Raw genomic sequence first — 54,341 nt, 5'->3', positions numbered from 1 at the left:
CTCAAAGAGTAGTTTACCTTCCTGTATTCCCTGATTCTGCCGATATCGATTTCCGCTTCGATCAGCTCCTCGGAGTTCTCGTTCTCGTATCTGGAGATAATTCCTTCAGGGGTTGAGATCAGGCTTCTTCCCACACATCTCTCACCGGTAAACGTGATACCCACTCCCCCCGCTTTCACTATCGCATAGGCGTTATCGAAGGATCTCGTAAAGTAAAGACAGTGTCGGAACTCCTGTGCAGGCAGCTGAGATTTCTTGAAAGAGACGACAGGGTTGAGCACGACGTCAACTCCCTTAAGCCCCGGAATCCTGCACAGCTCCGGATACAGAATATCAGCACAGATTAAAGCCGAATACCTTATTCCATCAAGCTCAAAAACTTTCAGCTTTTCTCCACAGCATATTCCTCTCTTCTTTTCACTCTCCGTCGGGTGAATTTTGTCCTGCACTGCCACGAGGTCTCCATCGTGGAACACATAAAGGGTGTTGTAATACTTTCCACCATCACTTCTCACAGCATTTCCTGCCACAATAGCTCCTCTTTCTCTGCTAATCTTTTTCAACCAGTCAATCGTTGTTTCTGCGATGCTGCCAGTAAATACATCATCAGAATAGGAAAAGTATTCCGGAAGCAGGTAGAGGTCAGAATCGGAAGAGAAAACCAATTTTTCAGCACTTTCAAATGCTTTTTTGCCAGTAAGGCACTGCACGGCGGAAACTCGGAGTTTCATCCCATTCACCTGAATCAAAATTAATGGCTGATAAACTAAATACATTTCCCTGCTCTAATCGCCCCTCAATCTCCGGTCTTTGGGAACGAAATTCCGTATGATCTTTCCATTACCCCTGCCGCATCCGAGCCAGTAGGTTTTCCATTTTAAAACAACATATCCCTGCACATCCCGTTCAATATCCTCTCCTCGAAGCCACCTTATCATCTCATCCCTGCTGAGCTCGACCACGTTCTTTCTGAGTTCATCATTCAGAAGATAGCATCCTTCAATCGACAGTCTTATGCCATCCCTTTCAATTTTCCCGAAGTAAACACCAGAGTGCCTTTCCTCAATGTCAGGTCCGCATTCTCTGTATGCGTAAATTCTGTTCTTGCCCATCAGCTTAAGCCTTAAATTCAGAATTTCAACGCCAAACTGTTCCCTGAGTTTTTCAAGTATTTCTCGCTCATTCATCCTTTACCACCTTCGCAACAAAAAATCCCTCAGTATTGTTGTCCTGAGGATGGATTCTCAGGCACTTCTTGACCTCATCGGTGTAAATCTTCCCTCTGAATTCGGTTATGGGTTCGTGCGACTTTAAAGGAAGATCAATCTTTTCGAGCCTTGCATCAGTATTGCTCAAAAGATAATCCACAACCTCCTCGTTTTCTTCAGGGTCGAGTGTACATGTCGAGTAAACGAGAACTCCACCAGGTTTCAGTGCCCTGTATGCAGCCATTATCAGCTCCTTTTGAAGCCTTGACAGAGCCTCAACATCCCTCTGCCTCCAGAGTCTCAGGTACTTGTAATTCTTCCGTATCATGCCCACGTTGCTGCACGGAGCGTCAAGCAGAACTCGATCAAATGTATCTCTGAACCTTCCAAAATACCTGCCGTCCTTCATCGTAACCCTCACATTGACAGACCCGAATTTCTGGATGTTGGATATCAGGATGTTTATCCTCGGGTATTTCACATCATTTGCAACGATACAGCCCCTGTTTTCCATGTAAGCCGACATCTGAGTTGTTTTTGATCCGGGCGATGCCGCCATGTCCAGAACGAGCATTCCCGGCTGGACATCAAGAACAGCGGCAGGAATCATCGAGCTTGCTTCCTGCATGAAAATTAACCCAAGTGCGAACTCGGGCGTGTTCGTTACCTCCTCACCATACACAAAATAACCCTCCTTGGCCCAGGGAACCCTTTCCAGCTCAAATTCTTCAGAAAGTCTCTCGACGACATCATCAATTCCGACTTTAAGCGTGTTGACCCTGAAGCTCTGTCTTAAGGGCAGCATCATGTAATGAAGGAACTCCTCAGTATCGTCTATGTCTTCATATTTCCTGAAAAAATCAGGATTGGTGTCTTTCAGCTCATCCATCAATGGCTGGCTGAACCAAGGAATAATAAACATGTCGTTAAGATTATATGTAGTTTGCACCACTTTAAATCATGGCGGATAACACGTTTGTTGCCATCGGTCTGATAATAGGCCTTCTTTTCGGCATGTCCGGAATAGCGACCCTTTTCAATTTCATGAACATGGCCATGGAAGAAACGGCACAGCAGCTTGCCCAGATTGGTGCAGTTTCCACCCTCGTTCTGCTGGTGATAGCACTAATTCTGATAATCAAAATCAGGATAATATCTTCCCTTATCGTGGGTGCGGTAATCGGAGCCGTGCTTAACATAATTCTAGAGATGAACGGAATAAACATAGCAAACGACGTTTTTCAGGCTATCGCAAGAGGACTTGGACTTTAAAAACTTTTTCTTTAAGAAAAATAATTTCTTGTATTAACACATCACGAAATGAAAGTGCACGTAACGAGAAAGTTAATTATCAATCCTGTAAAATAATAGTAAAATTTTTAAAGAAAGCCCAGATTTGGTTTAACAGTGAAAAACAAGAGGTGTTAAAAAATGCGAGCAGCGACGAGGAGATTTTTGCTGATATACCTGACATTCGTCTTAGTATTTTTAATGCTGAGAACTGTTATCGTCCCCCCCACATTCGGGGAGTTTACAGACGACTACACGTACAGATGGTTTAGAGGAGATTCAGTCAGAGAAATTATGCAGTATGACATGAAATTTGCCACGAAAGAAATGTGCGAGCAGTGTCATCCAGAAAAGGTCGAATTTCTGAATCGGGGCAAACATTCAACCCTGAGCTGTGAGACATGTCACGGACCGAGCATGAAGCACGTGGAGAACCCCACCACATATCACCCGGAAATAGATACCACAAGAGAGCTGTGCAAGCTCTGCCATGAGTTCAATCCCACAAGGCCTGAAGACTTCCCTCAGAAGTTTACTGACGAGCACGGTTACGGGCTTGCCTGTGTTGAGTGCCACAACCCTCACTCACCGTGGGTGTTCAAGAGAGGTGTTGACAATGGTCAGTAGAAGAAAGTTTCTGGCCATTATTGCTGCTGTCGCCGGGTTTGCCAGCTTTAAGAGAAAAGTAGCAGCTCAGGAGCCGGTTGAAGGCTACGACTGGAACAAACACAAATATGCCTTTGTCGTCGATACAACGAGATGCATTGGATGTGGAAGGTGCGTGAGAGCCTGCAAGATCGAGAACGAAGTCCCGATGAAGCCATTTTACTTCAGGACATGGGTGGAAAGATGGGTGTGGCTTAAAGATGAAGAGGGGCCCAAAGTGGATTCTCCAAACGGTGGATTTGACGGATTTCCGCCTACATACGATGAGAGGATGATATCTAAATCCTACTACGTCCCAAAGCTCTGCAATCACTGTGACAGACCTCCATGCGTTCAGGTCTGTCCGGTTGGTGCAACATACAAGACGAAAGACGGTGTTGTTCTTGTGGATGAGAAATACTGCATTGGGTGCAGATACTGCATCCAGGCATGTCCGTATGGGGCAAGATACCTCTATCCGGCCGATGGTCCGAGAGAGACTAGAAGAAACACCGCTGACAAATGCACATGGTGCTACCACAGGATTACCAGGGGCTACAAGCCCGCATGCGTTGAAGTGTGCCCTGTGGGAGCACGAAAATTCGGAGATCTGATGGATCCGGAAGATGAAGTCAGGAAGATCATAGAAGAGAGAAGAGTTCAGGTACTTAAGCCCGATATGGGAACGTTACCTCAGGTTTACTATATTGAGCTTGACTCGGAGGTGAGATGAAGTGAGTGAAATTCTCTGGCAGGTTCTCCAGCACGTTCAGGGATACATATACCCCAACGAGGTCGAGGTTAACTGGAGTGTCCTCATTGCTCTCTATCCCTACATAACTGGTCTCGTGGCTGGAGCATTTATTGTCGCATCTCTCGAAAGAATATTCAAAGTTGAGGCCGTGAAGCCCACCTACAGGCTTGCACTGTTAACGGCTCTCGCCTTCCTGTTATGCGCTCCACTGCCGCTGGTCGCGCATCTGGGACATCCTGAAAGGGCCCTTGAGATCATGATGACACCCCACCTCTCGTCAGCAATGGCAGGTTTCGGTTTCGTCTATGCCTGGTACCTTATGGCAGTCCTGCTGATAGAGCTTTACTTCGACTACAGAAAAGACATAGTAATGTGGTCCCAGGAAGTGGGTGGAATTAAGGGCTTTATATATAAGATACTCACCCTCGGAGATTACAACATAAGCGATGAGGCTGTCAAAGCAGATAACAAAATCGTGAACATCGTTACTGTTATTGGTCTCCCTTCAGCTGCGTTCCTGCATGGCTATGTCGGGTTCATATTCGGGAGCGTTAAGGCAAATCACTGGTGGAGTTCACCTCTGATGCCAATAATCTTCCTGTTCTCAGCGATGGTCTCAGGAATTGCACTCGTCCTGTTGATATACATAGTCAGCAGCTACATAAGAGGGGTTGAGCTTGACAGAGCCTGTACAGATACGCTCGCCAATTACCTGCTCTACTCATATCTGCTGGACCTCTCCTTAGAGTTCATGGAGCTTGCTCACCTGTTTTACACGCAGGAAGAGGGCATAGATGCAATAAGAGTGCTGATAACAGACAAACTGTTCTGGACATTCATCGTGATTCAGGTCTTCCTTGGCACCCTCGTACCGATATTCCTGCTGATAATCGCCAGGACAGGTATATTCAAGTTCAACGTCAGAAAATGGATATACATATTTGTCACCACTCTGACACTCATCGGCGTTTTTGCAATGAGATGGAATGTGGTGATAGGTGGTCAGCTGATATCAAAGACATACCTCGGGTACACAACATACATAATGCCACTATTTGGCCCAGAAAGCCTTTCACTCGCCTTAGCCATCTGGATATTGCCATTCATAATACTGGCGGTGTTGATCAAGCTGCTGCCACCATGGGAGCATCCGCACGAGTGGGAAAAAACAGAAGCCGAATAATTACCTTTTTATTTTTTCCGGGAATGGTTCACAAATTCCAAGCTATAAATCCCTGAGATTTACAGTTTTTGAAACTTTGAGAAAATCCATTAATCAACTTTATTTTCTTTTGCATTTAAGGTACAATACGCAAAATTTTTATTAACTGGGAAAGTGGGAAAGCCATGGAACGAAAGGCTGCAATGCTACTCCTTTTCCTGATAGTGGCAGGCCTGATAGTGGCTGCCGAAGGCTACAATACGTTCATGTTCATCGAAAAAGATCCAAGATTCTGCAAAACCTGCCACTTGATGGAAGAGGCATGGAACAAATGGAACCAGAGCCCACACCAGGGGATAACCTGTCACGAGTGCCATGAAGCGAGTATACAGGACAACATGAGACTGCTCGTAACATACTTCACCCTCCAGCCAGAAGAAGTTTCAGACGACGTCCACGTAGTGATACCCAATGAAAAATGCGAAAACTGCCACTTCCAGAAATCAGAAAAATGGCCATACGTTGCGGACACAGCGGGGCACAAATATCATCTGGAAAACGCCAAGGCCAACTGTATAGACTGTCATGGGGGAAGAGTCCACAAGTTCGTGCCGGACAACTCAGAGTGCAATAAGTGCCACAGCGATATATCCATGAAGGTTCCGCAGATGGATTTCCACTGCACCAACTGCCACAACTTCTTAGCCGACGTGAAGACAAACGGGGAAAACATCCTTCCAACATCACAGGACTGTAAGAAGTGCCACAAGGACAGAGACATCATCCTCGCACTGCCTGAAGGTGCCCATTCAGAGAGTGAGTGCAGCAACTGCCACCAGCCACATATAACCGCCGAGCCGTTCTCATGCCAGACCTGCCACAGCCTGCCAGACAAACCAATCCACAAGTACCACGCAGACAAAGACTGCAAGTCCTGCCACGTGCCCCACAAGAACATAGACGTCAGGACGATCTGTGAAACGTGCCACACAGACAGGAAAGACCACTACCCGACTCTCAAATGCACAACCTGTCACAAATAAAAGTGGAAAAATTTTTAAATACTCTTTCCAACTTTTTTGACATATGAAGCTCTTTGAGACCTTTGACCTGAAAACGATATTCATAATGCTGGTATTTGCGGGACTCGTGGTTGGAGGCCTTCAGCTGGCGTTCATGTGGTTATGGGTTCTCAGCTCTGGCGCGATTCCAGCATACGAAGGTGGAATACACGTAATTGCAGGACTCGTTGCTGCGCTCCTCGCAATAAACGGCCTGCTGAGGGTATACACCAGCTACAAAACAAAAAGCTAAAAAATTTCCCCAAAATTTTGGCTTAACTCATATCCATCTCTGAATTTTCCACAAACATTAAGTCTTGCAATTCTCGTACCATATACTCCCGTTGACCCGATGGTGACAACCATGCCATTATGCTCGACCTTCATAACCTTGTAGGGTTCATGACTCCTCACCACAACTTTCAAACCGAGATCCTCAAGGAATCTGTCGGTGGCTTTGGGACCGAATCTGTAACCAATCCCCCTTTCAAAATTCCGCACACATTCATTGTTTTCCCAAGGGTCATTCCACATCAGCTCAATCTCAGCATCCTCCCGCATTAATTCCGAACGCCTTACACCCCTATTGATGATCCTGCAGCCCCTTGTGTATATTCCACCATGCACCGCAAAGACATCGCCGTTTATTACACAGCAGCAGGGGAGCATTTTCCAGAATTTTTGAAGCTTTCTGTAAAACTCTGGCCCCCATTCCTCCCTCTCCAGCATGTAGGGTAAATCATGAGGCATTACATTCCCAGATTCATGATTTCCCCTGAGGAGAATAAAATCTCCGTCGATATATCCCTCGAGGATGGTCCTGTATACCTCAACCGGCTCGCCACCCCTGTCCGCATAATCTCCCAGGAAGATTACCGGTCTGAACGCTTCCCTCACTAAAATTTTCAGGGCTCTGGAATCGGCATGAATATCTCCAATTACCGAATACATTTCAGACTGAATGTCAGGCACTCGGGAATATCCTATACTCATTGCCTCGTCGAGAAGCTCAATCAGTTCCATGCATTATAATTGTTAAATCCACCAGTCAATATTTTTTCCTCAGACAAAATACGTGAAAGACACGTAGGTAATGAAAGTCAGGACCAGGGCGTGCTTGAATCCACCAGTAACCCTCATCTCCGATATCGTTCCTGCAATGATCCCCGAAAGAAATGAAATGAGATATAGTGTTCTCATGAATGTCTGTCTTATCATTTCAACATCAAATGACGCCTTCATCCCCATTACCTCAACATCCATTCCGGAGAAGACGACAAGAAACTTGGAAATAAGCAGATATGTTACAAAGATGAAAACCCCAACAGAAAGGTAAACTATGGCAAGGTAGGGCATGAGGCTGGACTTTAACCTCTTTCTGAATAAAATCTCAGATTCAATGAACCTGGAAACAGTAGTAAATGCATCCTTTACCGTGGAGTTTGTTTCAAGGGTCTTTACAGCTATAGGAATCGCCTTTGCAAAAATATCGCTTTTTATTCGATACGCAAGTCTCGAAAAGGATCTCGTGACGGGAAGACCGATCTCGACATATCTCCCAATGTCTGCAAATTCCCTCGACAGAATGTCAGTCCCTCCTCTGGATACCAGCCTTATCCCATCAAAGATAGAGACACCTGACTCGTTGAGCATGGCAATCTCACTGAAGAATTCAGGCAGCCTTTCCTCAGCTCGTGAAATCACCCTGTGCTTCATCTCAAAGATTACAGTAAGTACGGAAAAGAGTGCAAAAGCAGGTATTGCGTAATTTTCAGGCTCAATGTAATTTCTGCTCCATAAAATGTAGAACGCAGCAGCAGAGTAAAGAAGCACATGCACTGCCACTATCTTTGAGTCCATGTAGGCGATGGAGGTCGTGTAGGGATGCAGGGCAAATCTTACGATTTTGTTAATAACTTCTTTCACCAGGCTCCTTTTGAACCTCCTCACCTTCCTGGAATAGATGTAAACATTCGCCGCCAGGCCCTCATCCTTAACCACCACTATAGAAGATCCAGTAAACGGGAGAGTTGACCTCGCCAGGTAGATTATGAACACTGCGGAAACCGGGAGCAGGAGATAAATCATGTAAACATATCCATCCATTATGTCCTGAGAGATGAATTTTGAAACAACGAGTACGATCAGCAGCAGCAACGGAAACATCATGAATATGGAAATGTATATCTCAAACAGGATTTCCATGAAGCTCGTGACCTCATCAAAGGCGATGTCCTTCTCCTCCTCGTATTCTTCAGACTTGGATTTGAGATAATCTACCAGACTCCCTCCTCCCTGCAACACCACTATCAGGCTATCCAGAAACGCTGAAAGCTTTTTGCTCGGTGTCGTGTCTCTGACATACCTCATGCTCGAAAAAATGTCCTTCCTGAACACCTCAAAATGCTTGATAACTTCTTTCAGCTCAACGCTGACCTCTCCAAAAAGATAATGAAGCTTTGAAACCTCCTTCAAAACCTCTACTGGACTCAGACCTCCCACGGCCATTCCATACATCATATTTACTGCATGGGGGAGATACAGATCTATCTCGCCCTTTCTCCTGTTGGCCAGAAAGAATGGATAAGATAGAATAGCATATCTGGCAAGTCTGTAAAACAGGTAAGAGGGAATAAGCATGACAATGTAATAATACTTTTCGGCATAATACAACGCCAGGTGAGAATAGCCTGAAACCAAATCTCCAATCCCGAGATGGGGGACGTTTTTCACGGTTGGCATCAGAAACCTGACCAGTTCATTAACTGTAAAGCTGACTGCATATCTCGCAATATCGTCAAAAAACACCTTTACAGCAAGACTGAAAAAAATGAACGAGACCACAAATACCAGACATGAGTAAAAAGCAGCAGCTGCAAGAAACTCATACACGGTGAAATTCAGCCTGGAAGCTTTGAGGGCCCTGTCTATATCTGCATATTTCTTTCTGTTTTTCAGCCATTTCCGGGCATACCTTCTCCTCAAAAACGAAGGAGTATAGGGCATCAGGATACCTCCATTTCTTGGAGCTTCTCGAATGCGATTTCTGAATTTGCGTTATATAGTGAGACATACTTTACAAATTCCCCAAACCTCTTGACTCCCCGTTCTCTCAGCATTTCCAGAAACTTTGTCCGCCTATCAAGTTCTTCAAGCAATTCAGATACTGAAAGTCCCGTTGAACTCGAAATCGATTCCAGCTTGGCGGAAGAGGATGTCTCGATGAACCGGTCATCATGAGGTTCCCACCTGTAAACTGGATTCAGCAAAAGTTCCTTTGTTGTTGGTTCAATTCCAAGAATCTCGTACACGGACTTGATTCTCCTCTTTTTCTCGGTCTTAGTAACCCATCTGCCCTGAATCGCAACAGCATCAAGATACTGGATGAGAACCCTTGGCACATTCAGAGGGTCTTCCTCAAGCCTGTGGATGAGCTGGTTAACATCCCCAGCATGGAACGTTGCGTAGGCCGCATGACCTGTGGCCATTGCCTGGAACAGTGTCTGTGCTTCCTTACCTCTCACCTCTCCGACGATTATGTACTCAGGCCTCTGTCTTAAAGCTGCTCTTAACAGATCATACATATCGATTTCCTGCCCCTCTATGCTCAGCCGTGTGACCTCGGGTATCCAGTTTTCATGATATAGCTGAATCTCCCTCGTGTCCTCTATGGACACAATTTTGCTGTCAGGAGGTATGAACATCAGGAGAGCGTTGAGCGTTGTGGTCTTACCGCTTGCAGTCTCGCCGATGACCATAACATTCTTTTTGTTTTCAATTAAAATCCAGAAGTAGGCAAGCATTCTTGCGGAAATCGTGCCAAAATCCATCAGCTCAACCGGGGTGAAGGGTTCTTCTCTGAACTTTCGTATTGTGAATGTGCTTCCCCGCGTGGAGATTTCCGAGCCATAGGTTATCTGGATTCTGCTCCCATCAGGCAGGGTTGCATCAATGATTGGACTGGAGTAGCTGAGATGCTTGTTGGCTCGCTGAGCGAGCAAAAGAACGTAGTTATCGAGGACATCCTTCTCAAGCACTATGTTGGTGGACATGTTCCCGTATTTTCGGTGATATACGAAAATCGGAACCCCATACCCATCACAACTCACATCCTCGACATTCTCATCAAACAATATTGGCTCCACTATCCCGAGTCCGAGGAAATCCCGAACAAAATAGTAAAGAAGCTTGTAGAAAAGCTCATCTTTTGTTTTCACCGCATAGTCTCCAAGAACCTTTTTCAAACTTTTGAAAAGCCTGTCGAAATTGTCTTCTCCCATTAAATAAAGGAAACTCTGCCTCACATCTTCATAGATGGTATAGAGGAGCATAGCTTCATCTTCAGATATCTGGGGTTCTATCAGCCAGTATTTTTTTCTGTAACTCTCAACACTCTCAAGAATTCTGACCAGAGCCAGCCTGTCAATGAGCCAGTACTCATCAACAACGGTGTAACCCTCGGGAACCTCTTCTCCCTCAACAAGCTCCATTCCAGCATCCTCAATGAAGTTTCTGATACTGAGATAGTAAGGGTTGTTGAGCATCGAAATGAATTATTCTAAGAAAATAATAAATCTTTCCTCGATTTTTAGAAGGCTTTATATTATTGAAGTGACAGAATTGAAAACGTGTCTGGAGACAACAGTGGGGTCTCGCCAATAATTGGATTCATTCTCCTGCTCCAGATAATGATAATCTTCCTTGCCTTTGTTCAGACCACTCTGATTCCTGATCAGTTGAAAAAGATAGAGTATGACAACGTGAAATCCATTAAGGCCGAAATGGAAAAGTTCTCAGCCCTTATATCCTCTGGAAATAATGCATTCCTGCTTGTAAAAACTCCGGAATATCCTGACTATCTCTTTCTGCTAACACCCGAACCTGCAGGATTTTCAATCTGGACAGAGCCATTTACTGTAAACATCTCGGCCGAAATCACGCTGCCAAACGGCAGTAAACTGACACTTTCAAAGAGCTATGAGTCCAGCAGAATATACGTGAAAATTGATAACTACTTCTATCCTGATACAACCTTCATCTTTGAGAACACGGCAGTATTTCAGAAAAGCAACGGAGGATTCGGGATTGCAGGGGACCAGAAAATGCTCAGCGGAGGTATCAATCTTGTTATAATAAATTCGAGCGTCAACCGGGCATATAATTCCCCCCACGAGTTCTCATTCAGAGCAGTCTCTTCGGGCGGAAGATTTTATGCAGAGAATATCACAGTGGAATTTGAGAGTGTAAATCCAGACTACTGGGCAAGTGCAGGTTTATCTGTTTCGGGCGACAAGGTGAAGGCCACAATTCCATCTGGATTTCTATCCACCATCGTTATCTCGGACCACGAGTTCAAACCGAGTCCAAAGTACATGCTGAAAGTCAATCCATTTGATTCATACACACTGTCCGCTGGAGACATCCAGGAACTTGGTGTTTCACTTCTGGACGAGTATCTGAACCCAGTAACAGGTTTGAAAGTTAACGTAACCGTTTCCGGAGGGATAGGGAGCGCCGTTCCTTCGAAAGTAGAGACAGATATTTCCGGTGTTGCGAGAACGTCGTTCAAAGCCCAGAATGGTGGAAGCGGAAGCGTCATATTTTCAGCAGGAAGTCTGAGCACATCATACAACATAACTGTAATTCAGCCCCAGGGAACAAATGCAAGCTCATTGCTGCAGGTAAACTGGCTTGACAGCGGTGGAGTGTGGGACGCCGGGAAAGATGGCTTTAAGAAGACCCTGTCCGTCAGAGTTGTCGATTCCCAGTCCTCACCTGTTCCGGGTGTGGAGGTTAGATTTTCCGTCACAAATTCCTCAGTCATTGTACTGAACACCACCTCCGCACTCACAGACTCCAACGGGGTCGTTAATGTGCAGGCTACAGCACTTTCAAACGGTAGTGCAAAGATATATGCATTTGCGGGGGACAGTGGAGACGTTATTTCTCTCAGTGTGATAAACCTCACAAGAGCCTGGCACCTGAACGGATGGGCATACAGAGTCCCCATATACACCCAGGAAAATTCAGGTCAAGCTCTCTCAGACTACCAGATTCTGGTAACTCTTGGCCCTTCATTCAACTGGAGTGCCACGAATTCCGGTGGCTCGGACGTGAGGTTCACAGACATCGCAGGAAACGAACTGCCTTACTGGATAGAGGAGTGGAATCCAGGTGTGTCTGCAAAGATATGGGTGAAAATACCGTCACTGAACGCCGGGGAAAACAAGACCATATACATGTACTACGGAAACTCCGCCGCCGTGAGCAAGAGTGATGGAAACAGTGTATTTGTGTTCTTTGATGACTTCAACACTGATACGAGCTCAAACTACCAGACTCTTGAGGGCTGGAGCGGAACGCCGAGCTTCATCTGGAATCCTTCGGGAAGCGAGGTTGTAACAGATACCTCAAATGCTGACTTCTTCCTTGTCATAAACACGAACCTGAATCTTCCGGTAAGATTTGCTGTTGAGATACGAGCATACACGGGGGATGACGATTCCATCGGCTCATTGATCAGCACGGCAAACGGGGAGTACTATATCGCAATAATGAGAGTTTCAGACTACGACAGCACAAACACCAGGGGCTCTGAAGAAACGCTGATCAAGTTCAACACACTTCCAAGCGATTACTCTCAGGCAACTCTGCTGAAAACCCTCGGAAACTACGTCAATCCATCGTCCTGGCAGGTTGGAGGAATTGCATACGATGGTTCAAAGATTTTTGGAATATACAATCACATGATTGCTGGAAACTACACCACCGGAAGTCTGGCAATTGACAGGATAGGGCTAAGCACGCATGCCAACAACCCCCGTGCCCATTACGACTGGATACTCGTCAGAAATTTCGTCGATCCAGAGCCTTCAGTTACTGTTGGAGTCGAGGAAGCAGATTAACCGGACATGACAAAAACAGAAGGATTATATTTTTCTCCATCAATTGTGAAGTTATGCCAGCAGTCATTGTTGATGGTGTGAGAACTCCAGTGGGAAAATTTGGGGGGTCGCTTAAGGATCTGCAGGCTTACGAGCTCGGGGCGATTGCAATAAAGGCATTGATGAAAAAAGCTGGAGTGAAGCCACTCGCAACCAGAGATTCATACGACTTCTATCCCTCAAAGCTGCCGAAGGGCAGGATAGAGCTCGAGGGCGATTATGAGTTTGAAGGCGTGGAAGTGGAAATAGACGAGGTCATAATGGGCAATGTTCTGCAGGCCGCGCAGGGCCAGAATCCGGCAAGGCAGGCCGGAGTTTACTCGGGAATTCCGAAGGAGATCCCCGCATACACTCTGAACAAGGTCTGCGGAAGTGGTCTGAAGGCCGTTGTTGCTGCGGCTCAGTCGATCAGCGATGGGGCTAAAGCCGTAATTGCGGGAGGGATGGAGAGCATGAGCAACGCCCCGTATGCGATGAGAAAGGCAAGATGGGGCTACAGGATGAGCATCAACGCAATCGATGAGGTTGTGGACGTAATGGTCTACGACGGGCTGTGGGAGAAGTTCTACGGCTACCACATGGGGAACACAGCCGAGAATATAGCAGAGCTTTACGGTATAAGCAGGGAGGAACAGGACGAGCTGGCTTACGAGAGCCACATGAGGGCCGTGAAGGCGATAGATGAAGGCATTTTTGCTCAGGAGATCGAACCTGTTGTCATCAAGACCAAGAAGGGTGAGGTTGTTGTAGACACGGACGAGCATCCAAGAAGGGACACGAGCCTGGAAAAGCTCGCAAAGCTCCCGCCCGTCTTCAAGAAGGGTGGAACGGTTACGGCAGGAAACGCGAGCGGAGTGAATGACGGCGCTGCTGCTCTGCTTCTGATGGAGGAGAGGTATGCAGAGGAGCTGGGGCTCGAGCCGAAGGTGAGGGTTGTCAGCCACGCATCAGCAGGAATTGACCCGGCATACATGGGTCTCGGGCCGATTCCGGCGATACAGAAGGCGGTGAAGAGAGCAGGCATAAGCTTGGACGACATCGAGCTTATCGAGCTGAACGAGGCTTTCGCTGCCCAGGCTTTGGCTGTGGTGAAGGAGCTGAACCTTGACCTCGAGAGAGTGAACGTGCACGGCAGCGGGATAAGCCTGGGACACCCCATCGGCGCTACTGGGGCGAGAATAACTGTCACGCTAATCCACGAGATGGAGAGGAGGAAGGCAGATTACGGCCTCGCTTCGCTCTGCATAGGCGGCGGAATGGGGATTGCAGCTGTGTTTGAGAGGGTCTGAAAAATTCAAACCCCACAATTTTTTATCCTCACAACGCGAGGATTTTTCAAAAAAATCAACTCTTTCAAAGCCTCTGTCGAACGTTGTAGCCGCAATAAGCGCATCATTCGGGAGAAATCCGTATTATATGGACTTTAGGAGTTACCGTCATGCCAGCATTGCCTGGGAGTGCCTCAAAAAGGCTTAACAGCTCGTTTAAAGGGGTAAAATCGATTTCAATTTTAGTTATTTCTCCTTTTCAGTTCGTATGGAGGTAAAGCAATTACTGCACAAAACTTCCACTTCCAATCTCATCTATTTTTCCTTTGGGGATTTCCTTGGTTTTTTGGCTACACTCTCATATATCTCCATCTTCATCGCCGTTCCTTTTCTTTAGATCTGCCTTTTTCAAGAGAATTGAACACGCCACCCTCATAAACTGCCTTTATAACCTCCGGCATGACGAAACAGAGTTGTTGGGAGAATAGATGTAGATCTCCGAACCCTTCCGGCAAGGTATCAGAAACTCCTGAAAGACCCACTAAAGGAGCTCCTTGATAGCCTCACTGATACTCCAAACTCTGATTAGCCCTGCCTTCTTTATTTTGTCAAAATGCTTATCATTTGTGATCATTACCGCTTCAGCCTTAAGACAGGTCGAAGCATGGTAAAGATCTGCAAACTCATTTTCTGGCATGAATCTTTTACAGACCTCTATGCTTTCATAATCTGGCTCAATGAGTTGAATTCTGTCTCTGATAATCTCAAGCAGAATTCTCCCTGATTTACCAAGAAGTTTTTCGTATTTTTTGAATTCCGCCAGCAAAATCGAATTTCCGATAAGCTCAATCTCTTCGGAAAAACATAGCCTGAACATTAAGGCTGTGGATTTTGTAATTCCTGATTTTGCAGAGGAGATGAAAAGGTTAGTGTCAGGAAAGACTCTCAATTTTCTTTTCTGCAAGTTTGTTCACTTCCTCCTTTATTCTTTCAATGTCCTCTTCGCTCAGCTCCCTAAACTCGTTCAGCGCTTCAGCTATGAGATCGCTGAAGTCAGCCTTTCTTAGAATGAGGATGTTGTTGGCAAGCTTGAAGACGAGGAGTTCGTCATCCTCTTTAAGCTTCAATTCTTCTCTGATTTCTTTGGGGATCGTAATTCTGCCTCTTCGATCCATCCTGGTTATGGACATAATTACCCATTTGTGGGTAAAATATAAAGGTTTTTTCTCCCCTGTGGTAACTCACATTATCATCCAATTAAAACCAGATTGCCCAATTGCTGAGACAAATAAACAACCTCCGAGTGCCTGTAAAAAAGTTATATAAACTTCCAACAACAAAACACACCCGGTGAGCTGAATGCCGTCGGACTTGGAAGTTTCAAAACTCAAAGATCTTATTAACTATCAGGAAAACTCAATCGTGAGCAGAACAATAATTGACAGGGAAACCGGCACCGTAACGCTGTTCGCCTTTGACAGGGGGCAGGGGCTGAGCGAACACACAGCCCCGTTCGATGCAATGGTCTACGTTGTCGATGGCGAGGTGGAGGTGAAGATCTCCGGCAAGCCATATCGCCTCAAAGAAGGAGACATGATAGTGATGCCGGCCAACGAGCCTCATGCTCTGAAGGCTCTGAGCAGGTTCAAGATGCTTCTGGTGATGGTGAGGAGCTGAGGTGTGCAAGGTCTGTTCGCTTAAACAAAGATCATGGACAAAGCATCCACTTTACTGCTTTCCCATTCCGGTTCTTCAGAGCATACATTTATCGATCACCTTTTCTTAAACTCGTTATACTTTTCTACGAACTCCTCCATACTCATCTGAAGGTCTTCCCTGATGATTTTTCTGAGCAAACCCTTCGGGATTTCACTATTGCCGTGCACCGGAATTGTGGTAACTCTCCCATCCTCAGATTTCAGCCTTACATGAGAGCCTTTCATCCTCACAGGTTTAAATCCGAGCCATTCGAGAAATTTAAGGAAGTCTCTTGCTTTTATCAGTGGCAATCGCATGCTCTACTTCCACCTCTCTGTAGCCTATGAATTTCAGACTCTCATCCAATCCCTCTTCTTCCAAGCACATCTCAATTACTTCCTTTATGTTCCCTAAAGCCTCCTCTATCGTCTCGCCGTAACTGTGACATCCTTTGAACAGCGGACAGCTGACTATGTAGTAACCGTCCTCGTCAACTTCAACTATTACCGGAAACCTCAGCTTCTTTACTTCCAACTGTTCCATAATCCCACCTTTCCAGCTTCGATTATTTTGTTTTCACCTTAAAAAGTATTCCGCTATTCTTGGTGTTATGTAGGCTTCGATGAATGCCGCTATTACGATCAGGATTACTGGTCTTGTTACTGGGCTTGCTGGGCTGAGTGTATGGCTCAGGCGTGTACACCAGTACCGGGCGTGCCACCCAGAGGTGGTGTTTGCGAGATGTGCTGGCCATTACTTGAAACCTGCTTGATGTTTGTACCAATCACTTGGGAAGCCTGCATCTTAGCCGCAGGATGTTTTGATGTAGCATCGGGTCAGTGTGGGTGGAGCTGCGGTCAGCAATGCTTCACAGTAATCGAGTAATTTTTAACACTAATTTTTTGCAAATTTTTGGGGTGGTAAGATGAAAATCGGACGAGAAATCAAGATTGTTTCAGGAATTATCTCCTTCTTGGTTGTTTTTTACCTCCTGAATCCAGCTCATGAGTCATTGTTGAGGCTGCTGGAAATTTCAGGAATTTTACTTGTCACTTTTCTGGCATTTTTCGCCTCCAAAAACCTGAACCCCCGCTTAAGGTACAGGGTAACACTTCTGGTATCGCTTGTTTCCGCAATGCTTATTGGTTATGTAACAAGAGGGAAGTTTCTATCTCTCAAGTACAGCTTCATAATTCTCATGTTACTTTTTTTGACAATAATTTCACCTTACCTGCTGAAACTCGTCCGCTTAGAACCTGAGCAGGAGTTGTCCGCTATAGATCTGCTTAAAATCGTGCTTCTCGCTGTGATTATAACAATGTATGTCCTCGGAATTGCACTTATTACTTACCAGTTTTAGGGAAAAAATTACAAAGTCATTTAGATTGCCCAGAAAGCTTTCCAGTCCTGTACCCCTCCAGATCCATCAGCACATTCTTATAACCAAGCCTCCTCAGCTCTTCCACAATCCTGTCCATCACTTCCTCGCTGAAAAGCCTGCCCCTCTCCCCCCTGCCCACCTCAATCACCGCGTTCTCACCAAAATCTCTTACCCTTACCTGCCTTACTCCAGCAATGGCCATGACGAGGTTTTCGGCTGCATCAATCCTTCTGAGCTTCTCTTCGTCTATCTCAACCCCGAACGGGATTCTTGATGAAAGGCATGCCATGGATGGTTTGTCCGCAAACTCGTATCCCATTTCTCTCGCTATCTCTCTTATCTCGTCCTTCGTGATGCCGAACATCGCCCAGGGAGAATAGACATCCTCGAACTCCCCTATTGCCTTATATCCGGGCCTGTGTCCCCTTAGCTCATCAGCATTGGTGCCTTCAAAAACGGCCTGAATTCCCTCCTTTCTTGCAAACTCGGTTATCCTCGAGAGGAGCATCTTCTTGCAGAAGTAGCACCTGTTGGGAGGGTTCTTCCTGAAGTTCTCATCCTCAAGCTCGTTCAGTTCAATGAAAACATGCCTCACCCCAATCTCTCCGGCAAACCTCTTCGCATCCTCGAGGTCGCGGGATGGAACGGTGGGGCTTGAGGCTGTTACCGCAACAACCCTATCATTTCCAAGAACTTCAGCGGTAAGGGCGAGCAGGGTGGAGCTATCAACTCCTCCACTGAAAGCTACTGCAACACTTTCAAACTGAGATATGAAGTTTCTGAGACTCTCAAGCCTGTCCATCACTCCACCATTTGCAGTAGATTTTTTAAGGTTTGGCGTGAAAGGCAGAGCATGAAATCTTACGCTGATGCCGGAGTTGACATAAAGAGAGAGGAGAAGGCAGTAAAAAGCCTCATCTCTGGACTGAGGTTCGTCAGAAAGGGTTTCGGGCAGCCCATCCTGACGAACCACTACGCGAGCGTTATCGATGCCGGAGAGATCTGCATTGCAATAACCACGGATGGGGTCGGAACGAAGATAAAGGTTGCCGAGATCATGAACAACTTCAGAACCATAGGCATAGACTGCGTGGCGATGAACGTCAATGACCTCTACGCCATAAACGCCGAGCCAGTTGCGATGGTGGACTACATAGCCACAAACAGGCCTGATGAGAGGATCATGGCAGAGATAGGAGAGGGATTGAATAAAGGCTGTGAGATGGCCAACATAACTCTGGTTGGCGGTGAGACTGCGACGCTCGACATAGTCAGTGGATGGGATTTGTCCGGAACTGTGATAGGCTTCGTTGACAGAAAAAAGATGATCACCGGTGAGAAAATCGAGCCGGGTGATGTTATCTTCGCCATTCCGAGCTCGGGCATCCACAGCAACGGACTGACTCTGGCAAGAAAGCTCGTGGAGGAAAATGGCCTGAACTACTTCGACAGATTTGAGGACCACACCATTGGGGAGGAACTACTCGTTCCTACGAGGATATACTCTGAGGTGCTGGAGATTGCCAGAAAGCATGACATCCACGGGATGGCTCACATCACAGGCGGAGGATTGCTGAACCTGAAGAGGCTGAAAAAGGTTAAGTTCGTGATCGACAGCCCGCTCAAGCCCCAGAAAATCTTCACCTTCCTGCAGGATCTTGGGAGCATAGAGGTAGAAGAGATGTACAGAACGTTCAACATGGGAATGGGCTTCATGCTGATATGTGACGAAAGCACAGCGGAGGAGCTGAAGAGAGAGGTAAAGGGAGACATTGTAGGGCACGTCGAAAAAGGAGAGGGAGTGTATCTGGAGGAATTGAGAATTGATAACTAAGCTTCTGCCCATATTTATTTCTGCCTCGACGGGATATGCCCTCGGGAGGTTTGTGGATACGGGTGGAGTTCAGGGTCTGCTGTCCACCCTTATAACTCTCCTTGTACTCACGACAATATTTCCGTCGATGATCCTATTCAGGTTCGAATCTGCAGGAGTGTCGAAAAAACCTCTGTTGGCCTCACTGCTTATAAACTTCGTCTACTCTCCCTTATTCGCCCTGTTAATCCTTAAAACAGGAAGCAACCACATAATGAAGGTTGCCCTTGCATCTTCACTGCTCATGCCAGTTCCGAGCATGAATTCAGCATATGTTATCATTTCGGGAGGAAATCTCGAACTGACAGTATCACTCATGGCAGTAAACTTTCTCACCGGAGTGGCGCTATATCCTCTTCTCCTCTCCACAATCTCCGGTATCCACAACCTCGGAATTGATCCGGTTCAGATCTCAGAAACTCTCATGATTGTAATTGTTCTGCCCCTCCTTTTCGGACAGGTGTTAAGAAAATTTGTAACGCCCTCACGAGAGGTTGTTTCAAAATTCACTGAAGTCAGCCTGAATGCTCTCGTGTTCACAATATTTCTGTCGAAGGCCAGTCTGATCCACCCCACCAGCTTTATTGTTCAGCTTCCGTATTCAGTTGGATTCATACTCTCGTCAGTATTTCTCTCGGAGGTCATATCAAAAATATCCGGGATCAAAAGGGAAGAGCACCTCTCATACGTGTTTCTCAGCACTGGAAAAAACAATTCAACAGTAATAGCAATTTTAACACTCGCACTTTCACCCCTTTACGCAGTATATGTATTGTTTCATCAGTTTATTCAGATAGTTCTCCTGCTCGCTTATGCCACCGCAAAAGCAGAAAAGATTATTTAATAAATGTTCTATTTCCGAATCATGAAAAAGCTCATAGTAAACAGATACAGGTGTGGCTACTGTGGAGCGTGTGTTGCAGTCTGTAAATTCAACGCCAACGAGCTTGTTGAAACATATCTCGAAATTTATGAAGATAAATGCACATTATGTCAGGCCTGTGTCAGAACCTGTCCAATGAACGCTTTAGAGGTGGTCGAATGACTGACTACGATGTTGTTGTCGTTGGGGCAGGGCCTGCCGGAAGCATAGCCGCAAAAACTGCTGCTGAGAAGGGGCTTGACGTTCTTCTGATCGAGAAAAGGCAGGAAATCGGTGTTCCAGTAAGATGTGCCGAAGGTGTGAGCAGAGAAGGGCTTGAAAAGTTTGTAAACCCTGACAGCAAGTGGATTGCCAGTGAGATAGAAAATGCCGAAATCATCTCACCTTCAAATCATAAAGTTGTTCTCTCTGCTGAAAATGCCGGAAATGAGGTTGGATACGTCCTTGAGAGGAAGATTTTTGACAGACATCTTGCAAGACTCGCCTCCAAAGCCGGTGCAGATGTTTTGACGAAGACATCCGCAGTATCGTTCAAAAGAGAGAACGGCACTGTAAAACTTGGAATAAGGAGTATGGGTGAGTTCAGCGAGATTACCGCAAAGATTGTAATAGGTGCAGATGGTGTTGAGAGCAGGGTTGCGAAGTGGGCAGGAATAGATACCACTCTGAAGCTGAATGAGATCGAGAGCTGCGTGCAGTACCTCATGACTAACATAGATTTTGACGATGACACGACCTACTTCTGGGTTGGCAGAAAGTACGCTCCGGGCGGCTACATCTGGCTGTTTCCAAAGGGAAAGGATGCAGCGAATGTCGGAATCGGCGTTATGCCAAGTCTCGCAGAGAAAAGTGCAAAATGGTATCTTGACAGGTTTATAGAAGAACATTTTCCTGATGGAGAGATAGTCGAGGTTGTTGTTGGTGGTGTGCCAGTTAAGGGGGCAATTGACACTGCAGTGGCAGACAACGTCATGCTCGCAGGTGATGCTGCCAGGCACACGGATCCAATAACAGGGGGAGGGATAATCAATGCAATGAGTGCTGGCCATCACGCAGCCATAGCTGCTTATGAGGCTATCGAAGCAAATGACTACAGCAAAGAGTTTCTGAGAAAGTACGACGAAAAATGGAAGTTAGACTTCGGAGAGAGCCTCGTTAGAAACAAAAAGCTTCAGGAAAAAATGATGAGACTCGATGATCCAACCCTGGACAGGCTGGCTGAGAGCCTTGAAGGGATGCCAATTGAAGAGATGAGCGTCAGGAGACTTGCTTTCGAGCTGTTTAAGAAACATCCAAGACTCCTGTGGGATCTGAGAGAGTTCATAGTTTAATCTCACTTTTTTCGGATTAATTTTAGCATAATCGGGTCAAAGCGCAGTTACGAGAATAATCCATCTGTTTTTATTATTCATTGTTAAATGTTACATATGGAACGTTCAAAATGTTTATATGCATCGAAGTTCACAATCATAATGGTGATAATATGTACAGGCGAAGTTTCCTCGGAATGATGGGGGCTGCTTTTGCGACTGCTCTGATGGGGTGCGCACAGGAGGAGGAAAAATTAGCCACAACACCACAGCCAGCAGGCACACCAACCCCAGAAGTTGCAGAAAAAGAAGCCCCATCACTGCCAGAGCCACCATGGGAGTACAAGAAACTCGACCTGGACAAGGTTGCAGACCTCGGATACCAGGGTTACTGCGGAAAGACCTTCGACGGGGAAGAACTCCCCGGAGCGCACTGCTGTTTCGGTTCATTCTATGCAATAGTAAAGGCCCTTGCAGACGAGGTCGGTTCACCCTATGAAGAATTCCTGCCAGTTGCAAGCATATCCACCGTCGGAAAGGGCGGAGTCGTTGGATGGGGCACACTCTGTGGAACCCTGAACGGTGCCGCATGGGCCGCATATCTGTGCCTGCCCGAAGAGGAGGCAGATAAGGTCGTGAACGAGCTTTACGCATGGTATCAGGTCGAAGAGCTACCCAAATACAAGCCACCGAAGGCCATGAAGGCTGAGCTTGACCCAATGCCAAGTTCTGTGGCAAACTCACCGCTGTGCCACGCTTCAGTCACAAACTGGTGCGAAGTTTCTGGATACAAAGCATTCTCACCAGAAAGAAGCGAGAGGTGTGCTAGACTCACCGCAGACGTTGCAAGGAAGGCTGTTGAGCTTATCAATGCCATGCACGATGGAACCTTCGCCTATGTGTACTACGAAATGGACGATGACCTGAACACGTGCGGATCATGCCACTCCAACAAGGGTGGCCTGATTGAGAACACAAGAGGAAAGATGCACTGTTCGAGCTGCCACACAGAAAGCGGTGCAAAGAACATCGAAGACGTTTCAGGACATCCGAAGGTTTGATTTTCTTTTTCACACTTTTTACATTCTCTTCTCCAGGCTTTGCAAAATAATGTTAGTCAAGTCCAGCATATTTTACAAGCAGGTTATATGCCTCCTTTTCCCTTCTGCTCCCGCATCTTTCCACCACCCTGCCATAATACCTGATTTTATCAGCCAGAGTTTCACTTCCCGACAGAATATACCTTGTTGCATGGACTGTAGCCTCAATAAGGGCGTTGAATCCTCTGTTAACGGCCCTAACCTCTTTTCTCAGCACATCGCCTTCCAGAAGGTCAAGAACGGCGAAATTCCCGTCAAGCCTTGCTCTAAACTTCATCCAGCTCAGGCTGCCTTTTATAACCGGAGGTTCGAGACTCTCAAACCACTCCTCCCCGAGATCTTCAAAAGCAGAGATGACAAAAACAATAGGGTCATGAACGACGTTTACGTACAGCATCCCACTTTTCTCGAGAAGCTCCCTCGTATGATTGCTGTACAGCCTCACCCGGATATCATCCCCAACGATTAGTCCTATAGGTGCAGTATTTATCCATCCGCCAAAAGTGATTCCTATGACCTCATTTATCCCCTCATACAGCCCAAACTTCTCGATCAAAATCTCCACCCCTCCACAAGAGCGAGAAAAATGGATGCTATTGTCAGATCAGCCACACTTCCCGGATTAATCCCTTCCGAGATTAGAAGCCCATCAAGTTCGTCAAACACTGCAAAGTTTTCCGTCTCTTTGTAAACATTCAATGCATCCTCAGCAAGAGCTTTAACTCTGCATGCCACATCCATCCCTTTTTTGGCAACAATCAGAGGGTCGGGTAACTCTGCCAGGAAAGACATGTAGGTAAGAACTATCGCCCGGTTCACATCGCCTGTTTCCGAATAGTATGAAAACAGCATTTCTTTTCCACTGTTGCAGAGCTCAAACCCTGACACGTATTCCTTAGCAATGAAATTCTCCTCAGGGGCAAGTTTCATCCAGTCGTAAAGATTCAGCCTTTTCCGAACAATTTCTACCTCAACATCGTCCATCAGATCGAGTTTTTCGGCATTCATAACCCTTGCCTCGGACATGTCAAACGCTTTTTTCACCCATAAAGAGTCCTCGTATGTGGAGGCTTTAACAGCCCTGAAAGCCTTGTCCACATCTCCTTCCGAATAAACAAGCGGTGTTAAAAGAAGGAAAGCTCCGAAGTGGACGTTTCCGGCCTCATGCCCCTCTCTCGTCGTAGCAACAAGATCGTAAACACCTCTACCAATTGAAACTATGTTTTTAGCAATTCTGAGAAAAACAGGGAAAGCCGAGGCTGCTGAAACAAGGAAATGTTCGTATCTCAGATCGTCGAAGTTGTGAAGTCTGTCCACATTCCCTGGCTTGGGATTGGCAGACACCTCAAGCAGCATCGAAAGCACTGCCTTTGATGAGATGCTTTCCTCATCCATCCTATCACCTTTTTAAATCGTCAATCAATTTTGAAAGCATGGTTAAAAAACTTAGGCTCATCATGGATTTCATCAAAATAGAGCACACTCTATTTGCCTTACCGTTTGCGTATCTTGGAGCGTTTCTGGCAGAGGGTGGAATGATTGGCCTCCGAACATTCGCATTAATAGCCACAGCATTCACCAGCATGAGAACTGCTGCCATGACCCTGAACAGGATAATAGACCGGGAAATCGATGCACTTAACCCGAGAACCGCCAGCAGGCATCTGCCCGCAGGTCTGATGAGCTTGAGGGAAGCATACACAATAACTCTCGTGAGTCTGATCGTTTACTTCCTTTCAGCTTACATGATCAACGAGCTTACCTTCCTTCTGTCTCCCATTCCCGTCTTCACAGCCTATCTTTACCCATATCTAAAAAGATACTCGGCTATCTCGCATTACATCCTGGGATTGAACCTTGCCTACGCCCCCATGGGTGGCTGGATCGCCGTAACCAATTCTTTCGATTTTCTCGGGAAGGATTTTCTGCCCTTTTTAATCGGTATGGCTGTGATTTTCTGGGTTGCAGGCTTCGATATCATATACGCCCTTCAGGATTATGACTTTGACCTAAAGCATGGTCTGCACAGCATTCCGGCCAAGTTTGGCATAAGGGCTGGGAAAATTGTTTCCGCCCTGAACCACGTCATATTTTTTACACTTTTAAGCTATGCAGTCATCGAAATCTATACCCCCGGGAGTTTTGCAAAAGCCGGTTTGATCGCCATTGCAGCACTGCTTATAATTGAACACGGCATAGTCTGGCTCTGGAAGGATGAAAAAGCAATTCAGATTTCGTTTTTCTATCTGAACGCCCTTTTAAGCTCAGTCCTGCTGATTTCAATTATTCTTGACATTTTTCTTTAGCCCTTTCAATTGCCCTTTCCACCTGTCTCTTGTGGATGTGTGCAGCGCGGTGAATTTTTCCATCAATACCCCTTGAAGCGAAGCACGGATAGATCTGAGTAAAGTAACCAGCCTTTGCCGGAGCTTCCTCAATGTCCAGCCCTCTGATTTTCTCGGCTACAAAATAGCTTGAACCACAGATTGCAGATCTCTTTACCCTGACGTCTTTGACCTTTCCATCCTCGACGTCAACTTCAAATTCTGGAAGGCCGAATTCTGCAAAAAATTCTGCGATGCCCTCTTCATCAATGAAAGGTGCTGCACAACACACATCCTCCCATATCACCTTCACACCGTGTTTTTCTCCGAGTTCCTTAAGCTGAGTTCTTGAACCGCTTTTTGGACCACCGGGCAGAATTACTGCCTTCACGTTTTTTCCCTCCGCCCTCCTTATCAGCTCGTAGCTTACATCAGGATGAAGGGCATAGCTCAGAATGATGTCGCTCTCAAAAATCTCGTCCGGCAGCTCTATCTCCTCAGGCTCATCAATCAGCTCCGGCAGTTCGTCGGGAAGCCTGAAGGTTACCACGTCAAATTTCTTCGAGATTTGCTCCACCGCTCTTTTTCCATATTTCTTCCTGAGAAGGATTGCTACCCTCATCTGTCCACCATCCGCAGTATGTTGTTCTTTATCTCAATGAACGGTTCAAGATCAACAACCCGGTATGGGGGCAGATTTTCAAGATCTGCCTCTATAAATGCCTGGCTGTACGGGATTACTCCTAGCAATGGCTTGTCCAGATTTTCAACAAGCTCCCTTGACCTTTCAGTCTCAATATACTTGTTCACCACCACTCCGACTCTGTCTATCCCTATATCCTCGGCGAGCTTTTCTATTCTTGAAAGAGTCTCAAAGCTCCTAACCCCGGGCTCAACAACTGCAATTAGCAGATCAACCCCCTTAGCCGTTCCCCTCCCCAGATGCTCTATTCCAGCCTCCATGTCGATGAGCAGAACATCATTCTCCCTGAAGATCGCATGCCTCAGTATTGCCCTCAAAAAAGCGTTTTCCGGGCAGAAACATCCATCACCGCCCTTCTCAATCGTTCCAAGAACTGCAACCCTTACACCATCCTCATTTCTCACAGAATATGCCTCAAAAACGTCATCAACCTTGGGGTTTACCTTGTAAGTTCCGAGAGGACCTTTAACCCGCTGTTCAATGACATCCTTAAGCCCGGAGAGAGGTTTCACATCCTTCACGCCGAGAGCAGATGGCAGATTCATATCAGAATCAGCATCAATCGCGATAACATTGTAGCCGTCTCTCGCAAAGAGATGGGCCAGAACAGCTGTGAGAGTGGTTTTTCCAACACCGCCTTTTCCAGACACGGCAAGCTTGACCATGTTCTCATTCAGAGATGGCAATAATTAAGCTTTACCGGTTTTGACAGATGGATGGAATGCGAAAAGTGTAATTAACAGAACCTCAAAGGTAGTCCTGAATGGAGAGAATGACACTGAAGGACTATCTGAAGGGCAAAGCAAGAGATTCAGACATAGCTCTGCTGAGACGGGGCTTTGAAATTATCGGAGATGTGATGATAATCGATCTGCCGGAACAGCTGATGTATCTGAAAGACGATATCGTGGAGTGGGTCAGATTGAAGCACAAGCACGTCAGAACCATCCTCCGAAAGACCGGAGAGGTCAGTGGCGAATTCAGGGTTGCGAGATACGAGATCATTTACGGCGGAGAGACCGAAACGGTGGCAAAAGAGCACGGTTGCAGATTCAGAGTTGACCCGACAAAAGCATACTATACAGTAAAGCTTTCCGGAGAGAGGGAGAGGGTCGCAAGACTTGTGAAAGACGGAGAGCGTGTTCTCGTGATGTTTGCAGGTGTCGGGCCATACGCAATAGTCATCGCAAAACTCGCACACCCTTCAGAGGTTATCGGCGTTGAGCTTAATCCAGAAGCAGCCAGGTATTTCAGAGAGAATGTGAAAACCAATAAAGTCGAAAATGTCGTAAAGGTCGTAGAAGGAGACGTGAGAGAAGTTGTACCGGAGCTTGACGGTACATTCGACAGAATTCTAATGCCTGCCCCGTACAATGCCGGAGATTTTCTCGACATCGCACTCAAAAAAATCAGAAGTGGTGGCACACTCCACTTTTACACGTTCAGCGGGGAAGAAGAAATTGATAACAAGAAGGAAGAGATTGTCAGAAAAATTGAGTACATGGGATACAACGCCCGGATTTTGTTCTGGAGAGAGTGCGGAAACTTTGCTCCTCGAGTCAACAGATACGTTTTGGATATAGAAATTCTGAAACCATAAAATCACATGAGCCAAACTGCAAACAGAACAGAGAACAGGCCCGTCAGAAAAATTCCATCGAATGTACCGGCTCCGCCTATACTCACAACTCCGGAACCTATTTTCTCAAGATCTTTCAAATGGAACACGTCCGCTCCGAAAAGTGAGCCAAGAACTCCACTTGCAAAGGCCAGCCTTGGAACATCCATCAGAGGAAGAGAAAAGAGGAGGACCGAAAGATATGACGCCAGAGCCGAAGTTAGTGGAGGTATGAGCATTGGAACTGTTATCCCCACGCCGGGAACAGGTTTTGCAGCCATATAAGTCACGGCAGAAGTTATGAAAAACGCCAGAAGGAATGCGGAGAGGTCAACCTCCGAGAGGAGTTTAAGAGATATGAACGAGGGAATGAGACATCCGCCTACATTTACCGCCACGACTATTTTTTCTCTTCTCCTTACAGAGTAAATAAGCCCGAAAAAGCTGAACCTCCTTTCAACGATCCTGCCCGCCTTTTCATACACAGGGATATTTATGAGGGACCCAATCACGATCATGGTAAATATTATCATTGCCTCATTAACAGACATTCCGAGAACTATTGAAAGTGCTGAGGTTGCACCGAAGGCAAAGAGGATTGCAAAAAATGGCAGCAGGATAATTACAATAAATAGTGGTAAAATCAGGGGTGGAAAGAGATACTCCCTCATCAAACTCTCTTCCTGTCCACTACCACATAATCGCTTACAGATCTAACACTTTCAAACGGAATGATGTAGTAACCATCTTCCTTTTTCAATCCTTCGACCTCATTTTTAGGCCTCACCACAACATTGACGAGACTCCCTGTTTTGAAGTCAAAGGTTAGAGTGTGCACGACACCAACAACGGTCCCATCGCTCAGCAAAACCACCTTGTTGAGCATTTCTCTTGCAAAAACCATTATCACCACCTTTTAAAATTGAAATGAAAAAAGGTATAAATGTTTCGCTAACCATAACCCAGCATGGCCTTCTGTGTTCTCTTAACCTCCTTTGCCTTCTCCTCAAACCTTTCGTAGAAGCTCAGCATGCTATCCGTTATGCTGGGCTTCACCTTTCTTATGGCCTCAAGGAAGTGCCTCATCTCTATTCTTTCCACGTTTATGTTCTCTCTCAGAGCGAGCATAACCGCTTCCCTGCACACAGCCTCTATGTCTGCTCCGGCATAACCCTCCGTAACCTCAGCAAGCTCCTCGAGGTCAACATCATTCGCAAGAGGCATACCCTTAGTATGGATCCTGAATATGGCAAGCCTGCTCGTTTTGTCAGGAGGTTTCACGTAAACCAGCCTGTCAAACCTTCCGGGCCTGAGCAGAGCAGGATCGAGAATGTCAGGACGGTTTGTTGCTCCAATTACAACAACACCATCAAGGTCCTCAAGGCCGTCCATCTCGGTCAAAATCTGATTGACAACTCTTTCCACAGCCCTACTACCCTCATCGAACCCTCTCATCTGAGCTATGGCATCTATTTCGTCAAAGAACACTATACACGGGGCAACCTGCTTGGCTTTTCTGAAGATTTTTCTCACGGCTTTCTCGCTCTCACCGAGCCACTTTGAGAGCAGTTCGCTGCCCTTGACGCTGATGAAATTGGCCTGGCTTTCATTCGCCACGGCCTTTGCAATGAGCGTTTTTCCGGTGCCGGGTGGACCGTAAAGCAGCACGCCCTTTGGCGGTTTGATACCGAATTTCTTGAATTTCTCAGGATACTTCAGCGGCCACTCCACAGCCTCAATGATTTCCCTTTTTACATCGTCCAGCCCACCAACATCGCCCCAAGTTATCTTGGGTATCTCAACAAAAACCTCCCTCATCGCGGAAGGTTCAATTTCCTTCAGAGATTCCCTGAAATCATCTATTGTAACTCTCAGGTTTTCAAGAAGCTCTGGAGGTATGGTGTCTTCGTTTAAATCTATGTGGGGAATTATCCTCCTCAGAGCCTTCATTGCTGCTTCCTTACATAAAGCCTCTATGTCTGCACCAACAAAACCGTGGGTCTGGTCGGCAAGATACCGGAGCATCGTCTTTACTATCTCCCTTTCCAGCTCCTCTCTGAGATCTCCAGGCAGTATGCTTTCTATCGCAGACCTTATTTCATCCCTTTTCTCAAGGTCCTTTACCTCTTCAATTATGAACTCGATGTCAGCATGTCTCACATCCCCGTTCTCCCTGAGCATCTCTCTAAGGCTCTCGAGAGATGGGACAACGAACTCAAGAGAGTAATCGGGCTCGAGAGGCATGTTTCTCGTATGTATCTGCAGAATTTCATACCTGCCTTCCCTGTCAGGTACACCTATTTCGATTTCTCTGTCAAACCTTCCGGGCCTTCTGAGAGCAGGATCAACTGCCTCAATTCTATTGGTTGCACCGATGACTATTACCTGCCCCCTCTCCTCAAGACCATCCATTAAAGTGAGGAGCTGGGCGACAACCCTTCTCTCAACTTCTCCAGTAACTTCATCCCTTCTGGGGGCTATTGCATCAATTTCATCTATGAAAATTATGCTTGGAGAGTTCTCCTTAGCTTCCTCAAAAATCTCTCTGAGCCTCTGTTCACTCTCACCATAGAACTTGCTCATGATTTCGGGACCATTAATGGTGAAGAAGCTTGCCCCGATTTCATTCGCCACGGCCTTTGCAATGAGCGTTTTTCCGGTGCCGGGTGGACCGTAAAGCAGCACGCCCTTTGGTGGATCGATTCCAAGCTTCTGGAACAGCTCTGGATACTTTAGAGGCAGTTCTATGACCTCCCTGACCTTCTGCAGCTCTTTCTTAAGGCCACCTATGTCCTCGTAAGTAACTCCTGCCTTGCCAAATCTTTCAAAACCTCTCACGGGCTTGTCTCTCAAAACTATTTTCGTGGTTTCATCAATAATAACCGCAGTTTTCGGATCGGTTTTGACGACCGCAAGCAGAACCGGCTGCTGAGGCTGCCTCCCAAACGTCACTGTTGCACCAACAAGGGGGATGATGTCTCCCTCAACGACAGGTCTCTTGAGAAACTGGTGCTTCAGATAGCTTTCCGGATCTGCACCAAAGAGCCGGTAATCTATTTTCTTCAGCGGAGCGAGGATAATTTGCTTTGCAATGCTGTAGTCTGCTTTCCTGACCTTGACAGTATCACCAATACCAACGCCAGCATTTTCCCGGATAAATCTATCAATCCTTATTATTCCCTTCCCCCAGTCTCTTTTCGGAGCCCTCCAGACCTTCGCGACCGTCTTTTTCCGGCCTTCTATTTCAATTATATCCCCTGGTGAGATATTGAGCCTGAACATTGTTTCGGGATCAAGTCTGGCTATACCCCTCCCTGAATCACTTGGGTAAGCCTGATTAACCTTAAGTGCGATCTCTTCCATGGTAACAATTTAAAGGAAACTGAGTAAAAAGTGTTGTGGTGATAGGATGAAGATGGCCATATTCGACTGCTTCTCTGGGGCGAGCGGCAACATGATTACTGGCTCACTCCTGAACGTTACGCTTGGTCAGGATGATCTGCTGGATGTGATAAACTCAATGGGTCTGAACATTGAGCTCAGACTGAAAGAGGTTAAGAGAAACGGAATAAAGGCCAATCTTGTCGAAGTGGAGGAACAGGGGAAAAGCAGAAGGTATTCAGAGGTCGTTGAGCTTATTGCAGGGGCAGATATCGAAGAAGTCGTGAAAAAAGAAAGTTTGCAGATTTTTGAGCGTATTGCAAAGGCCGAAGGAAAGATACATGGAACAGATTACAGAAACGCCATTTTCCACGAAGTCGGGAGTGATGATGCCATATTCGACGTTGTATGTGCCGTAATGGGCATTACGAGGTTGAAAAACAAAGGATACAGGATTTTTACGACTCCGGTTTACGCGGGCAGAGGTTTTGTCGAAACTCATCATGGCATTCTTCCTGTTCCGGCACCTGCAACTCTTGAAATCGTTAAGAACAGCAAACTGAGAGTGCTGATGGAAGGCGAAGGAGAACTTTTGACCCCCACAGGCGCGGCAATACTGTCTCATTTCTCGGAGGGAGCTCCAAACCTGCCCTTCTGCGTAGAGGGCATAAATTACGGTGCTGGGACGAGGGAACTGGAAAAACCGAATATTCTGAGATTGATACTTGCAGAAGGAGATATGGCGGATTCCATAGTAATCGTGGAGACCAACATAGACGACATGAGTGGGGAAGACATAGCAAATGCCATGGAGGTTCTTTCAAAGATTTGCCATGATATCTCCCTGATACCCGCAACTGGTAAGAAGAGCAGGCCCGCATGGATTCTGAAAGCTATTGCAGACCACAGCAGGGCAGAAGATGTAGCAGAAACGATTATGAGGGAGACCACCAGCATAGGGGTGAGGATCATTCCCGTCCACCACAGGATTAAAGCGAACAGGCACTTCAAAAAAATTGAAGTTGAGGTGGGCGGAAAGAAGCATATTGTGAGAGTTAAGGTTTCCGATTACAGAGCCAAGCCCGAATTTGAGGACATCAAGCAGATTTCCCGGGAGACGGGAATTCCGGTTATTAAAGTCAGAAAAATCGTAGAGGAGAAAATCAATGAAGCTTAAAACGGGAAGTAAATGCATCGATGATATCCTAGGAGGAGGAGTTGAGACGGGAACCATAACCCAGATATACGGCGAGAGCGGAACAGGTAAGACGTCGCTCTGCCTGATGCTCGCATACAACACTGCAAAGGAGTTCAGCGTTGCATACATCGATACAGAAGGGCTTTCAGCAGAGAGAATTGATCAGATTTTTGAGGATAAATCCGTACTGTCAAACATCTACATCTACGAGGTTTTTGACTTCAGACAGCAAAGCACAGCCGTAAAGGAGCTTGCAAGACTGCTGAAGAACCAGGAGATTAAGCTAATAATCATCGATTCACTGACGGCCCTGTACCGTTCAGAGCTTGAAGACGAGAGCCGGCAGATCAGAGTTAAAAGGGAACTCACATCCCAGCTGACATTTCTGCTGGGACTGGCGAGAAAACACAACCTGGCAGTAGTATTCACGAATCAGATGTTCACAGACATAAACAGCGGGGAGATTAGACCAATAGGTGGTCCGAGCATTGATCACCTCTCAAAAACCATAATCTCGCTGGAAAAGACCAGAGATGAAAGAATAGCCAGGCTCGTAAAGCACAGGTCCATGCCAGAAGGTGTTTACTGTTTCTTCAAAATTACGAACAGGGGTGTGGAGCCATAAAATTTATATAATTTTTAGGTTACCCTAAAATATGCACTGTCACGGTACAGAGTCCACACAGCACACACGCTCAGATTACGATGTCCTTCTTGTCGGAAACCCGAATGTTGGAAAGAGCGTAATTTTCCACAAGCTCACTGGGAGATATGCGGATGTCTCCAATTACCCGGGCACGACCGTGGATATTCTCACAGGAAAGATAAAAAGTCTGAACCTCACAGTTGCGGATCTGCCCGGAATGTACTCTCTGTTCTCAATAACAGAGGAGGAGAGAGTTGCAAAGGACATAATCCTCAATTCAAAGCCGAAAGTCATAGTAAATGTCGTTGACGCCAAGAATATCGAAAGAGGGTTGCCGCTGACATTGCAATTGCTCGAAACGAGTTTTAACGTAATCCTTGTTCTGAATGCAGTGGATGAAGCCGAAAAAGCTGGAATGGTGATAGACGAAAAGAAACTGGAGGAGAGACTTGGAATTCCCGTTATAAAGACAGTTGCTGTAAAAGGGAAGGGGATAAAAGAGCTCTTGAAGAAAATTGAAGAGCTGAGCAAAACCCGGCTCGAAAAAAGAACATTTAAATTTTCACCAGCACTGGAGGGGGCGATAAAAGAGGCTGAAAGCCTGATTACTCAGGAAAGTACCATCAGCAAGAAGTTGCTGGCAATTCTCGCCCTTTCAAACGACAGAGATGTGATAGAAAAACTGAGTATAGACGAAGAGAAACTCTCCGAACTGAGAAGAAAAATGGGAAGATCTATAGCATACCTGCTGGCGATGGAGTATCAGAGACTCTCAGAAGAGTTACTAAAAGACGCAGTAGTTCAGATCGAGAAAAAAAGGAGAATATATGACAAAATAAACGAGTTGAGTCTCAACCCGGTTACCGCAATTCCGATGAGCATAGCGGCGCTGTACTTCCTCTACCTTTTTGCTGGCGTCATAGGTGCCCAGATAATGGTTGATGCAATCGAATCCTGGTATGAAACGATCATCAACGTACCGCTGAATACCTGGCTGGAGTCCAGCATTCCTAATTACTGGATAAGAGAACTTATCGGCGGAGAATACGGAGTGATAACACTCGGTCTGAGGTATGCTCTGGCGATAATATTCCCCATCGTTACAATGTTCTTCCTCGCATTTTCAATACTGGAAGATTCGGGATTTCTCCCACGAATGGCCATGCTGCTTGACAGGCTTTTCAAGAAAATTGGCCTGAGTGGCAGGGCAATCATACCCATGGTGCTCGGTCTCGGCTGCGGGACAATGGCAGTAATAGTTACAAGGGTGCTTGAGTCAAGGAGGGAGAGAATAATCGCAACCCTCATGCTCGCGGTCGCAATACCCTGCTCGGCACAGCTTGGAATAATCCTCGGTATCGTCCCTGATTCTTTCGCTCTTGCCGTATGGGCGTTTTCGGTTTTCACCATACTGCTTGCGATTGGGTTGCTTGCAGGAAAATACCTTCCCGGAGAGGCTCCGTCATTTTACATGGAAATCCCTCCTCTGAGGATTCCATCGCTTTCCAATATCGTGATGAAAACCGTCTCAAGACTAGAATGGTATTTTAAAGAGGTGTTGCCAATATTTCTGCTCATAAGCGTTGCAATATGGGTGGGGAGAATCACAACAGTCTTCGATCTTGTTGTCGGACTCCTTGGGCGACCTGCTGAAGTTCTCGGGCTCCCACCCAAAATGGGTGAAATATTTCTGTACGGGTTCTTCAGAAGAGATTATGGCACTGCCGGTCTTTACGATCTGGTCTCAGGGGGTTTGCTCGATTACAATCAGACTATAGTTTCAATGGTCGTGCTAACGCTCTTTGTGCCATGCATAGCCCAGTTCTCCGTAATAGGAAAGGAGAGGGGCTGGAAGTTTGCAGTCATAACTGCATTGACAGCACTCACAATAGCATTCACAGCAGGATTTATAGTAAGAGAAGTTCTTGAGGTGCTGTTATGAGAAATGACGAAAGAATTGAAAATGCCTTAAAGGAAATCTATGTCAGGACTGTTGAAAAAAATGAGGAGTTTCCCGAACCTGACATCGAGACCTTGTCTGAGCTGCAAAAGAAAAAATACATCGACGGAAAAAAGCTCACTGAAAAAGGACTTGAAAGGGCAAAGAAGATAATCAGACTTCACAGACTTGCTGAGAGGCTTTTACACGATGTGCTGAGGGCAAGCGACAGGGAAGTAGAGAGTTCAGCATGCAGGTTCGAGCATGTCATCAGCGAAGAGGTTGAAGAGGCTATCTGCACACTTCTCGGCCATCCATCCGTATGCCCCCACGGCAGAGAAATACCCAGAGGGGAATGCTGCCTGAGGGGAGAAGAAGAGGTCAAAAGCCTTGTCGTAAGACTTACATCTCTATCACCCGGAGAACATGGTGAAATCAAATACCTTTCAGGGGATGAATCGACCATCAAGAAACTGATATCCCTGGGAATCCTACCAGGAAAAAGAATCAGAGTAATGAGAGTCTATCCTGCCTACCTAATACAGCTCGGGAACTCTCAGATTGCCATAGACGAAAAAATTGCCGAGAGCATCCATGTAATGAGAGTATGAGGGGCAGGCATTCAGTAGTAAGGGTGGAAGGAGACAGGGCAATAAAACAATTCTTCCCGGAGTACAGATACAATTTCTGGAAGGAAGCAGGATTTCTCAGCCTTCTGCAGGAGTTCGATTTTGTACCCCGGCTTTACTCAATAAATCCGGAAAAACTTGAAATCGAAATGGAGTTCATAGAAGGCAAACCGATAAAAGATGTGATCAACGAGCTGAGCAGCGAAACTCTCGGCAAAATACTGGATATTTGCAGGAAACTGGACGCGCTGGGAATCCAGAAAGAAGAAATGAATCACCCTGATAGACACATAATCATCTCTGACAGAATCGTGTTCATAGACTTCGAAAGGGGCGTCATAAAATGCAGACCGTCCAACCTCACACAGTTCACAGTATATCTGAACTCAAGGCTAAGACTCATGAAAAACGAGGAGCTGAAAAAGCTACTGAGAGAATACAAGAGAGGGTTTGACGATGAGAGCTACAAAATACTGAGGGCACAAATTTTACAGTACATGAAATGACCGCGAAAACTATTTATCAGGATTTTTCATATTAATCTCCGGTGATAAAAGTGTCCACCGAAGATAATTTGAAAAATGCATTTTCAGGCGAGAGTCAGGCCAGTATAAAGTACAGAATCTTTTCGGAAATTGCAAAGGAGAAGGGTCTGAAAAACCTCGCGAGAGTTTTCGAAGCGTTCTCATTTTCAGAATTTGTGCATGCAAAGAACCACCTGAAAGCCCTGAAAGAAAAAGAAATCGAAGACCCTCTGAAAAACCTGGATGAAGCGATAAAGGGAGAGACCTATGAGATCGAGACAATGTATCCCGAATTTTACGATACTGCAATAAGGGAAAACAGAAAAAGGGCTGCAACATCATTCAGGTGGGCGCTCGAGGCTGAAAAAGAACATGCAGAAGTTTACAGAAAGCTCAGAGTCCTCGTGGAGAGTGGCAGAGATAAGGCATTCGAGGAGAAAATTTACGTGTGTCCCAACTGCGGATACATTTTCACTGGCACCCCTCCAGAAATCTGTCCGCTCTGCAGCATTTCCAAAGAGATGTTCAGGGAATTCTGAAACCCCAATTTTGCCGGCATGAAAATAAATAAATGCCACAGATACATGCAATGAGTGCTCAGCACAATACTTATATTTCAACTCCGCATAGTCGCTGGCAAGCCGGGGTTGCCGAGTGGTAAGGCGCGCGCCTGGAGAGCGCGTGGGCTATGCCCGCGTGGGTTCGAATCCCACCCCCGGCGCTAAACAGGTTTTTCAATTTTCAAAAAAATGGAAAAAACGGAAATGCCCCGTTATCCGGTATACTTCTGCTTGAGGTAAGCTATTAGTGATTCCGGATCATATCCCCTTCCAAAGTTCCTTTTCAGCAGCTCCTGGGGTGAATGGGTGCCACCCCACCTGTGGATCTTTTCTTTCAGGAAACCGTAAATCTCCTCGAATTTTCCGTTTCGTACTGTATCTTCAAAATCAATCTCCTTTACAATCTCTGTCCAGATCTGCCCTGCAACCACGTTCCCCAGAGTGTATGTTGGGAAGTAGCCGAAGGAAGCATGGCTCCAGTGGATGTCCTGAAGTACGCCCTCACTGTAAGTTGTCGGCCGTATTCCAAGCAGATTTTCCATTTCCTCATTCCAGAGTTCCGGTAAATCACCCACAGCAATCTCGCCTGCAATGAGCAGCTTCTCAAGCTTGTACCTGAGATAAATGTGGAAGTTATACGTAAGCTCGTCTGCATCCACTCTTATGAGGCCGGGCTTAACCGTGTTGAAGTATCTGTAAAGCTCGTCATCATCGTAATCTCTGACGAAGTCGAGATGTTTCTCCAGCAATGGCCTAATAAGTGACACAAAGGCTCTGCTTCTCCCGATAATATTCTCCATTAACCTGCTCTGGCTTTCGTGAATTCCGAGACTTACACCACCTGCGATGGGGGACATCTTCAGCCTCTCGTCCACCTGCAATTCGTACAGAGCATGTCCGAATTCATGGATTGTCGAGAACATCGCTCTCTTGAAATCAAACCCCTCATACCGTGTCGTGATTCTCACATCTCCAATCCCAAGCGTTATCGTGAACGGATGAGGGCTGACGTCAAGTCGTCCTCTTTCCCATGAGTACCCAAGCAAATCGAGAAGCTCTCTGTTCACTTTCTCCATAGCGGATGTTTCATATTTTGCCTCCTCAAGCGGGTGCGTATCCGGGAACAGATTGTCTTCTCTGACTTTTTCGAGTATTTTCTTCGATGCAGGGATAACCTCGTCAAATATCCTGTCAGCCTTTTTGATGTCCAGCCCCTCTTCATGGAGATCGAGCAGAGCGCTGTATGGATGATCCTCATACCCTAGCTTTTCAGCAACCTCTCTTGCGAGACTGGAGAGCTTTTCAAGGTAGGGTCTGAATTTCTCGAAGTCATTCTTTCTTCTCGCCTCGTCCCAAATCTGCACAGCTTCCTGAGACGTTTTGGCAATCTCAAAGATAATCTCCGGAGGTATCTTTCTGAGATAATCTATATTCCTCCGCAGTACTCTTAAAACTCCCCTTTCATATTCATTCAGGTTTTCAGCTCCCTCCGCCCTCTCAAGCAAAGAGACGAAGTCAGGATCGAGCATCAGTTTCTGCTCAAGCGTGCTGAGGTTTGCCATGGCCATTGCCCTTTCTTCGACTCCGCCCTTCGGCATGTAGGTTTCATTATCCCACGCCATGAGGGCTTTTGCGTGGTCTATTGACCACAAAACCCTGTATTTCTCAACAAGCTCTTTTACCAGTTCGTTCTGAAATACCCCATCCATAATACCTCACCTCTACGGAAAGAGTGGTGGGAAATCAAGGCCCGCCCACTCATCAAGCCCAAACATCACATTCATGTTCTGCACAGCCTGTCCGCTCGCTCCCTTGACAAGATTGTCTATTGCAGAGACGACGACGGCCCTGTCAGCACCCCTGTTTATGGATATATCAGCAAAATTGCTACCCCTGACATAGCTGAGCCTCACAGCTTTCTGAAATCTTATGAAATAGGAACAATCATAGAATTTTCTGTATATTTTCTCCAGTTCATCCTGTTCAAGCTCTCCTTTCAGGAATATGTGAGCGTTGGTCAATATTCCCCTCGATCCGGGGAAGACCTGGGGGGTGAATGAGATCCTGACGTCCTCCTGAAATCTGCCCAGCTCCTGTTCCATTTCATAATAATGCCTGTGGTCCGTAATCTTGTATGGGACGATAGCCTCGTGAAGGTTGGGATAGTGAGTGAATTCCGTCGGACTTACTCCAGCCCCACTGATTCCGCTCTTGGAGTCGAAAATAACCCTTTCAATCAACTCCAGCTCTGCAAGAGGGGCTGCTGCAAGAATTGCTCCTGTGGGGTAACATCCGGGATTTGCGACAAGTCGGGCTTTCGCAATCTCCTCTCTGTGAAGCTCGGTAAGCCCGTAAACTGCTTCGATGTACGCCTCATGCGTTTTCCCGTAAGCCTCCTCGTATTTATCCTTTCTGAGTCTGTAATCTGCTGAAAGGTCCACCACCTTCAAACCAGATTCATAGAGTTCGGGAACGTATCTCATTGCCTCTCCATGAGGTACTGCGGTGAACACCACATCACATTCAGAAAGGCGATCAATATCAGGCTCGATGAATTCAATCTCATAAAACCCCTTAAGATGCGGATGAACCTCATGAATTTTCCTGCCTTTCTCTCTTCTTGAGGTTACAGCCACAACTTCAACCTCAGGATGTTTTGAGAGAATCCTTAAAAGCTCACCACCAGTGTATCCTGTACCTCCAATTATTCCTGCACGTATCAATTTTCCACCTCCATTCTGGGTAAAGCGGGAGAGATATTAGGTTCTTCTCATATCTTCGATTGATTTTAAAGCCATTTCCTTCTCTCTCATTACATGCTCTCTAAAACCTGAATAAACCAGCTCCTTTATGTATTTTATTGAATTGCCGTCCATTCTTCTGGCAAGATCCACAGCATCATCCAGATTTCCCTTCCTGCCAACTATCCCCAGTCTGATTGCTTCATCAACCCCAAATCTTTCGGCGGTGCTGAGCAGCCTCAGTGCCCTTTTTAATCCGGTTATTCTGGGCAGGAGGAATGATACTCCCATGTCAGGTGCAATTCCGAGCTTGGCAAATCCGGTTGAAAAGACCGCATTTTCGTCCGCAACTATTGCATCACATGCCAGAGCTATGCTGAATCCAGCCCCAAAGGTGTAACCCTTAACAAAAGCAACAACCGGTTTTGGATGCGATGCTATCCTGAGGATCAGGTCATTGGCGATGTCTGCAAATTCGATTATTTCTGGCTCGCTGGCATTCTGGACGAAGTTCAGATCGAGTCCGGAAGAAAAGCTCGGTTCCCCGTAAATGACAACAGGGTTCCTGCAACCACGCAATTCATCATAGATTTCCTTCAAATGGTCGAGATCGAGAGCGTTGTGCTTTTCTGGCCTTTTAAAATGGATTATATCAACATCCATGATTCAAATGCTGATTGAAGAAAATAAAGCTTTTCAAACATATCTGTCATAGATCGTCGGAAAAAGCTCAGGTTTTCCGGGTAGCGAGAGAGCAGCATTGTATTCATCCATAAAATCCGCATCCGTGCTGAGGTCGAAGTAAGTCATCAGCTTGGCCATTGTTTCGGCAAGATTTCTCTTTTTCTGTGATGTCAGAACAAGATACGCTCCTGCCAGCGAACCGTTACCTATCTGCTTCACTTCGGCGTTTGGCAGCTCCGGGAAAAGTCCAATTGTGACGGCATTTTCGAAATCAATGTAGTATCCAAAGCCACCGGCAATGTAAAACCGCTCCACATCAGCAGGACTTATTCCGGCTTTCTTGATCAGCACTGCTATTCCGGCACAAACCGCAGCTTTCGATTTGATGAGCGTGTCAATGTCGGTCTGGGTAAGAACGATATCCTTTCCTGTCTCGGTTTCACTGGCGTAGGCGACAACAAATTCGTAATCGCTCTCACCTTTCCGCACACGCTCATGCTCCCTGTCAAGATTTCCCTGAAAATCAACAATTCCGTTCCTGAAAAGCTCTGCAAGCAGGTCTATCAGCCCACTTCCACAGATACTCCTGGGCTTTTTACCACCGATTACTGTATACTTAACCCCATGGCCATTTATCTCGACGTGATCTATCGCCCCCTCCACCGCCCTGCTGCCATGCTTTATCTCATAACCCTCAAAAGCAGGACCAGATGCGACGCTCGTAGAGATCGCCCAGCCCTCACTTCCCAGAACAATTTCACCGTTCGTGCCAAGATCGACCATTAGTGAAAGGTAAGGAGAGTCGGCGATACCCGCTGCGAGAACATCGCCCACTATATCTCCCCCAACATACCTTCCCACAGGGGGCAGTGCAAATACAAGGGCGTTATCATTCACGTTCAATCCCATTTTCTTCGCCTCATCGACAAAGCCTTTCTTTTCCACCCTAACTCTTGAGGACCTGAAGAGATAGTCGATATCTCTTTTCAAGAAGAAATGAGTCATCAAAGTGTTTCCGGCTGCCACCACGTCATAGATTCTTTCCGGAGAGGAATAACCTTCAAGTAACCTATCTATGAGAGCGTTTACCGAATCCACAACTGCTCTTTGAAGAATATTGAGCCCATCCTTTCTGCTGAAGACAAATTCAACTCTCGAAAGAACCTCCTCTCCGTACACTATCTGCCCGTTGTAATCCGAAGCAATATTCACCACCTTTCCAGTATTGAGGTCCACCAGCGCAGCGACGAGCGTGGTTGTGCCAACGTCAATGGCAAGCCCAAAGCATTCCCCTCTCGTATCTCCCTCCTCAACAGCTATGACTTCATTTCCCCTCAAAACAAGAGTGAAGTCTCCTTCTTCGACCTCTGGATTGCATGAGAGAGTGTAACCCTTTCGTGAGACTACTTCTGGAAAGAAGGAATCACGGTAAAACTCCTTCCTGACATTAGGAGACAGTTCACCGGCTGAAACAATAAAATCTGCAAGGATCTGCTGCTTTTCAAGTCTGGATTCTACCGGGATAAATATCTCGGCATCGCTGAAAAGAAAGGCCTGACATGCCAGAACCGTGCCCTCTTTTCTTTCATTTTCGCTCAGAAACTTTTCATGCGGTTCGGGATTGATTCTGAAATCACCTTTTCTTACAATAACCTTGCATTTGCCGCAGGCGCCCTTACCTCCGCAAAGACTTCTGATACCTTCACCAGCATTCTGAGCAATTTCAAGAATAGACTTTCCAGCTTCACACTCAATTCTCTTGCCAGAGGGTAGAAAAACCACTTTAATCATCATTCCTGCATCCATCACAAATTATTTATTGGTTTTCCCGAAGATTGTAGTATGGAATTTATTATAATTTATAATCAAGAAATCGAATCAGACTGGATGCCATCCTCAAAAAGGGTGAGGGGTCCGGTGCATTCCACAGCCCAGCACATCAATCCGGAAAGCTACATACTTAAAATCCACTCCCGGAAATATTATGAGAAAGTTAAAAACACGCCATTCTTCAAGGTCGCCTACGAATCCATAAGATGTGTCCTCACCTCGGCTGAGGAGATTGAAAACTACAACCTTGTCATCGTTCCAACCACTGCAACCGGTCACCAGGCCGAAAGAGAAAAATGGCGGGGCTACAGCTTTTTTAACGACATAACCATTCTGGTTGAAAGGCTCAAGGATAAGGGATACGAAAAAATTGCAGTGCTTGAGACCGATGCACATCACAGCGACACATACAGAATATGCAGCGCCTCGTTCTACTGCATTAATGGAGACAGAAAGTGTGAAGTCGTGCAGGAAATGAAATGCAGAATTTCAAGAGGTCTGGATAAGGAAGATTACCTGAAGAGATTTTCGAGAGTCGTGGACCTGATAATGGATGACAATCCAGAAATAGTGATCTGGTATCTCGGTCAGGACCTCCATGAGCTGGAATATTCAGGCGGCGGGCTGGACGACGATGCATTCAGAGCAATGATAGAGAAATTTATGAGAATAGAAACCAGAAAGATTGTGATCATATCATCCGGAACACGGGAGGACGTTTTTGAAAGGATCATCTCATTCTTCGAGAGTGTCCCCATAATTTCTGCATAGCTCACTCCACCAATAAGTTTATATGAGAAGCTTCTCAATTTTGAGAAGATGTTGACCGAGCTTAAAAAGCTTGCAATGATGAATGCCACCAGGAAAGTCGTCAAGATAAGCTCCAAGGAGTTCGCAGAGAAAATAGACCAGAGCCTGCAGACAGCAGCAAGAAAGCTCAAAGAACTGGAGGAGAATGGATACATAGAAAGAATAATCGATAGTGATGGCCAGTATGTCGTGATTACAGAAAAGGGGAAGGAAATACTCTACAGGGAATACCTCGAACTGAAAAAGATCTTCGAAGGTGAGGAGAGGGTCTGCATAACTGGCAGAGTGATGAGCGGAGTCGGTGAAGGAAAATATTACGTCAGCTTAGATGGCTACAGAAAGCAGTTTGAAGAAAAACTTGGATTCGCCCCATATCCTGGAACGCTCAATCTGAAAATCCCGAAAGAGCAGATGTATTTCAGAAGAGTTCTTGACGAAGAGGATGGTATTCTAATCGAGGGTTTCAAAACCGAGGACCGAACATTTGGAGACGTAAAGGCGTTCAGATGCAGAATTGATGGAATCGAGGGGGCAGTAATAATTCCGAAGAGAACGCACTACAGCAAGGACATTCTCGAGATAATCGCTCCTGAAAAACTGAGAGAAAAGCTCGGTCTCAGGGACGGAGATAATGTGGAAATAGAGGTGATTTTATGATCGAGGAGGCAATAGATGCATTCAGGAAAGGAAGACCTGTGCTCATCTATGATTTTGACTACAGGGAGGGAGAGACGGACATAGCAATACCTGCAGTTGAGGTCAGGCCAGAGGATGTTGCCATGATGAGAAAAGACGGTGGAGGGCTTATATGTGTCTCAATCCCATTCGTTGCAGCAGAAAAGCTTGGATTGCCCTTCATGCACGAAATTCTTGGAGCTTCATCAACCAGATTTCCCGACCTTGAAAAACTCGCCCATTTTGACATAAAATATGATTCACGCTCATCATTCAGCCTGTGGGTAAACCACAGAGACACATACACCGGCATTACAGATATTGACAGAGCTTTGACAATAAGGAAGATTGGTGAGGCAGTTGCTGCTGTTGAAAAAGGGAAAGAATTCGACTTTGGTGCAGAGTTCAGGAGTCCGGGACATGTTGCAGTACTCAAAGCATCGAAAGGTCTGGTCTTCGAGAGAGTTGGCCAGACAGAGCTGAGCATTGCAGTGGCGGAGATGGCAGGCATAGTCCCCGCAGTCACAATATGTGAAATGCTTGACGAAAAGACCGGAAAAGCGCTTCCGAAAACTGATGCAATGAAATACGCAGAGGAGCGAGGAATACCATTTGTAGAGGGAAAAGAGATAGTGGAGTACTACGAAAGATTAGTTAAGGTAAAAATTTAAACCTTTCCTTTAAGAAGCTCCCTGCCTTTCTCTACCACCACGCTCACGGGAGTTGGCATTTTCTGTCCAGCTCTTTTCAAAGCCTCTTTTGCAACCTCGAAATGCTCGGGCTTCGTCCAGATGCTGATTATCCTTGTTCCCGGGAAGACTCTCGCCGCTCTGCCAACCGGTTTTCCGAAGGCTCTCCTCATACCCTGTGAAATTCTGTCCGCTCCAGCTCCGGTAGCCATTCTGTGCTCCCTCAGCACGTGGTGCGGGTAAATCCTGACCTTGAGGAAATAATTGCTTGAACCTGCCCTCCTTGCAATGTACTTGTTCGCAGCGATTCTCGCAGCCTCCAAAGCAGTATCTCTAACCTGAACAGACTCTTTTGCCACAAGAGTGAGCATGACAGGGAATTCAGCATTTTTATTACCCATCTCAAACTGCCTGAGCCTTATTCCTGGCACACCGTCAATGTACTCTGTTCTCGTGTATGGTCTCTCCAGTCTTCTCCACATCTTTGCTGGTCTCCTTGCCATAGTGTTGAGGGGAAACTTAGGGTATTTAAGTTTAACCTGAATGTGTAAAACCGGACAGCCCAGGGTTTAAAGAGATCATGAGAGGGGGTGAACGCCCCTATCACTCTATTCCCACCAAAATTATTCTCCAGAGAATAGAAATAAATGAACACGGTAATTGCATCAGCCAAGTCATCAAACTCCTTTCACAGCGACCGCAGAAGCCATCAGCGGAAACCTCTTCCTGACCTCAATTTTCTCAGCATTTTCAAGGCCCTCAAAAAGCGACCTGAACTTGTCGAAACTCAGACCGTGGCCGATAAACCGCTCCTTTCTCGCATCCAGAATATAAAGCACACCCCCTGACTTCACCATCCTCCACAGATTTTTCAGCCCCTTCTCCGGATTGTTCCAGTGATGGAGGGAGAAAGTGGAATAAACCACGTCAAACTCGCCAAAGTAGTCGTTCTCCACGTCTCCGACCATGAACCGGACGTTCACGCCTGCATCTCTCGCCCTTTTCCTTGCAATCTCCACCATGCTCACCGAGAGGTCGAAGGCAACAACCTCGACTCCAAGCTCCCTCGCAACCCTGACTGCAAGAATTCCCGGCCCGCATCCAGCCTCAAGGTATCTGCCATTCACTCCCAGTTTTTTCAGATCCCTGATCGCATGCCAGTAGAGGAGCGAGGAAAGTTTGCTCACTGCCCTGTCGTATCTACCGGCCCCCTCACCCTCAAACTGCTCGAACTTTTCGAGAATGCCCATTGGAAGAAGAAATTCGTGAGTGGATAAATTACTTTCCAAGAAATTCGGTAAAGTTCACTTCAGAATCACTCTCTACAGGAAACTTCTCAAACGTTTTCTTTGCTTTTGAAGCATATAAACCCCATAACTCCTAATTTGTCCAGCCCGTCAAACTCCTTTCTGGATACAATCTCCAGCTTTTTTGTCAAGCCGGCCTTTTCAGCAATAACAGAATCTTCCAGCAACTCTAAGCTAACTCCACATCATTTAACTGCAAAACCTTTATAACCCTCCAAACTAAGTGGGAAATGTGGGAAAATGCCATTGGCAAAAATTGACGAGAAGGGCAGAATTCTGCTGCCCAAAGAGATAAGAGACAGGATGAATATAAAACCGGGAGAGGAGTTTCTGGTGGCAGATGTGGATGAGAATGCAGTTATACTCAAAAGGATTGACGTTAGAAAGATGCTTGAGAATCTTATAGAAAAAGCAAAATCAATTGATCTGGAAAAGCCGGAAAGAGAAATAGAAGAGGAAGGGAACAGAATTGCAGGAAGAAAACACAAAATTTCTGATTGATACCAACGTTTTCATAGCCGCAGTTAAGAAGGGCTGGACGGAAACAACGGAGTTGGTTCTGCATCTTCTCTAATTTAGACTTTGCTCTGGTGGCAAATGACGTTTTGCTTGCAGAGTATGTAAGGTATACCAAGGCGTTTGATGCTGAGAATTTTCTTGAGTTTATGAGGCTCAGAGTTATTATCGTAAATCCTTCAGATGAGGAGGTCGAAGTGTGCAGGCAGTATTTTCCAGAAAATGAGGTTGCTGATGCAGTTCATGCTGCCACATGCCTTAAAACAAATGCAGTTCTCATTACAAACGACAAACACTTTGATCCGATCAAGAAGGCGGGCTTGATAGATGTATGGAGTATTTCAGAGGCGATCAGGAGTCTTTTAAAAAATATTGAGGAGTAGTTATCCCCCTACAACTTCGGCCAATGCACTCACCGCAAGAGTAATGTTCTTTCCAAAGCCATCCCTGCAGTGGAAGATCCACACTGGGTAGTAGTAGTCCTGCCTCTCCCCAATTCCCCCGGCATAGTATCCGGGCTCGATTTTCACCACTTCAAGGTCCAGTTTGCCCATTGGCTTCCTGAGGACATCTCCATTTTGGAGAAGCTCATAGGCCTTTTGAGGGGAGATTATTCTCACATCTTTAGTGTATTCCAGCTTTCTCCATATTTTTACGAGGTCCACGACTGTTCCGTTTTCCCCGATGAACACTGTTATCTCTCCACCCGGTCCAACAACCGGGAATCCGTTTATTTCTCGCTTGAAGCTGACCACAACGAGTGTCGGCTCTCGTCCAACCTCTCCTGCTGAAGAGTCCATGTACGAAACGTACTCTGCTCTCACTCCACGCAGCACAGCATCTTCGGGAACACCACCATACCTTTCAAGGGCTTTCAGGGCGATCTCGACTGCCTCCTCTTCCGACGGCAGGTTTTTCCTCACTTTCCAGTACTCCGGACTCGAATTCGAAATTGTTTCAATGATCTCCCCTCCAACGACCCTGTAAACTGGCATTCTTTCAGGAGCTTTCGGAAACGTGGTTTTGAGCTCGACTAGGCCTATGGGCGACATGACTGGAATCCCTGCTGGAGAATGCGTTTTCAGAAGCGGAAAGACCACAAGTGCTGTCAAAATCAGAAACAAAACTAGGTGTTTTGGTTTTAATTTCATACATCTCACCTCCTATTCACAATTCCAAGAATAGTAGAATGTCAGATCGTCGTCTGGATACTCATCTGGTGCTACATATCCCTGTCCATGCAAATGATCGCGAAGTTGATCCTGTGAATCCACGTAAACCACCGCTTCCACATCACTGCCAAAAGAGAGTATTGTTGCTTTTTTGAATGCATCAAAAATTGACCAATCATAATCGATGCATACTTAAAGAACGTCTCCGGAAAACTGGAGTTGGCATACGTTACTGTACTGAATCCCATAATCATGTGTGAATATTTGAGTGAATCTCTCCATGCAGGGTCCCCTAAAACATAACAACTTTGTATTACAACCCACTCATTCTCGAGATCCCACTTCTTTCGGACATCATTAGAATCAACGGTGGCCCAGGGATTCCATGGAGAGTAACTTGATAGAGCTATGTCATAATTGGCCCACAAACCATGTCCAGTGTGCCAATGAAAATCAGATTCATCTAATCCCTGATAACCTATATTCGAAGTTCCAAAGTCTTCTTTTGTAACTTCAGAATCTTTGTGATAGAATTTCTCAGTCCACCCAGCTTTAGTACCCAACCAGTACCTCACTTTACTCGCAATTTCAGTCCCATACGGATAAAGATCTGAAAGCCAGTCATACTGCTCTATGTTGGTCACTGAATATGTAAAAGATGCTTTTGTGGCTGCTGGAAGTAATAGAAACGCTACAAAGGCTAACAAAATACTCCATAGTAATTTCATATTGTACCACCCCACCCCCAGCCTGACCACAACAAAAATTATTACCAAATAACTAAATAAAAAAGACGATTTTGTAATATTACCATCTAACATTATCGAAAAATACTTAAAGGCAAAACTACTTCCAGAAGAGGTTTGGTGGGGACTGTCAAAATAACCACCTCTCCAGATTACACAACCCCACAAAACTCTCTAACCAGCTCTGAACAGAATCAAAAGAACTCCTGAACGGAAACCTGTTAAAGAACCTCTTTGTCCTGCTTTTCAGAAGAGAAAAGAATCCTTCAACCGCATTTCTCTCTCCGAAGGTCTCATGTCTGTAACTCAATCCCAGCCTTTTCAAAGCCCACCTGTACCAGAATCCCCTATCCACAACGATTTCTGGATTATTCTCGCAGAAATTGAGAACATCCTTGAGGAAAGCGTAAGCATGAAAGCTTGATCTTCCTTCAGTTGCCCAGATGAGCAAACATTCTCTGGTATCAACGTCAATTGCGCTCCAGACGAAGATGTGCTTGTCTTCTAACTTCAGTTTGGTCTCGTCTATCGCAATTAGTCTTCTATTCTTCTTTCTTGGGGGTTTTAACACTCTTTTGATTCTGTGGTAGTAGAGCCTGATTGACTCGTGGCTTATTTTCTCAAACAAAGAGATGAATTTGCTTGCTTTCCTTAAGGAGAGTTCGTAGTAGTATAACAGTGCCGAGAGGATTTTTAACTCTATATTCCTTCTTTTTATTTCTCCGAAAGGCTTTTTTAACCCTGAGTTCTTCTATTAGCTGGGTTATTGCGGGGTGCATGTGTTTTATTTGGATTTTTTATTTTTTAATGTTATTCTTGACAGTCCCGGTCAAGTTATTTGACATTCACGTTAAAGGAATATAAACTTTCTGACCATGTTTTGAGAATATAAAATTAATAATATTTTCTTAAAATATGGTCAGAATTGTTATATGTCAGTATGATGTAATACTGTTATGTGGTAAAAGAGGTGGTTAGATGAGAAGAGCATTGGCGATGTTGCTGGTTTTGGTGACACTATGTACGGGAATTACAGCAGGGAACGAGTATCCGGCAGACATAACTAGAATTGTCGAAAAAATTTTGGGTGAAGAAACTAAAATAAATATCCAATCAGACAAAATTCCATCAAAGGCAGAAATAGAACAGCTAAACATCTATGTAAATCCAGTAACTAAAATAGTTAAAGCTTTAAAAGCCCGGGGATTGAGTGACGGAGAAATTATCGAAATATTAGAAAGATATAATCTGGGTTGGGATCCCAAAACAGGAGCGGCTTGGAGAGAGTTCAAAAAACCATCTACAAAAGAGATGTCATTCTTAAAGCCACTCAGAGTTCCAAACAAGAATTCTGCAAGCATAAGTCAGACATCCGATCAAGCCAATCAGGTTATGGAGGTGGTTCCAGATAATGTTTATCGAGGAATAAACACGAATTTGAGGCCGAGCGAAATGAGACTTGAGCCAAATGGGACTGTTCAGCACGTAATAACAACTCATGTCGGTAGAAAGCTTGTTGGCGAAGATTACTGGACTGAAGCTGGTGTTGTTAGGTGGCTCGTTGATGGAGAACCAACAGAAATGTACATATTTACCTATGACAACGACGAGGGGCAGTGGAAATGGCACGGCACAACAAATTCTTCCGCTTTCACAAATTACTTGATCTACGTGACAGATCAAGTTGATGCGTGGGGTTACATATACAATATCTGGATTAACGGAGAGTGGGTTAGAAGTGGGCATTTATGGTACAGAGAGAACAACATCGATCAGGCGAATGAAGTGTGGACGGATACCGGAAGCTATACAGACGATTACGGCGTTGCAAAGCACGACGATCCATCCATATACATCCAAGACTACGCTGTGTGGTGGGACGACAATGTAAATACGGACTGGTGGCATTCTCCAGACCCGTGTCCGGTGAAAGAATACCACAAACTGGAGGAGAGTTCATGGGCGTACTGGACGTGGATTTAATAAAACTTTCATTATTAATTCTAATTATTTTGTCCTCGTTAACTTTATCTGGCTGTTTGGATGGTGAAAGGAAATCAAATTTACATACTAAAGGCAATGAAAGTGAAAAAATCAATATTAGTGAAAAAGCTCTTGAAATAGCCCTAAACGATAGTGAGGTTAAAAAGATAATTGGCACTAATTACAGAATTCTCAATGTTACGACATCCCACTTAGAAAGGATCTACAAGGGTGTTAGAATTTCCAAAGATTATCCTGTGGTCGTTGTGGATACAAAAAGTTCCATCAACTACATTTACGTCGATATAGAGAACGAAACGGTTGTGAATATAGGGACCGTGTACAAGAGGCAGCCTCTACCTCCAGAAAAACCAACACCACTCCTCACCCCTCCCCCACTTGTTATGACTCCAATCCATCCGGGAAAGATCGTTATGGATTTCATCAAATTCTACAACGAAAGAAATGCAACGAAGCTCTATGAAATGTTTTCTGAGAGAATAAAAAAGAACAGATCAATTGAAGATGTAGGAGAAGAGCTGAGCTTTGCAGAAAACCACAACATCTCATTAGCTCCAAATGAAAAGCTCTTTGCCAGAGATGGGTTGATGGAAAATGAAACAATGATCTATAAAGCCAACCTTACCATCTCCTATAGCAATGGAGCCAAAAATGCAACAATCGAATTCCCCATCCTCTATGTAAAGTACACCAGAGAAAAAGACAATCTGACCTATATCGGATTTCAACCGGCTATAGATAGATGGGTCTTTGAAGGGATAAGAGGGGTGATTCTGGAGAATTTTGAGGAATAAAACAGGAGAATTTCAGATCGAGAACCATATCCCCTTTTATTGTTCTCGGATTATCGCTATTTTAAGCTACTTTTATTTAACGCCATAAACATCGCAAGTATTAAATACACTCCCCCGCCTGCTGGAATTATGGCAAGATTTCCAGAGGCTGAAGCCAGGCTCTTCAATGTCAAGATATGCATGAGGTGCAACGCAAGGAACCCAATAAAGGCGAAGGTCTGCAGGAAGTGCGGCTACAAGGGCCTGAGACCGAAGTCAAAGGAGAGGAGAGGGAAGTAATCATAATCTGTTTTCTTTAACATATTCGTACATACCTTTGATGGAATTTCTTGTGAAGTATTCCTCCCGCTTTCTCACATCGGCGTCGAGTTTTTCCAGATTAGAGAATCTGGGATCCTTATTAAGCAATTCATGCACAACATCTCTACAGACTGACTCAAAATCATCAACCGATGAACAACAAATGGCATCGAAAACTGCATCTGTCCAGAGATTCAGCTGTTTTTCAGCATATTCTGCCACATCAAGACTGTTTTCAAGCATTCCAAAGTGTCCCATACATGCTTTTTTCTTTCCAACGGACTTCAGCTTTTTTACTGAACTCATGGCAATTTCATGAACAAATTTCGGCGGAGTTGCAGGCCTCTGGTATACGTCGTCCCATACTTCATGAGTTACTCCAAAAGCCTCTCCGACAAAAAGGTAGTCTCCGACAATATAACTTTGGTGATGCACGGCATGGCCAGGGGTGTACAGAACCTCAATGCCATCTATAGAGTCCACAAACCTTTCAGGAGGGACCGGATCAATTCTGCCATAATGTTCAGCCACCTTTCCCAGAACCTTAAGGCTACCACGCCAGAGTTTTTCCGGATTTATGAGGTGTTCTTTTCCCCTCTCGTTAACAAGCACCTCTGCATTTTCAAAGTGTCTCAGAAACTCTCCAAGCCCGCCAGCATGATCGATGTGGATGTGAGTGATGAGAACGTAGTCCACATCCCGGATACCGATGTCCCTCAATGACGCCACAAGGTGAGGGATCGTGCTTTTGGGTCCGGGATCTACCACAAAAGTGCACTCCTCCCCAGCATACACCCATGCACCGATAAACTTCCTGAATCCCTCAAGCTTCTGCGGGAGATCAATGAGGTAAAGGTCATCCGAAAACCTAAGGATACTCATACAGACCAATCTCGGATAAATCCTAAAAAAGATTGTGATTTTTGCGAAAAAGATATTACGGCAGGGTGAAAAAGAGTTGTGATGGACATAAGAATATCGAAAAGTGAGATAGATGGAGAAATTACTGCCCCTCCATCAAAAAGCTACACGCATCGTGCCTTCATATCATCATCGCTTTCACCAAAATCTGTGGTCTGTAATCCACTCATATCAGGGGACACAATTGCAACACTGATATCCTGCAAAAAAATGGGGGCAGACTTTGTTAAAAAAAACAGAAACATCTACTTTCTCGGTACAGAAACCATTAAGCCAGGGTACTACAACACAATGAATTCAGGCACAACTCTGAGAATTTTACTGTCTCTGCTCTCAACAACCCCGCATAGCTCGGTTGTCGACGGAGACGAGTCTCTGAGAAAAAGACCAAACAGGGAGCTTGTTTCAGTGCTGAAAAAGCTCGGGGCAAAATTCTACGGAAATTATGATTACAGTGCCCCATTAAGGGTCAGAGGGAAAATCAATCCCGGCTATCTGGAAATTTCCGGGAAGAGTTCGCAGTTTGTAACATCACTTCTGTTTGCTCTTCCACTCCTCGAAGAAGAATCCACTCTGAAGGTGGGCAAAATCAAATCTCGGCCATACATCGATATAACACTGGACGTTCTGGAGCGGAGTAACATAAGAATAGAAGCAGAAGGTAGCACATTTTACATATATCCATCCGAATTCAGGCTTAAAGAGTTCAAAATTCCCCCGGATTACTCTTCGATGAGCTATCTGATCTCAGCAGGGCTTCTGGCCGGAAAGGTAGTTATTGAAAACGCAATCGACTCAAAACAGGGAGACAAAAGGTTCTTGGACGTTGCAACGGAAATGGGCGGTACAATCAAAAAGAGGGGCAATAAAATCACTGCCGAGAACTCTGAGCTTGAAGCAATCGAATTTGATGCAGGAGATACGCCCGATATTGTACCGACTGTTGCGGTTCTCGGTGCTGTGGCGAGAGGAACGACGATAATTTACAACGCAGAGCATCTCAGGATAAAGGAAACAGACAGAATAAAGACAGTAGTGGAGAACCTGAAGAGACTTGGTGTCGAAGCGAGAGAGACGAAAGACGGGATGGTAATCAGGGGTGGTAGTGTGAGGAAAGGCACTGTAGACAGCCATGGGGATCATAGAATTGCAATGGCATTTTCTTTGCTCGGTCTTGTAGGCCAGGTTACTGTGAGAAATGCTGAATGTGTGAGCATATCATATCCAGATTACTTCGAGGATTTGAAAAAACTCGGTGCAGGAGTTGAGACAGTATGACTGGAAACACGTTTGGTAGAGTGTTCAGGGTTACGACATTTGGTGAAAGCCACGGTTATGCTGTGGGTTGTGTTGTAGATGGATGTCCTGCAGGGTTGAGTCTCGGTGAAGAGGACATAAACCGGGAACTGAGGAGAAGAAGGCCAGGGGGCAGATTCGCATCGCCAAGAAAGGAGAAAGACGAGGCAAAAATAATTTCGGGGGTGTTTGAAGACAAAACTCTCGGAACCCCGATCGCAATCATCATAGAAAATAAAGACGCAGATTCCAGAGCATATGAGGGAATTAAAGACCTTGCAAGACCTGGTCATGCAGACTATACATACTTTGCAAAGTTTGGCACAAGAGACTGGAGAGGAGGGGGCAGGGCATCAGGGAGAGAGACTGCCGCAAGAGTTGCCGGAGGGGCGATAGCAAAAAAGGTTCTCGAAAAATTCGGAATTAGGATATATGGCTACTCCGGAGAAATTGCTGGAGTGAAAGCAGAGGTTGACGGTGAAATAGAGGAAATTTTTGAAAAAGCCGAGAAAAGTGAAATAAGATTCCCGGATGCTGAAAAGGAGGAGTTTGCTTTAGAGAGGATCCGGGAAGCAATGAGAGAAGGAGAAAGTGTCGGCGGGATTGTCGAAATCGTTGTCAGAGGAGTCCCCGCAGGACTCGGAGAGCCTGTGTTCATGAAGGCCGATGCGTACCTTGCATACGCACTGATGAGCATTCCCGCAGTCAAGGGTGTTGAGTTTGGAGCCGGCTTTGAATCAGCAAGAATGAGGGGAAGTGAATCCAACGATGAGATGTATGTGGAAAAAGGGCAAGTCGGATTCTACACGAACAATGCTGGTGGCGTTCTCGGTGGAATAACAACCGGTCAGGACCTGATCATACGGCTAGCAGTAAAACCAACTCCAAGCATTTCAAAAATTCAAAAGACAGTGAATCTCAAAACATTGGAAAACGAGGAAATATCCGTGAAAGGGAGGCACGATCCCTGCATAGTGCCAAGAGCGGTGGTTGTTGCAGAGGCGATGACAGCATTAGCAATCCTCGACCTCATGATGTTGCAGGGACTTGTGCCGAGATTTCTCTGATAGTCCTACCCAATCCTCTGACGTTCGTATTCCCTTCTTATTTTTTCAAGCTCCTGTTCCTCGACATAGGGCAGAACTGCACCGCATCTGATACACAGCCATGGATGAGCATTTACTGACATGGAAAAAAACCCTGCCCAGGGTTTCACCCAGAAATATCTTGCATGACCATAGAGATTCGTTTTACCTTTCAGCATTTCCCCTCCACAGAACGGACACATTTTCGTATCCATAAAATTATTTTTGAAAATGGATTAGAAAATGGTTTCTGTTTTATGTTTTTATATTGCCTTTACTCGCTTTTTCAATGCAGGTGGCTTGGGTTTCATTACAACCCTGCTGCCACATTTCGTGCACTGGATGTGATTTCTTTCCAGATCGATATCCACTTCGGACCCGCAGAAAACACAAATAAAAACGCTCATAGGCTTCTACCCTTGCTCAGAGCCTGTTCAACAAGTTTCATTGAAGGTGATGTCGGTATGTATGCTCCACCCGCAAATTTGTATCCGCAGCTTCTGCACTCCCATATAGCAGTACCAACTCTCTTCACTGCCTTCTTTCCACACTTCTTGCACACGTATTTCTTCCTCTGAGCAGTTTCAATCTCAATGAGCGTTCTTCTAACTCTGAGGCCATACCTTGGCCCGTACCTCCCAGCCATTTTAACTTTTTTTGTTCTCGCCATTC

Annotated in this window: 66 protein-coding genes, 1 tRNA gene and 1 pseudogene (1 of these 68 only partly in view); 35 read left to right on the top strand and 33 right to left on the bottom strand. The window is 45.7% G+C overall.

What is annotated here, in order from left to right:
• The 3 genes in view from LPQ35_RS06540 to LPQ35_RS06530 are tightly spaced (at most 54 nt apart) and all read right to left on the bottom strand, a layout consistent with a single transcriptional unit that may run on beyond the window.
• Nucleotides 1-731, bottom strand: partial view of a nitrilase-related carbon-nitrogen hydrolase gene (locus LPQ35_RS06540; protein ID WP_193807850.1) — the 5' portion only. 55 nt of this gene lie to the left of the window's left edge; only the first 731 of its 786 coding nucleotides appear in the window; its start codon is at nt 729-731; the stop codon falls past the left edge of the window.
• A 54-nt stretch (nt 732-785) separates the two neighbouring features.
• Nucleotides 786-1,187, bottom strand: coding sequence for a methyltransferase RsmF C-terminal domain-like protein (locus LPQ35_RS06535; protein ID WP_193807849.1), 402 nt, complete (start codon nt 1,185-1,187; stop codon nt 786-788).
• The gene (locus LPQ35_RS06530; protein WP_193807848.1) at nt 1,180-2,097 is read right to left on the bottom strand and encodes an NOL1/NOP2/sun family putative RNA methylase; all 918 of its coding nucleotides are present in this window, start codon (nt 2,095-2,097) and stop codon (nt 1,180-1,182) included. The genes LPQ35_RS06535 and LPQ35_RS06530 overlap by 8 nt, the downstream gene beginning before the upstream one ends.
• 71 nt (nt 2,098-2,168) lie before the next feature.
• Between LPQ35_RS06530 and LPQ35_RS06525 the strand changes: the two genes are divergently transcribed.
• From LPQ35_RS06525 to LPQ35_RS06500, 6 genes are all read left to right on the top strand, one after another.
• A complete protein-coding gene (locus LPQ35_RS06525; protein ID WP_193807847.1) occupies nt 2,169-2,480 on the top strand; it encodes a hypothetical protein in 312 nt (103 codons plus the stop codon).
• A 159-nt stretch (nt 2,481-2,639) separates the two neighbouring features.
• Nucleotides 2,640-3,125: a hypothetical protein gene (locus tag LPQ35_RS06520; protein WP_193807846.1), complete on the top strand. Its 486-nt coding sequence runs from the start codon at nt 2,640-2,642 to the stop codon at nt 3,123-3,125.
• The gene (locus tag LPQ35_RS06515; protein ID WP_193807845.1) at nt 3,115-3,876 is read left to right on the top strand and encodes a 4Fe-4S dicluster domain-containing protein; all 762 of its coding nucleotides are present in this window, start codon (nt 3,115-3,117) and stop codon (nt 3,874-3,876) included. Before LPQ35_RS06520 ends, LPQ35_RS06515 begins: the two co-directional genes overlap by 11 nt.
• A gap of 1 nt (nt 3,877) precedes the next feature.
• A complete protein-coding gene (gene nrfD, locus LPQ35_RS06510; protein ID WP_193807844.1) occupies nt 3,878-5,080 on the top strand; it encodes an NrfD/PsrC family molybdoenzyme membrane anchor subunit in 1,203 nt (400 codons plus the stop codon).
• Nucleotides 5,081-5,244: 164 nt separating this feature from the next.
• Nucleotides 5,245-6,102: a cytochrome c3 family protein gene (locus LPQ35_RS06505; RefSeq protein ID WP_193807843.1), complete on the top strand. Its 858-nt coding sequence runs from the start codon at nt 5,245-5,247 to the stop codon at nt 6,100-6,102.
• A gap of 43 nt (nt 6,103-6,145) precedes the next feature.
• The gene (locus LPQ35_RS06500) at nt 6,146-6,373 is read left to right on the top strand and encodes a hypothetical protein (protein WP_193807842.1); all 228 of its coding nucleotides are present in this window, start codon (nt 6,146-6,148) and stop codon (nt 6,371-6,373) included.
• Here the strand turns inward: LPQ35_RS06500 and LPQ35_RS06495 are convergent.
• Genes LPQ35_RS06495 through LPQ35_RS06485 form a run of 3 tightly spaced genes read right to left on the bottom strand, consistent with a single transcriptional unit; the run spans nt 6,370 to nt 10,664 of the window.
• Complete coding sequence (locus LPQ35_RS06495) at nt 6,370-7,143, bottom strand: metallophosphoesterase (protein ID WP_193807841.1); 774 nt, start codon at nt 7,141-7,143, stop codon at nt 6,370-6,372. The two genes, LPQ35_RS06500 and LPQ35_RS06495, sit on opposite strands and share 4 nt — an antisense overlap.
• 39 nt (nt 7,144-7,182) lie before the next feature.
• A complete protein-coding gene (locus tag LPQ35_RS06490) occupies nt 7,183-9,126 on the bottom strand; it encodes a type II secretion system F family protein (protein ID WP_193807840.1) in 1,944 nt (647 codons plus the stop codon).
• Nucleotides 9,126-10,664: an ATPase, T2SS/T4P/T4SS family gene (locus LPQ35_RS06485; protein WP_193807839.1), complete on the bottom strand. Its 1,539-nt coding sequence runs from the start codon at nt 10,662-10,664 to the stop codon at nt 9,126-9,128. Before LPQ35_RS06485 ends, LPQ35_RS06490 begins: the two co-directional genes overlap by 1 nt.
• Before the next feature lie 84 nt (nt 10,665-10,748).
• On the opposite strand from LPQ35_RS06485, the gene LPQ35_RS06480 reads away from it, so the two are divergent.
• Complete coding sequence (locus tag LPQ35_RS06480; RefSeq protein ID WP_193807838.1) at nt 10,749-13,025, top strand: DUF2341 domain-containing protein; 2,277 nt, start codon at nt 10,749-10,751, stop codon at nt 13,023-13,025.
• Between the two features lie 53 nt (nt 13,026-13,078).
• Nucleotides 13,079-14,353 carry an acetyl-CoA C-acyltransferase gene (locus LPQ35_RS06475; RefSeq protein WP_193807837.1) on the top strand — a complete coding sequence of 425 codons (1,275 nt, stop codon included), beginning with the start codon at nt 13,079-13,081 and terminating at the stop codon, nt 14,351-14,353.
• 353 nt (nt 14,354-14,706) lie between these two features.
• Here LPQ35_RS06475 and LPQ35_RS11190 read toward each other — a convergent pair whose 3' ends face one another.
• The 3 genes from LPQ35_RS11190 to LPQ35_RS06465 form a co-directional block, all read right to left on the bottom strand.
• Nucleotides 14,707-14,793 (bottom strand): antitoxin AF2212-like protein, encoded by an 87-nt coding sequence (locus LPQ35_RS11190; RefSeq protein WP_428832256.1) that lies wholly within the window; start codon nt 14,791-14,793, stop codon nt 14,707-14,709.
• Between the two features lie 80 nt (nt 14,794-14,873).
• On the bottom strand, nt 14,874-15,296 hold the full coding sequence (locus LPQ35_RS06470) for a type II toxin-antitoxin system VapC family toxin (protein WP_346297592.1): 423 nt from the start codon (nt 15,294-15,296) through the stop codon (nt 14,874-14,876).
• Entirely contained in the window at nt 15,265-15,522 is a 258-nt protein-coding gene (locus LPQ35_RS06465) for an AbrB/MazE/SpoVT family DNA-binding domain-containing protein (RefSeq protein ID WP_193807835.1), read from the bottom strand. Before LPQ35_RS06465 ends, LPQ35_RS06470 begins: the two co-directional genes overlap by 32 nt.
• A 169-nt stretch (nt 15,523-15,691) precedes the next feature.
• On the opposite strand from LPQ35_RS06465, the gene LPQ35_RS06460 reads away from it, so the two are divergent.
• A complete protein-coding gene (locus LPQ35_RS06460) occupies nt 15,692-16,009 on the top strand; it encodes a cupin domain-containing protein (protein ID WP_193807834.1) in 318 nt (105 codons plus the stop codon).
• 95 nt (nt 16,010-16,104) lie between these two features.
• Here LPQ35_RS06460 and LPQ35_RS06455 read toward each other — a convergent pair whose 3' ends face one another.
• Nucleotides 16,105-16,347, bottom strand: coding sequence for a type II toxin-antitoxin system HicA family toxin (locus LPQ35_RS06455; protein WP_193807833.1), 243 nt, complete (start codon nt 16,345-16,347; stop codon nt 16,105-16,107).
• Entirely contained in the window at nt 16,310-16,573 is a 264-nt protein-coding gene (locus LPQ35_RS06450; RefSeq protein WP_193807832.1) for a type II toxin-antitoxin system HicB family antitoxin, read from the bottom strand. The genes LPQ35_RS06455 and LPQ35_RS06450 overlap by 38 nt, the downstream gene beginning before the upstream one ends.
• A 79-nt stretch (nt 16,574-16,652) precedes the next feature.
• Between LPQ35_RS06450 and LPQ35_RS06445 the strand changes: the two genes are divergently transcribed.
• Together LPQ35_RS06445 and LPQ35_RS06440 are read left to right on the top strand one after the other, a co-directional pair.
• Nucleotides 16,653-16,802 (top strand): hypothetical protein, encoded by a 150-nt coding sequence (locus LPQ35_RS06445; protein WP_193807831.1) that lies wholly within the window; start codon nt 16,653-16,655, stop codon nt 16,800-16,802.
• A gap of 153 nt (nt 16,803-16,955) precedes the next feature.
• Nucleotides 16,956-17,390, top strand: a complete 435-nt coding sequence (locus tag LPQ35_RS06440) for a hypothetical protein (RefSeq protein ID WP_193807830.1) — start codon at nt 16,956-16,958, stop codon at nt 17,388-17,390.
• Nucleotides 17,391-17,406: 16 nt separating this feature from the next.
• On the opposite strand, the gene larE is transcribed toward LPQ35_RS06440, so the two are convergent.
• Nucleotides 17,407-18,213 carry an ATP-dependent sacrificial sulfur transferase LarE gene (gene larE / locus LPQ35_RS06435; protein ID WP_193807829.1) on the bottom strand — a complete coding sequence of 269 codons (807 nt, stop codon included), beginning with the start codon at nt 18,211-18,213 and terminating at the stop codon, nt 17,407-17,409.
• A gap of 51 nt (nt 18,214-18,264) precedes the next feature.
• On the opposite strand from larE, the gene purM reads away from it, so the two are divergent.
• From purM to LPQ35_RS06410, 5 genes are all read left to right on the top strand, one after another.
• Nucleotides 18,265-19,245: a phosphoribosylformylglycinamidine cyclo-ligase gene (gene purM, locus LPQ35_RS06430; protein ID WP_193807828.1), complete on the top strand. Its 981-nt coding sequence runs from the start codon at nt 18,265-18,267 to the stop codon at nt 19,243-19,245.
• Nucleotides 19,235-20,128, top strand: coding sequence for a bile acid:sodium symporter (locus tag LPQ35_RS06425; protein WP_193807827.1), 894 nt, complete (start codon nt 19,235-19,237; stop codon nt 20,126-20,128). Before purM ends, LPQ35_RS06425 begins: the two co-directional genes overlap by 11 nt.
• A gap of 21 nt (nt 20,129-20,149) precedes the next feature.
• Nucleotides 20,150-20,329, top strand: a complete 180-nt coding sequence (locus LPQ35_RS06420; protein ID WP_048090230.1) for a 4Fe-4S binding protein — start codon at nt 20,150-20,152, stop codon at nt 20,327-20,329.
• Nucleotides 20,326-21,498 carry an NAD(P)/FAD-dependent oxidoreductase gene (locus tag LPQ35_RS06415; protein ID WP_193807826.1) on the top strand — a complete coding sequence of 391 codons (1,173 nt, stop codon included), beginning with the start codon at nt 20,326-20,328 and terminating at the stop codon, nt 21,496-21,498. The genes LPQ35_RS06420 and LPQ35_RS06415 overlap by 4 nt, the downstream gene beginning before the upstream one ends.
• A 152-nt stretch (nt 21,499-21,650) precedes the next feature.
• The gene (locus tag LPQ35_RS06410; RefSeq protein WP_346297590.1) at nt 21,651-22,538 is read left to right on the top strand and encodes a C-GCAxxG-C-C family protein; all 888 of its coding nucleotides are present in this window, start codon (nt 21,651-21,653) and stop codon (nt 22,536-22,538) included.
• A 52-nt stretch (nt 22,539-22,590) separates the two neighbouring features.
• Here LPQ35_RS06410 and LPQ35_RS06405 read toward each other — a convergent pair whose 3' ends face one another.
• Entirely contained in the window at nt 22,591-23,142 is a 552-nt protein-coding gene (locus LPQ35_RS06405) for a DUF447 domain-containing protein (RefSeq protein WP_346297589.1), read from the bottom strand.
• Entirely contained in the window at nt 23,130-23,972 is an 843-nt protein-coding gene (locus LPQ35_RS06400; protein ID WP_193807824.1) for a triphosphoribosyl-dephospho-CoA synthase, read from the bottom strand. The genes LPQ35_RS06405 and LPQ35_RS06400 overlap by 13 nt, the downstream gene beginning before the upstream one ends.
• 38 nt (nt 23,973-24,010) lie before the next feature.
• Between LPQ35_RS06400 and LPQ35_RS06395 the strand changes: the two genes are divergently transcribed.
• A complete protein-coding gene (locus tag LPQ35_RS06395; protein WP_193807823.1) occupies nt 24,011-24,883 on the top strand; it encodes a UbiA-like polyprenyltransferase in 873 nt (290 codons plus the stop codon).
• Here LPQ35_RS06395 and LPQ35_RS06390 read toward each other — a convergent pair.
• The gene (locus LPQ35_RS06390) at nt 24,861-25,523 is read right to left on the bottom strand and encodes a DUF166 family protein (RefSeq protein ID WP_193807822.1); all 663 of its coding nucleotides are present in this window, start codon (nt 25,521-25,523) and stop codon (nt 24,861-24,863) included. The two genes, LPQ35_RS06395 and LPQ35_RS06390, sit on opposite strands and share 23 nt — an antisense overlap.
• Entirely contained in the window at nt 25,520-26,269 is a 750-nt protein-coding gene (locus LPQ35_RS06385) for a P-loop NTPase (protein ID WP_193807821.1), read from the bottom strand. The genes LPQ35_RS06390 and LPQ35_RS06385 overlap by 4 nt, the downstream gene beginning before the upstream one ends.
• 98 nt (nt 26,270-26,367) lie before the next feature.
• Between LPQ35_RS06385 and LPQ35_RS06380 the strand changes: the two genes are divergently transcribed.
• Nucleotides 26,368-27,204, top strand: coding sequence for a class I SAM-dependent methyltransferase family protein (locus LPQ35_RS06380; protein ID WP_346297588.1), 837 nt, complete (start codon nt 26,368-26,370; stop codon nt 27,202-27,204).
• Between the two features lie 2 nt (nt 27,205-27,206).
• Here LPQ35_RS06380 and LPQ35_RS06375 read toward each other — a convergent pair whose 3' ends face one another.
• From LPQ35_RS06375 to LPQ35_RS06365, 3 genes are read right to left on the bottom strand one after another with little or no spacing between them, the layout of a single operon-like run.
• Nucleotides 27,207-27,893, bottom strand: a complete 687-nt coding sequence (locus LPQ35_RS06375) for a DUF1614 domain-containing protein (protein WP_193807820.1) — start codon at nt 27,891-27,893, stop codon at nt 27,207-27,209.
• Nucleotides 27,893-28,126 (bottom strand): PRC-barrel domain-containing protein, encoded by a 234-nt coding sequence (locus LPQ35_RS06370; RefSeq protein ID WP_048093437.1) that lies wholly within the window; start codon nt 28,124-28,126, stop codon nt 27,893-27,895. Before LPQ35_RS06370 ends, LPQ35_RS06375 begins: the two co-directional genes overlap by 1 nt.
• A gap of 47 nt (nt 28,127-28,173) precedes the next feature.
• Entirely contained in the window at nt 28,174-30,585 is a 2,412-nt protein-coding gene (locus tag LPQ35_RS06365; protein ID WP_193807819.1) for a CDC48 family AAA ATPase, read from the bottom strand.
• 46 nt (nt 30,586-30,631) lie between these two features.
• On the opposite strand from LPQ35_RS06365, the gene larC reads away from it, so the two are divergent.
• From larC to LPQ35_RS06330, 7 genes are all read left to right on the top strand, one after another.
• A complete protein-coding gene (larC, locus tag LPQ35_RS06360; RefSeq protein ID WP_193807818.1) occupies nt 30,632-31,780 on the top strand; it encodes a nickel pincer cofactor biosynthesis protein LarC in 1,149 nt (382 codons plus the stop codon).
• The gene (radB, locus tag LPQ35_RS06355; protein WP_193807817.1) at nt 31,770-32,426 is read left to right on the top strand and encodes a DNA repair and recombination protein RadB; all 657 of its coding nucleotides are present in this window, start codon (nt 31,770-31,772) and stop codon (nt 32,424-32,426) included. The genes larC and radB overlap by 11 nt, the downstream gene beginning before the upstream one ends.
• Nucleotides 32,427-32,457: 31 nt before the next feature.
• Nucleotides 32,458-34,389: a ferrous iron transport protein B gene (feoB, locus tag LPQ35_RS06350; protein WP_193807816.1), complete on the top strand. Its 1,932-nt coding sequence runs from the start codon at nt 32,458-32,460 to the stop codon at nt 34,387-34,389.
• Nucleotides 34,386-34,997, top strand: coding sequence for an iron dependent repressor, metal binding and dimerization domain protein (locus tag LPQ35_RS06345; protein WP_193807815.1), 612 nt, complete (start codon nt 34,386-34,388; stop codon nt 34,995-34,997). Before feoB ends, LPQ35_RS06345 begins: the two co-directional genes overlap by 4 nt.
• Nucleotides 34,994-35,521, top strand: coding sequence for a hypothetical protein (locus tag LPQ35_RS06340; protein WP_193807814.1), 528 nt, complete (start codon nt 34,994-34,996; stop codon nt 35,519-35,521). Before LPQ35_RS06345 ends, LPQ35_RS06340 begins: the two co-directional genes overlap by 4 nt.
• 41 nt (nt 35,522-35,562) lie before the next feature.
• Complete coding sequence (locus LPQ35_RS06335) at nt 35,563-36,078, top strand: rubrerythrin family protein (protein WP_346297587.1); 516 nt, start codon at nt 35,563-35,565, stop codon at nt 36,076-36,078.
• A gap of 101 nt (nt 36,079-36,179) precedes the next feature.
• Nucleotides 36,180-36,260, top strand: a tRNA-Ser gene (locus LPQ35_RS06330).
• 51 nt (nt 36,261-36,311) lie between these two features.
• On the opposite strand, the gene LPQ35_RS06325 is transcribed toward LPQ35_RS06330, so the two are convergent.
• From LPQ35_RS06325 to LPQ35_RS06310, 4 genes are read right to left on the bottom strand one after another with little or no spacing between them, the layout of a single operon-like run.
• Nucleotides 36,312-37,808 carry a carboxypeptidase M32 gene (locus tag LPQ35_RS06325; protein ID WP_193807813.1) on the bottom strand — a complete coding sequence of 499 codons (1,497 nt, stop codon included), beginning with the start codon at nt 37,806-37,808 and terminating at the stop codon, nt 36,312-36,314.
• Between the two features lie 12 nt (nt 37,809-37,820).
• Entirely contained in the window at nt 37,821-38,822 is a 1,002-nt protein-coding gene (argC, locus tag LPQ35_RS06320; protein WP_193807812.1) for an N-acetyl-gamma-glutamyl-phosphate reductase, read from the bottom strand.
• 36 nt (nt 38,823-38,858) lie between these two features.
• Complete coding sequence (locus tag LPQ35_RS06315; RefSeq protein ID WP_193807811.1) at nt 38,859-39,503, bottom strand: enoyl-CoA hydratase-related protein; 645 nt, start codon at nt 39,501-39,503, stop codon at nt 38,859-38,861.
• Nucleotides 39,504-39,536: 33 nt separating this feature from the next.
• The gene (locus tag LPQ35_RS06310; protein ID WP_346297586.1) at nt 39,537-41,315 is read right to left on the bottom strand and encodes an ASKHA domain-containing protein; all 1,779 of its coding nucleotides are present in this window, start codon (nt 41,313-41,315) and stop codon (nt 39,537-39,539) included.
• Nucleotides 41,316-41,411: 96 nt separating this feature from the next.
• On the opposite strand from LPQ35_RS06310, the gene LPQ35_RS06305 reads away from it, so the two are divergent.
• The 3 genes from LPQ35_RS06305 to ribB are packed head-to-tail and all read left to right on the top strand — an operon-like array spanning nt 41,412 to nt 43,510.
• Complete coding sequence (locus LPQ35_RS06305; RefSeq protein ID WP_193807809.1) at nt 41,412-42,125, top strand: hypothetical protein; 714 nt, start codon at nt 41,412-41,414, stop codon at nt 42,123-42,125.
• Between the two features lie 48 nt (nt 42,126-42,173).
• On the top strand, nt 42,174-42,821 hold the full coding sequence (locus LPQ35_RS06300) for a winged helix-turn-helix domain-containing protein/riboflavin kinase (RefSeq protein WP_193807808.1): 648 nt from the start codon (nt 42,174-42,176) through the stop codon (nt 42,819-42,821).
• A complete protein-coding gene (ribB, locus tag LPQ35_RS06295) occupies nt 42,818-43,510 on the top strand; it encodes a 3,4-dihydroxy-2-butanone-4-phosphate synthase (protein WP_346297585.1) in 693 nt (230 codons plus the stop codon). Before LPQ35_RS06300 ends, ribB begins: the two co-directional genes overlap by 4 nt.
• Here the strand turns inward: ribB and rplJ are convergent.
• From rplJ to LPQ35_RS06280, 3 genes are all read right to left on the bottom strand, one after another.
• A complete protein-coding gene (rplJ, locus tag LPQ35_RS06290; RefSeq protein WP_048090193.1) occupies nt 43,507-44,031 on the bottom strand; it encodes a 50S ribosomal protein L16 in 525 nt (174 codons plus the stop codon). The genes ribB and rplJ overlap by 4 nt on opposite strands.
• A 174-nt stretch (nt 44,032-44,205) precedes the next feature.
• Nucleotides 44,206-44,778, bottom strand: coding sequence for a methyltransferase domain-containing protein (locus LPQ35_RS06285; RefSeq protein ID WP_193807806.1), 573 nt, complete (start codon nt 44,776-44,778; stop codon nt 44,206-44,208).
• A gap of 86 nt (nt 44,779-44,864) precedes the next feature.
• Complete coding sequence (locus tag LPQ35_RS06280) at nt 44,865-45,002, bottom strand: hypothetical protein (RefSeq protein ID WP_193807805.1); 138 nt, start codon at nt 45,000-45,002, stop codon at nt 44,865-44,867.
• Nucleotides 45,003-45,075: 73 nt separating this feature from the next.
• Here LPQ35_RS06280 and LPQ35_RS06275 point away from each other — a divergent pair, with 73 nt between their 5' ends.
• Nucleotides 45,076-45,336: an AbrB/MazE/SpoVT family DNA-binding domain-containing protein gene (locus LPQ35_RS06275; RefSeq protein ID WP_193807804.1), complete on the top strand. Its 261-nt coding sequence runs from the start codon at nt 45,076-45,078 to the stop codon at nt 45,334-45,336.
• An 89-nt stretch (nt 45,337-45,425) separates the two neighbouring features.
• Nucleotides 45,426-45,734 carry a PIN domain-containing protein gene (locus LPQ35_RS06270; protein ID WP_346297584.1) on the top strand — a complete coding sequence of 103 codons (309 nt, stop codon included), beginning with the start codon at nt 45,426-45,428 and terminating at the stop codon, nt 45,732-45,734.
• Here the strand turns inward: LPQ35_RS06270 and LPQ35_RS06265 are convergent, their stop codons facing one another.
• The 3 genes and pseudogenes from LPQ35_RS06265 to LPQ35_RS06255 form a co-directional block, all read right to left on the bottom strand.
• Nucleotides 45,735-46,502: a hypothetical protein gene (locus LPQ35_RS06265; RefSeq protein WP_193807803.1), complete on the bottom strand. Its 768-nt coding sequence runs from the start codon at nt 46,500-46,502 to the stop codon at nt 45,735-45,737.
• Nucleotides 46,503-46,573: 71 nt separating this feature from the next.
• Nucleotides 46,574-47,251: a DUF6345 domain-containing protein gene (locus LPQ35_RS06260; protein ID WP_193807802.1), complete on the bottom strand. Its 678-nt coding sequence runs from the start codon at nt 47,249-47,251 to the stop codon at nt 46,574-46,576.
• Between the two features lie 148 nt (nt 47,252-47,399).
• Nucleotides 47,400-48,048: pseudogene (locus tag LPQ35_RS06255) on the bottom strand (DDE-type integrase/transposase/recombinase).
• Nucleotides 48,049-48,247: 199 nt separating this feature from the next.
• On the opposite strand from LPQ35_RS06255, the gene LPQ35_RS06250 reads away from it, so the two are divergent.
• The 3 genes from LPQ35_RS06250 (at nt 48,248) to LPQ35_RS06240 (ending at nt 50,346) form a co-directional block, all read left to right on the top strand.
• Nucleotides 48,248-49,252 (top strand): hypothetical protein, encoded by a 1,005-nt coding sequence (locus LPQ35_RS06250; RefSeq protein WP_193807801.1) that lies wholly within the window; start codon nt 48,248-48,250, stop codon nt 49,250-49,252.
• Complete coding sequence (locus LPQ35_RS06245; protein ID WP_193807800.1) at nt 49,228-50,067, top strand: hypothetical protein; 840 nt, start codon at nt 49,228-49,230, stop codon at nt 50,065-50,067. Before LPQ35_RS06250 ends, LPQ35_RS06245 begins: the two co-directional genes overlap by 25 nt.
• A 129-nt stretch (nt 50,068-50,196) precedes the next feature.
• Complete coding sequence (locus tag LPQ35_RS06240; protein ID WP_048090177.1) at nt 50,197-50,346, top strand: 50S ribosomal protein L40e; 150 nt, start codon at nt 50,197-50,199, stop codon at nt 50,344-50,346.
• Here LPQ35_RS06240 and LPQ35_RS06235 read toward each other — a convergent pair whose 3' ends face one another.
• On the bottom strand, nt 50,347-51,249 hold the full coding sequence (locus tag LPQ35_RS06235) for an MBL fold metallo-hydrolase (protein ID WP_193807799.1): 903 nt from the start codon (nt 51,247-51,249) through the stop codon (nt 50,347-50,349).
• 81 nt (nt 51,250-51,330) lie between these two features.
• Here LPQ35_RS06235 and aroA point away from each other — a divergent pair, with 81 nt between their 5' ends.
• Nucleotides 51,331-52,566: a 3-phosphoshikimate 1-carboxyvinyltransferase gene (gene aroA / locus LPQ35_RS06230; protein ID WP_193807798.1), complete on the top strand. Its 1,236-nt coding sequence runs from the start codon at nt 51,331-51,333 to the stop codon at nt 52,564-52,566.
• Entirely contained in the window at nt 52,563-53,651 is a 1,089-nt protein-coding gene (aroC, locus tag LPQ35_RS06225; RefSeq protein ID WP_193807797.1) for a chorismate synthase, read from the top strand. The genes aroA and aroC overlap by 4 nt, the downstream gene beginning before the upstream one ends.
• 5 nt (nt 53,652-53,656) lie before the next feature.
• Here aroC and LPQ35_RS06220 read toward each other — a convergent pair whose 3' ends face one another.
• From LPQ35_RS06220 to rpl37A, 3 genes are read right to left on the bottom strand one after another with little or no spacing between them, the layout of a single operon-like run.
• Complete coding sequence (locus LPQ35_RS06220) at nt 53,657-53,884, bottom strand: hypothetical protein (protein WP_193807796.1); 228 nt, start codon at nt 53,882-53,884, stop codon at nt 53,657-53,659.
• A gap of 48 nt (nt 53,885-53,932) precedes the next feature.
• Nucleotides 53,933-54,076: a DNA-directed RNA polymerase subunit P gene (locus LPQ35_RS06215; protein WP_193807795.1), complete on the bottom strand. Its 144-nt coding sequence runs from the start codon at nt 54,074-54,076 to the stop codon at nt 53,933-53,935.
• A complete protein-coding gene (gene rpl37A, locus LPQ35_RS06210) occupies nt 54,073-54,339 on the bottom strand; it encodes a 50S ribosomal protein L37Ae (protein WP_048090168.1) in 267 nt (88 codons plus the stop codon). Before rpl37A ends, LPQ35_RS06215 begins: the two co-directional genes overlap by 4 nt.
• Nucleotides 54,340-54,341 lie beyond the last annotated feature (2 nt).

Origin of the sequence: Geoglobus acetivorans, from assembly GCF_039641995.1 — an archaeon.
GTDB classification, from domain to species: Archaea; Halobacteriota; Archaeoglobi; order Archaeoglobales; family Archaeoglobaceae; genus Geoglobus; species Geoglobus acetivorans.
This window is presented reverse-complemented; position numbering and strand designations above follow the sequence as displayed.

Excerpts from the sequence above, each read along its gene's own strand:
- LPQ35_RS06400 (WP_193807824.1), bottom strand. The coding sequence starts at position 23,972 with ATGGATGAGGAAAGCATCTCATCAAAGGCAGTGCTTTCGATGCTGCTT.
- radB (WP_193807817.1), top strand. The coding sequence starts at position 31,770 with ATGAAGCTTAAAACGGGAAGTAAATGCATCGATGATATCCTAGGAGGA.
- LPQ35_RS06375 (WP_193807820.1), bottom strand. The coding sequence starts at position 27,893 with ATGAGGGAGTATCTCTTTCCACCCCTGATTTTACCACTATTTATTGTA.
- LPQ35_RS06440 (WP_193807830.1), top strand. The coding sequence starts at position 16,956 with ATGAAAATCGGACGAGAAATCAAGATTGTTTCAGGAATTATCTCCTTC.
- LPQ35_RS06215 (WP_193807795.1), bottom strand. The coding sequence starts at position 54,076 with ATGAGCGTTTTTATTTGTGTTTTCTGCGGGTCCGAAGTGGATATCGAT.
- LPQ35_RS06315 (WP_193807811.1), bottom strand. The coding sequence starts at position 39,503 with ATGGATGTTGATATAATCCATTTTAAAAGGCCAGAAAAGCACAACGCT.
- LPQ35_RS06245 (WP_193807800.1), top strand. The coding sequence starts at position 49,228 with ATGGGCGTACTGGACGTGGATTTAATAAAACTTTCATTATTAATTCTA.
- LPQ35_RS06395 (WP_193807823.1), top strand. The coding sequence starts at position 24,011 with ATGGTTAAAAAACTTAGGCTCATCATGGATTTCATCAAAATAGAGCAC.
- rplJ (WP_048090193.1), bottom strand. The coding sequence starts at position 44,031 with ATGGCAAGGAGACCAGCAAAGATGTGGAGAAGACTGGAGAGACCATAC.
- LPQ35_RS06250 (WP_193807801.1), top strand. The coding sequence starts at position 48,248 with ATGAGAAGAGCATTGGCGATGTTGCTGGTTTTGGTGACACTATGTACG.
- LPQ35_RS06340 (WP_193807814.1), top strand. The coding sequence starts at position 34,994 with ATGAGGGGCAGGCATTCAGTAGTAAGGGTGGAAGGAGACAGGGCAATA.
- LPQ35_RS06515 (WP_193807845.1), top strand. The coding sequence starts at position 3,115 with ATGGTCAGTAGAAGAAAGTTTCTGGCCATTATTGCTGCTGTCGCCGGG.
- larC (WP_193807818.1), top strand. The coding sequence starts at position 30,632 with ATGAAGATGGCCATATTCGACTGCTTCTCTGGGGCGAGCGGCAACATG.
- aroC (WP_193807797.1), top strand. The coding sequence starts at position 52,563 with ATGACTGGAAACACGTTTGGTAGAGTGTTCAGGGTTACGACATTTGGT.
- LPQ35_RS06520 (WP_193807846.1), top strand. The coding sequence starts at position 2,640 with ATGCGAGCAGCGACGAGGAGATTTTTGCTGATATACCTGACATTCGTC.
- ribB (WP_346297585.1), top strand. The coding sequence starts at position 42,818 with ATGATCGAGGAGGCAATAGATGCATTCAGGAAAGGAAGACCTGTGCTC.
- LPQ35_RS06305 (WP_193807809.1), top strand. The coding sequence starts at position 41,412 with ATGCCATCCTCAAAAAGGGTGAGGGGTCCGGTGCATTCCACAGCCCAG.
- LPQ35_RS11190 (WP_428832256.1), bottom strand. The coding sequence starts at position 14,793 with ATGCCGGAGGTTATAAAGGCAGTTTATGAGGGTGGCGTGTTCAATTCT.
- LPQ35_RS06325 (WP_193807813.1), bottom strand. The coding sequence starts at position 37,808 with ATGGATGGGGTATTTCAGAACGAACTGGTAAAAGAGCTTGTTGAGAAA.
- LPQ35_RS06300 (WP_193807808.1), top strand. The coding sequence starts at position 42,174 with ATGTTGACCGAGCTTAAAAAGCTTGCAATGATGAATGCCACCAGGAAA.
- LPQ35_RS06415 (WP_193807826.1), top strand. The coding sequence starts at position 20,326 with ATGACTGACTACGATGTTGTTGTCGTTGGGGCAGGGCCTGCCGGAAGC.
- LPQ35_RS06530 (WP_193807848.1), bottom strand. The coding sequence starts at position 2,097 with ATGGATGAGCTGAAAGACACCAATCCTGATTTTTTCAGGAAATATGAA.
- LPQ35_RS06365 (WP_193807819.1), bottom strand. The coding sequence starts at position 30,585 with ATGGAAGAGATCGCACTTAAGGTTAATCAGGCTTACCCAAGTGATTCA.
- LPQ35_RS06285 (WP_193807806.1), bottom strand. The coding sequence starts at position 44,778 with ATGGGCATTCTCGAAAAGTTCGAGCAGTTTGAGGGTGAGGGGGCCGGT.
- LPQ35_RS06485 (WP_193807839.1), bottom strand. The coding sequence starts at position 10,664 with ATGCTCAACAACCCTTACTATCTCAGTATCAGAAACTTCATTGAGGAT.
- LPQ35_RS06380 (WP_346297588.1), top strand. The coding sequence starts at position 26,368 with ATGGAGAGAATGACACTGAAGGACTATCTGAAGGGCAAAGCAAGAGAT.
- rpl37A (WP_048090168.1), bottom strand. The coding sequence starts at position 54,339 with ATGGCGAGAACAAAAAAAGTTAAAATGGCTGGGAGGTACGGGCCAAGG.
- LPQ35_RS06460 (WP_193807834.1), top strand. The coding sequence starts at position 15,692 with ATGCCGTCGGACTTGGAAGTTTCAAAACTCAAAGATCTTATTAACTAT.
- LPQ35_RS06455 (WP_193807833.1), bottom strand. The coding sequence starts at position 16,347 with ATGCGATTGCCACTGATAAAAGCAAGAGACTTCCTTAAATTTCTCGAA.
- LPQ35_RS06535 (WP_193807849.1), bottom strand. The coding sequence starts at position 1,187 with ATGAATGAGCGAGAAATACTTGAAAAACTCAGGGAACAGTTTGGCGTT.
- larE (WP_193807829.1), bottom strand. The coding sequence starts at position 18,213 with ATGGACAGGCTTGAGAGTCTCAGAAACTTCATATCTCAGTTTGAAAGT.
- LPQ35_RS06505 (WP_193807843.1), top strand. The coding sequence starts at position 5,245 with ATGGAACGAAAGGCTGCAATGCTACTCCTTTTCCTGATAGTGGCAGGC.
- LPQ35_RS06385 (WP_193807821.1), bottom strand. The coding sequence starts at position 26,269 with ATGGTCAAGCTTGCCGTGTCTGGAAAAGGCGGTGTTGGAAAAACCACT.
- LPQ35_RS06495 (WP_193807841.1), bottom strand. The coding sequence starts at position 7,143 with ATGGAACTGATTGAGCTTCTCGACGAGGCAATGAGTATAGGATATTCC.
- LPQ35_RS06500 (WP_193807842.1), top strand. The coding sequence starts at position 6,146 with ATGAAGCTCTTTGAGACCTTTGACCTGAAAACGATATTCATAATGCTG.
- LPQ35_RS06265 (WP_193807803.1), bottom strand. The coding sequence starts at position 46,502 with ATGAAATTAAAACCAAAACACCTAGTTTTGTTTCTGATTTTGACAGCA.
- LPQ35_RS06390 (WP_193807822.1), bottom strand. The coding sequence starts at position 25,523 with ATGAGGGTAGCAATCCTTCTCAGGAAGAAATATGGAAAAAGAGCGGTG.
- LPQ35_RS06490 (WP_193807840.1), bottom strand. The coding sequence starts at position 9,126 with ATGCCCTATACTCCTTCGTTTTTGAGGAGAAGGTATGCCCGGAAATGG.
- LPQ35_RS06465 (WP_193807835.1), bottom strand. The coding sequence starts at position 15,522 with ATGTCCATAACCAGGATGGATCGAAGAGGCAGAATTACGATCCCCAAA.
- LPQ35_RS06450 (WP_193807832.1), bottom strand. The coding sequence starts at position 16,573 with ATGGAACAGTTGGAAGTAAAGAAGCTGAGGTTTCCGGTAATAGTTGAA.
- LPQ35_RS06410 (WP_346297590.1), top strand. The coding sequence starts at position 21,651 with ATGTACAGGCGAAGTTTCCTCGGAATGATGGGGGCTGCTTTTGCGACT.
- aroA (WP_193807798.1), top strand. The coding sequence starts at position 51,331 with ATGGACATAAGAATATCGAAAAGTGAGATAGATGGAGAAATTACTGCC.
- LPQ35_RS06310 (WP_346297586.1), bottom strand. The coding sequence starts at position 41,315 with ATGATTAAAGTGGTTTTTCTACCCTCTGGCAAGAGAATTGAGTGTGAA.
- LPQ35_RS06345 (WP_193807815.1), top strand. The coding sequence starts at position 34,386 with ATGAGAAATGACGAAAGAATTGAAAATGCCTTAAAGGAAATCTATGTC.
- LPQ35_RS06445 (WP_193807831.1), top strand. The coding sequence starts at position 16,653 with ATGAATGCCGCTATTACGATCAGGATTACTGGTCTTGTTACTGGGCTT.
- purM (WP_193807828.1), top strand. The coding sequence starts at position 18,265 with ATGAAATCTTACGCTGATGCCGGAGTTGACATAAAGAGAGAGGAGAAG.
- feoB (WP_193807816.1), top strand. The coding sequence starts at position 32,458 with ATGCACTGTCACGGTACAGAGTCCACACAGCACACACGCTCAGATTAC.
- LPQ35_RS06260 (WP_193807802.1), bottom strand. The coding sequence starts at position 47,251 with ATGAAATTACTATGGAGTATTTTGTTAGCCTTTGTAGCGTTTCTATTA.
- LPQ35_RS06220 (WP_193807796.1), bottom strand. The coding sequence starts at position 53,884 with ATGGATACGAAAATGTGTCCGTTCTGTGGAGGGGAAATGCTGAAAGGT.
- LPQ35_RS06235 (WP_193807799.1), bottom strand. The coding sequence starts at position 51,249 with ATGAGTATCCTTAGGTTTTCGGATGACCTTTACCTCATTGATCTCCCG.
- LPQ35_RS06420 (WP_048090230.1), top strand. The coding sequence starts at position 20,150 with ATGAAAAAGCTCATAGTAAACAGATACAGGTGTGGCTACTGTGGAGCG.
- LPQ35_RS06275 (WP_193807804.1), top strand. The coding sequence starts at position 45,076 with ATGCCATTGGCAAAAATTGACGAGAAGGGCAGAATTCTGCTGCCCAAA.
- LPQ35_RS06240 (WP_048090177.1), top strand. The coding sequence starts at position 50,197 with ATGGCAAGATTTCCAGAGGCTGAAGCCAGGCTCTTCAATGTCAAGATA.
- LPQ35_RS06370 (WP_048093437.1), bottom strand. The coding sequence starts at position 28,126 with ATGGTTTTTGCAAGAGAAATGCTCAACAAGGTGGTTTTGCTGAGCGAT.
- LPQ35_RS06475 (WP_193807837.1), top strand. The coding sequence starts at position 13,079 with ATGCCAGCAGTCATTGTTGATGGTGTGAGAACTCCAGTGGGAAAATTT.
- LPQ35_RS06525 (WP_193807847.1), top strand. The coding sequence starts at position 2,169 with ATGGCGGATAACACGTTTGTTGCCATCGGTCTGATAATAGGCCTTCTT.